General features: G+C 72.7%; 54 protein-coding genes. 26 read left to right on the forward strand and 28 right to left on the reverse strand.

All coding sequences use genetic code 11. From position 1 onward, the window contains the following. Nucleotides 1-120: 120 nt before the first annotated feature. Nucleotides 121-1167 (reverse strand): ketoacyl-ACP synthase III family protein, encoded by a 1047-nt coding sequence (locus ACZ4SW_RS33370; protein WP_468252767.1) that lies wholly within the window; start codon nt 1165-1167, stop codon nt 121-123. A 232-nt stretch (nt 1168-1399) separates the two neighbouring features. Here ACZ4SW_RS33370 and ACZ4SW_RS33375 point away from each other — a divergent pair, with 232 nt between their 5' ends. Then, complete coding sequence (locus tag ACZ4SW_RS33375) at nt 1400-1831, forward strand: nuclear transport factor 2 family protein (protein WP_468252769.1); 432 nt, start codon at nt 1400-1402, stop codon at nt 1829-1831. A 309-nt stretch (nt 1832-2140) separates the two neighbouring features. Here ACZ4SW_RS33375 and ACZ4SW_RS33380 read toward each other — a convergent pair whose 3' ends face one another. Then, nucleotides 2141-2689 carry a TetR/AcrR family transcriptional regulator gene (locus ACZ4SW_RS33380; protein ID WP_468252770.1) on the reverse strand — a complete coding sequence of 183 codons (549 nt, stop codon included), beginning with the start codon at nt 2687-2689 and terminating at the stop codon, nt 2141-2143. A 159-nt stretch (nt 2690-2848) separates the two neighbouring features. On the opposite strand from ACZ4SW_RS33380, the gene ACZ4SW_RS33385 reads away from it, so the two are divergent. The 7 genes from ACZ4SW_RS33385 (at nt 2849) to ACZ4SW_RS33415 (ending at nt 9608) form a co-directional block, all read left to right on the forward strand. Beyond that, entirely contained in the window at nt 2849-4291 is a 1443-nt protein-coding gene (locus ACZ4SW_RS33385) for an MFS transporter (RefSeq protein WP_468252772.1), read from the forward strand. A gap of 327 nt (nt 4292-4618) precedes the next feature. Next, a complete protein-coding gene (locus ACZ4SW_RS33390; RefSeq protein WP_468252773.1) occupies nt 4619-5656 on the forward strand; it encodes a ketoacyl-ACP synthase III family protein in 1038 nt (345 codons plus the stop codon). An 89-nt stretch (nt 5657-5745) separates the two neighbouring features. Further along, complete coding sequence (locus ACZ4SW_RS33395; protein WP_468252774.1) at nt 5746-6390, forward strand: UbiX family flavin prenyltransferase; 645 nt, start codon at nt 5746-5748, stop codon at nt 6388-6390. A gap of 17 nt (nt 6391-6407) precedes the next feature. Next, nucleotides 6408-7877 (forward strand): UbiD family decarboxylase, encoded by a 1470-nt coding sequence (locus ACZ4SW_RS33400; protein ID WP_468252776.1) that lies wholly within the window; start codon nt 6408-6410, stop codon nt 7875-7877. After that, nucleotides 7874-8656 carry a 3-oxoacyl-[acyl-carrier-protein] reductase gene (fabG, locus tag ACZ4SW_RS33405; RefSeq protein WP_468252777.1) on the forward strand — a complete coding sequence of 261 codons (783 nt, stop codon included), beginning with the start codon at nt 7874-7876 and terminating at the stop codon, nt 8654-8656. Before ACZ4SW_RS33400 ends, fabG begins: the two co-directional genes overlap by 4 nt. Continuing rightward, nucleotides 8653-9450, forward strand: a complete 798-nt coding sequence (locus ACZ4SW_RS33410) for a 4'-phosphopantetheinyl transferase family protein (protein ID WP_468252778.1) — start codon at nt 8653-8655, stop codon at nt 9448-9450. The genes fabG and ACZ4SW_RS33410 overlap by 4 nt, the downstream gene beginning before the upstream one ends. After that, a complete protein-coding gene (locus ACZ4SW_RS33415; RefSeq protein ID WP_468252780.1) occupies nt 9408-9608 on the forward strand; it encodes a hypothetical protein in 201 nt (66 codons plus the stop codon). The genes ACZ4SW_RS33410 and ACZ4SW_RS33415 overlap by 43 nt, the downstream gene beginning before the upstream one ends. Nucleotides 9609-9701: 93 nt before the next feature. On the opposite strand, the gene ACZ4SW_RS33420 is transcribed toward ACZ4SW_RS33415, so the two are convergent. From ACZ4SW_RS33420 to ACZ4SW_RS33445, 6 genes are all read right to left on the reverse strand, one after another. Next, nucleotides 9702-10310: an RNA polymerase sigma factor gene (locus ACZ4SW_RS33420; RefSeq protein ID WP_468252781.1), complete on the reverse strand. Its 609-nt coding sequence runs from the start codon at nt 10308-10310 to the stop codon at nt 9702-9704. Nucleotides 10311-10564: 254 nt separating this feature from the next. Continuing rightward, complete coding sequence (locus ACZ4SW_RS33425; protein ID WP_468252783.1) at nt 10565-11701, reverse strand: beta-ketoacyl synthase N-terminal-like domain-containing protein; 1137 nt, start codon at nt 11699-11701, stop codon at nt 10565-10567. Further along, entirely contained in the window at nt 11698-12921 is a 1224-nt protein-coding gene (locus tag ACZ4SW_RS33430; protein WP_468252784.1) for a beta-ketoacyl-[acyl-carrier-protein] synthase family protein, read from the reverse strand. The genes ACZ4SW_RS33425 and ACZ4SW_RS33430 overlap by 4 nt, the downstream gene beginning before the upstream one ends. Continuing rightward, nucleotides 12914-13192, reverse strand: coding sequence for an acyl carrier protein (locus ACZ4SW_RS33435; protein WP_468252785.1), 279 nt, complete (start codon nt 13190-13192; stop codon nt 12914-12916). The genes ACZ4SW_RS33430 and ACZ4SW_RS33435 overlap by 8 nt, the downstream gene beginning before the upstream one ends. A gap of 77 nt (nt 13193-13269) precedes the next feature. After that, nucleotides 13270-14550 carry an NAD(P)/FAD-dependent oxidoreductase gene (locus tag ACZ4SW_RS33440; RefSeq protein WP_468252787.1) on the reverse strand — a complete coding sequence of 427 codons (1281 nt, stop codon included), beginning with the start codon at nt 14548-14550 and terminating at the stop codon, nt 13270-13272. After that, nucleotides 14547-15416 carry an alpha/beta fold hydrolase gene (locus tag ACZ4SW_RS33445; RefSeq protein WP_468252788.1) on the reverse strand — a complete coding sequence of 290 codons (870 nt, stop codon included), beginning with the start codon at nt 15414-15416 and terminating at the stop codon, nt 14547-14549. Before ACZ4SW_RS33445 ends, ACZ4SW_RS33440 begins: the two co-directional genes overlap by 4 nt. 361 nt (nt 15417-15777) lie before the next feature. On the opposite strand from ACZ4SW_RS33445, the gene ACZ4SW_RS33450 reads away from it, so the two are divergent. From ACZ4SW_RS33450 to ACZ4SW_RS33460, 3 genes are all read left to right on the forward strand, one after another. Next, on the forward strand, nt 15778-16578 hold the full coding sequence (locus ACZ4SW_RS33450) for an AfsR/SARP family transcriptional regulator (protein ID WP_468252790.1): 801 nt from the start codon (nt 15778-15780) through the stop codon (nt 16576-16578). Nucleotides 16579-16707: 129 nt separating this feature from the next. Continuing rightward, nucleotides 16708-17352 carry a ScbR family autoregulator-binding transcription factor gene (locus ACZ4SW_RS33455; protein ID WP_468252791.1) on the forward strand — a complete coding sequence of 215 codons (645 nt, stop codon included), beginning with the start codon at nt 16708-16710 and terminating at the stop codon, nt 17350-17352. A 112-nt stretch (nt 17353-17464) separates the two neighbouring features. Further along, nucleotides 17465-17935, forward strand: a complete 471-nt coding sequence (locus ACZ4SW_RS33460) for an ester cyclase (protein ID WP_468252792.1) — start codon at nt 17465-17467, stop codon at nt 17933-17935. A gap of 36 nt (nt 17936-17971) precedes the next feature. Here the strand turns inward: ACZ4SW_RS33460 and ACZ4SW_RS33465 are convergent, their stop codons facing one another. Both ACZ4SW_RS33465 and ACZ4SW_RS33470 read right to left on the reverse strand, forming a co-directional pair. Then, a complete protein-coding gene (locus tag ACZ4SW_RS33465; RefSeq protein WP_468252794.1) occupies nt 17972-19213 on the reverse strand; it encodes an amidohydrolase in 1242 nt (413 codons plus the stop codon). A 4-nt stretch (nt 19214-19217) separates the two neighbouring features. Next, nucleotides 19218-19400 carry a hypothetical protein gene (locus ACZ4SW_RS33470; RefSeq protein ID WP_468252872.1) on the reverse strand — a complete coding sequence of 61 codons (183 nt, stop codon included), beginning with the start codon at nt 19398-19400 and terminating at the stop codon, nt 19218-19220. A 209-nt stretch (nt 19401-19609) separates the two neighbouring features. Here ACZ4SW_RS33470 and ACZ4SW_RS33475 point away from each other — a divergent pair, with 209 nt between their 5' ends. Then, nucleotides 19610-20953, forward strand: a complete 1344-nt coding sequence (locus ACZ4SW_RS33475; RefSeq protein WP_468252873.1) for a tetratricopeptide repeat protein — start codon at nt 19610-19612, stop codon at nt 20951-20953. A 9-nt stretch (nt 20954-20962) separates the two neighbouring features. Here the strand turns inward: ACZ4SW_RS33475 and ACZ4SW_RS33480 are convergent, their stop codons facing one another. Then, nucleotides 20963-22807, reverse strand: coding sequence for an alkyl/aryl-sulfatase (locus ACZ4SW_RS33480; RefSeq protein ID WP_468252795.1), 1845 nt, complete (start codon nt 22805-22807; stop codon nt 20963-20965). 170 nt (nt 22808-22977) lie between these two features. On the opposite strand from ACZ4SW_RS33480, the gene nicT reads away from it, so the two are divergent. Next, nucleotides 22978-24099, forward strand: a complete 1122-nt coding sequence (nicT, locus tag ACZ4SW_RS33485; protein WP_468252796.1) for a Nickel transporter NicT — start codon at nt 22978-22980, stop codon at nt 24097-24099. Nucleotides 24100-24155: 56 nt separating this feature from the next. Here the strand turns inward: nicT and ACZ4SW_RS33490 are convergent, their stop codons facing one another. Both ACZ4SW_RS33490 and ACZ4SW_RS33495 read right to left on the reverse strand, forming a co-directional pair. Continuing rightward, nucleotides 24156-25055 (reverse strand): hypothetical protein, encoded by a 900-nt coding sequence (locus ACZ4SW_RS33490; protein ID WP_468252798.1) that lies wholly within the window; start codon nt 25053-25055, stop codon nt 24156-24158. 404 nt (nt 25056-25459) lie between these two features. Continuing rightward, entirely contained in the window at nt 25460-26221 is a 762-nt protein-coding gene (locus ACZ4SW_RS33495; protein ID WP_468252799.1) for a DUF4142 domain-containing protein, read from the reverse strand. Between the two features lie 260 nt (nt 26222-26481). Here ACZ4SW_RS33495 and ACZ4SW_RS33500 point away from each other — a divergent pair, with 260 nt between their 5' ends. From ACZ4SW_RS33500 to ACZ4SW_RS33510, 3 genes are all read left to right on the forward strand, one after another. After that, a complete protein-coding gene (locus ACZ4SW_RS33500; protein ID WP_468252800.1) occupies nt 26482-27516 on the forward strand; it encodes a permease in 1035 nt (344 codons plus the stop codon). After that, nucleotides 27513-28307, forward strand: a complete 795-nt coding sequence (locus ACZ4SW_RS33505; RefSeq protein WP_468252802.1) for a TIGR03943 family putative permease subunit — start codon at nt 27513-27515, stop codon at nt 28305-28307. The genes ACZ4SW_RS33500 and ACZ4SW_RS33505 overlap by 4 nt, the downstream gene beginning before the upstream one ends. 297 nt (nt 28308-28604) lie before the next feature. Continuing rightward, on the forward strand, nt 28605-29129 hold the full coding sequence (locus ACZ4SW_RS33510; protein WP_468252803.1) for a hypothetical protein: 525 nt from the start codon (nt 28605-28607) through the stop codon (nt 29127-29129). Between the two features lie 19 nt (nt 29130-29148). On the opposite strand, the gene ACZ4SW_RS33515 is transcribed toward ACZ4SW_RS33510, so the two are convergent. The 9 genes from ACZ4SW_RS33515 to ACZ4SW_RS33555 all read right to left on the reverse strand — a co-directional run bounded on the left by ACZ4SW_RS33515 (nt 29149) and on the right by ACZ4SW_RS33555 (nt 38307). Next, complete coding sequence (locus tag ACZ4SW_RS33515) at nt 29149-29829, reverse strand: DUF6445 family protein (RefSeq protein WP_468252805.1); 681 nt, start codon at nt 29827-29829, stop codon at nt 29149-29151. Nucleotides 29830-29930: 101 nt separating this feature from the next. Then, complete coding sequence (locus ACZ4SW_RS33520; RefSeq protein ID WP_468252875.1) at nt 29931-31109, reverse strand: serine/threonine-protein kinase; 1179 nt, start codon at nt 31107-31109, stop codon at nt 29931-29933. A 433-nt stretch (nt 31110-31542) separates the two neighbouring features. Continuing rightward, a complete protein-coding gene (locus ACZ4SW_RS33525; RefSeq protein WP_468252806.1) occupies nt 31543-32472 on the reverse strand; it encodes an SCO2400 family protein in 930 nt (309 codons plus the stop codon). 294 nt (nt 32473-32766) lie between these two features. After that, a complete protein-coding gene (locus ACZ4SW_RS33530) occupies nt 32767-34839 on the reverse strand; it encodes a flavin monoamine oxidase family protein (protein ID WP_468252807.1) in 2073 nt (690 codons plus the stop codon). 169 nt (nt 34840-35008) lie between these two features. Beyond that, the gene (locus ACZ4SW_RS33535) at nt 35009-35554 is read right to left on the reverse strand and encodes a hypothetical protein (RefSeq protein WP_468252809.1); all 546 of its coding nucleotides are present in this window, start codon (nt 35552-35554) and stop codon (nt 35009-35011) included. Beyond that, complete coding sequence (locus ACZ4SW_RS33540; RefSeq protein WP_468252810.1) at nt 35538-36029, reverse strand: RNA polymerase sigma factor; 492 nt, start codon at nt 36027-36029, stop codon at nt 35538-35540. Before ACZ4SW_RS33540 ends, ACZ4SW_RS33535 begins: the two co-directional genes overlap by 17 nt. Before the next feature lie 87 nt (nt 36030-36116). Then, nucleotides 36117-36743 (reverse strand): class F sortase, encoded by a 627-nt coding sequence (locus ACZ4SW_RS33545; RefSeq protein WP_468252811.1) that lies wholly within the window; start codon nt 36741-36743, stop codon nt 36117-36119. After that, entirely contained in the window at nt 36740-37129 is a 390-nt protein-coding gene (locus tag ACZ4SW_RS33550) for a sortase-dependent protein (protein ID WP_468252813.1), read from the reverse strand. The genes ACZ4SW_RS33545 and ACZ4SW_RS33550 overlap by 4 nt, the downstream gene beginning before the upstream one ends. A 401-nt stretch (nt 37130-37530) precedes the next feature. Next, entirely contained in the window at nt 37531-38307 is a 777-nt protein-coding gene (locus ACZ4SW_RS33555; RefSeq protein ID WP_468252814.1) for a TetR/AcrR family transcriptional regulator, read from the reverse strand. Nucleotides 38308-38464: 157 nt separating this feature from the next. Here ACZ4SW_RS33555 and ACZ4SW_RS33560 point away from each other — a divergent pair, with 157 nt between their 5' ends. The 7 genes from ACZ4SW_RS33560 to ACZ4SW_RS33590 all read left to right on the forward strand — a co-directional run bounded on the left by ACZ4SW_RS33560 (nt 38465) and on the right by ACZ4SW_RS33590 (nt 46650). Then, on the forward strand, nt 38465-39472 hold the full coding sequence (locus ACZ4SW_RS33560; protein ID WP_468252815.1) for an aldo/keto reductase: 1008 nt from the start codon (nt 38465-38467) through the stop codon (nt 39470-39472). A gap of 65 nt (nt 39473-39537) precedes the next feature. Further along, nucleotides 39538-40278, forward strand: coding sequence for an SDR family oxidoreductase (locus tag ACZ4SW_RS33565; protein WP_468252817.1), 741 nt, complete (start codon nt 39538-39540; stop codon nt 40276-40278). A 305-nt stretch (nt 40279-40583) separates the two neighbouring features. After that, nucleotides 40584-41291: a class I SAM-dependent methyltransferase gene (locus ACZ4SW_RS33570; RefSeq protein ID WP_468252818.1), complete on the forward strand. Its 708-nt coding sequence runs from the start codon at nt 40584-40586 to the stop codon at nt 41289-41291. A 227-nt stretch (nt 41292-41518) separates the two neighbouring features. Beyond that, the gene (sigJ, locus tag ACZ4SW_RS33575) at nt 41519-42463 is read left to right on the forward strand and encodes an RNA polymerase sigma factor SigJ (RefSeq protein ID WP_468252820.1); all 945 of its coding nucleotides are present in this window, start codon (nt 41519-41521) and stop codon (nt 42461-42463) included. Between the two features lie 92 nt (nt 42464-42555). After that, nucleotides 42556-43767 carry an NAD(P)/FAD-dependent oxidoreductase gene (locus tag ACZ4SW_RS33580; RefSeq protein WP_468252821.1) on the forward strand — a complete coding sequence of 404 codons (1212 nt, stop codon included), beginning with the start codon at nt 42556-42558 and terminating at the stop codon, nt 43765-43767. Between the two features lie 240 nt (nt 43768-44007). After that, nucleotides 44008-44412: a hypothetical protein gene (locus ACZ4SW_RS33585; protein WP_468252822.1), complete on the forward strand. Its 405-nt coding sequence runs from the start codon at nt 44008-44010 to the stop codon at nt 44410-44412. A 165-nt stretch (nt 44413-44577) separates the two neighbouring features. Next, complete coding sequence (locus tag ACZ4SW_RS33590) at nt 44578-46650, forward strand: SpoIIE family protein phosphatase (RefSeq protein WP_468252824.1); 2073 nt, start codon at nt 44578-44580, stop codon at nt 46648-46650. Between the two features lie 132 nt (nt 46651-46782). Here ACZ4SW_RS33590 and ACZ4SW_RS33595 read toward each other — a convergent pair whose 3' ends face one another. From ACZ4SW_RS33595 to ACZ4SW_RS33605, 3 genes are all read right to left on the reverse strand, one after another. Beyond that, nucleotides 46783-47481 carry a hypothetical protein gene (locus ACZ4SW_RS33595; RefSeq protein WP_468252825.1) on the reverse strand — a complete coding sequence of 233 codons (699 nt, stop codon included), beginning with the start codon at nt 47479-47481 and terminating at the stop codon, nt 46783-46785. A gap of 137 nt (nt 47482-47618) precedes the next feature. Then, nucleotides 47619-48365 (reverse strand): hypothetical protein, encoded by a 747-nt coding sequence (locus ACZ4SW_RS33600; protein WP_468252826.1) that lies wholly within the window; start codon nt 48363-48365, stop codon nt 47619-47621. 61 nt (nt 48366-48426) lie between these two features. After that, on the reverse strand, nt 48427-48972 hold the full coding sequence (locus tag ACZ4SW_RS33605) for an RNA polymerase sigma factor (RefSeq protein WP_468252828.1): 546 nt from the start codon (nt 48970-48972) through the stop codon (nt 48427-48429). An 89-nt stretch (nt 48973-49061) separates the two neighbouring features. On the opposite strand from ACZ4SW_RS33605, the gene ACZ4SW_RS33610 reads away from it, so the two are divergent. Beyond that, entirely contained in the window at nt 49062-49970 is a 909-nt protein-coding gene (locus tag ACZ4SW_RS33610; RefSeq protein ID WP_468252829.1) for a serine/threonine-protein kinase, read from the forward strand. A gap of 312 nt (nt 49971-50282) precedes the next feature. Next, entirely contained in the window at nt 50283-51611 is a 1329-nt protein-coding gene (locus tag ACZ4SW_RS33615) for a phosphatase PAP2 family protein (protein WP_468252876.1), read from the forward strand. Between the two features lie 71 nt (nt 51612-51682). Here the strand turns inward: ACZ4SW_RS33615 and ACZ4SW_RS33620 are convergent, their stop codons facing one another. Both ACZ4SW_RS33620 and ACZ4SW_RS33625 read right to left on the reverse strand, forming a co-directional pair. Further along, nucleotides 51683-52117: a nuclear transport factor 2 family protein gene (locus ACZ4SW_RS33620; RefSeq protein ID WP_468252830.1), complete on the reverse strand. Its 435-nt coding sequence runs from the start codon at nt 52115-52117 to the stop codon at nt 51683-51685. Between the two features lie 47 nt (nt 52118-52164). Beyond that, nucleotides 52165-53085, reverse strand: a complete 921-nt coding sequence (locus tag ACZ4SW_RS33625) for a zinc-binding dehydrogenase (protein WP_468252877.1) — start codon at nt 53083-53085, stop codon at nt 52165-52167. 136 nt (nt 53086-53221) lie between these two features. Between ACZ4SW_RS33625 and ACZ4SW_RS33630 the strand changes: the two genes are divergently transcribed. Beyond that, complete coding sequence (locus tag ACZ4SW_RS33630; protein WP_468252832.1) at nt 53222-54256, forward strand: LysR family transcriptional regulator; 1035 nt, start codon at nt 53222-53224, stop codon at nt 54254-54256. 73 nt (nt 54257-54329) lie between these two features. On the opposite strand, the gene ACZ4SW_RS33635 is transcribed toward ACZ4SW_RS33630, so the two are convergent. Further along, nucleotides 54330-54869, reverse strand: coding sequence for a GNAT family N-acetyltransferase (locus ACZ4SW_RS33635; RefSeq protein WP_468252833.1), 540 nt, complete (start codon nt 54867-54869; stop codon nt 54330-54332). Nucleotides 54870-55030 lie beyond the last annotated feature (161 nt).

Here is a 55030-nt window from a genome sequence, read left to right on the forward strand (position 1 = left end):
CCCGGGCCGTCAGCTTGCCCTTGGCGTGCTGCGCCTCGGTCGCCTTCTCACTCGGACCCGCAAGGGCCTGCTCGCGGATCTCGTGCAGCTCGGCGGTCCGGTTCCTGGCGCCGTGGTCGCTCATCGGCCCGCCTCCGCCCGGTCGCCGACGCGCTGCACGACGAGGCAGGACCAGGTGAACCCGCCGCCCCCGGTCAGGACGAGCGCGTACTCGTCCGGTCCCGGCAGGTCCCGCGCCATGATGTCCGCCAGGTTGGCGAGGACGTCGCCGCAGCCCAGGTGGCCGGTGCGGGCGCCGAGGCGCAGCGGCTCCGCCGCGAGCAGTTCCCGGACGACGGGCAGGTACATCAGCTCCAGGACCTTCGGGCCCAGGCGGGGCAGGGCGACGCAGCGTATGCGCGGCGAGTCCGGGCTGAGGTCCGCGTCCGCGAGAGCGCGCAGCAGGACCTCCCGCACGGCCTCCGGGCCGGTCTTGGCGAACCGGTCCATGCCGCCCGCCTCCAGGAAGGCCCGTTTGGTGCGGCGGATGTCGATGGGGCGGCTGTGGGCCAGCGGCGCGGGACTGAACTCGTCGGTGCCCCGGTACATCGACTCCATCTCGGGCGCGGCCACCACGGCGTGGGCGGCGAGCCGCAGTCCGGGCCCGGAGCGGCCGAGGACGGCGGCGGTGGCGCCGTCGCCGTAGACGACCTGGTAGTCCCCGCGCCAGCGGTCGAATCCGGCCGGGTCGAAACGGTCCCCCGTGGTGACCAGCGCATGGCGGAGGGAGGGGTCGGCGGTCAGGTGGACCGCGGCGGTGTGCAGGGCCATGGCGCCGGCATGGCACATCTGCTGGATGCCGAACGGCACGGCGGCCGTGGCTCCGAGGCGGTCGGCCACGTAGTGGGCCGGCGACCAGAAGTCGTGGCCCTGGTGGTAGATCCAGTTGTGCAGCAGCAGACCGACGGCGCCGGCCTCGACGCCCGCCCGGGCCAGGGCCTCCCGCCCGGCCAGCACGGCCATGTCGGGGGCCGAAGTCCCGTACGACACGGGCACCTCGGCCACTCCGGCGGCGGCCGGGACGTCGGGTTCCAGGGCGCCGTCGGCCACCAGGGCGTAGGCGCTCTGGAGCGTGTCGGGCAGCCAGGTCACGGCCGACTGCACGGTCAGCCCGTCGCTGAAGCGCATCGCGGGTCCTCCTGTCCCGGGCTCAGCCCATCGGCGCGGCAGGCCCCCTGCGGGCCGCCGCACACGGACAGACCGGCCGGTGTCCGCGGCGGATACATCGGCCGTGGGTGTACGTGCCGGGGCGCCGCCGTGATCTGTGCCCACGGGCCTCGTCCGAGTCCCGCCCGGCCGCAACGGCACGGTGCCGTCCCGCGGCCCGGGCACACAGCAGAGCGAAGCGAAAGGCGAACCGATGTCGTCGAGGGAGCGCACCGCGGCCGAACTGTGGGACGGCTGGCTGGAGATGTGGAACGAGGACCCGGAAGCCGCGCACAAGATCATCGGCACGGAGTACCGGGTTCATCTGCCCACCGTCGGCGCGACGATCGACCCGTCCGCCATCCGGGACGCGGCCTCGATGGCCGCGTGGGTGCGCGGGTTCACGGGCAAGTTCGAGGACCTGCGCTACGAGACGCACTTCGGGCCGTTGGCCGACGGGGAGTTCGCGGTCTGCCGCTGGTTCGGCACCGCCACCTGCCTCGGGCGTACCGGCTGGCCGTCGGACGTGCCCGGCAAGCGGATCACCTGGGTCGGCGTGGACATCCTGCGGATCGTCGACGGCTGGATCGTCGAGGCCTGGACGCAGGGCGCGGAGACCGACGAACTGCCGCCGTCCAGGGCCTGAGCCGCGTCCGAGGCGTGTTTCCGTGGCGCCGGGTGCTCGCATGTACCCGGGGCCTCCGTCCGCCGGGTGCTCGCATGTACCCGGTGCTTCCGTCCCCGGGTGCTCATGGCCCGTCGTGTGCGGTCACGGCGGGCCGTGAGCACCCCCGGTCCTGCGTGCCGCACCACCGGTGCGTCCGCGTGCGGGGCGGCGGGCGTGTCCGTGTGTGCGGCGTGTCCGGATGTGCGGCGCGCCCGCGTGTGGGGCGCCCTCGTGTGGGGCGCCTGCCCGGTGGGCGCCGGGCCGGAGACGGGCCGGGGGCGGCGCTGATCAGCTACTCCAGCTCTCCACCGGCAGTGACGCCACGCAGGCCTTGGCCCAGGGCTCGTCCAGGTTCCACAGGTCCATGGCCGCCATGTCATTCAGCATCATGCCGAGGGACAGGAACCTTTTCACGGTCACGTCGTCCGCGCCGGAATTCTCCTGGATGGTGTTCCACATACGGCCGAAACCGGTTTGTGCGGCGCTGCGGATTTTCGGGTCGTCGCAGGCCGCGAAGCCATGGAGTTGAATCAGCAGAAAAACCCGGTCCCGGACCAGTCGGCGGTAGTTCTCTCCCATGGCGACCAGGGCATCGACGCCGGTCAGGCCCTTGGAAGATTCATTGAACGTTTCAATGATCCGGTCGAAGGACTCCTCGAGAACGGCAATGAAAAGCCCCTTTTTGGTCCCGAAAATCCGGAAGACATAAGGCTGGCTGATGTCTGCTCTGCGGGCGATGGTCTCCACCGAGGTCCCGTAGTAGCCGCCGCGAGAGAACTCCTCGGAAGCGACGCGCAGAATCTGCTTGCGGCGTTCCTCGCCCGTCATGCGTCCCATGAACCACATGAAACCACGTGCCGGACCGGGTGTGTCCGGGACGGTCGCCCGGTGCCTCTTCGGATCGGTTGACTGAGTAGTGACTAACTACTACCTTGAGCCCGCTGCCTCCCCGCAGCGGAGCCGTGCCGCCCAGCCCACCGAAGGGAAACAGAAGAGATGTCCCAGACCGCAGGGAACGCCGTTCCCTCCCAGGTCACGGCCCAGGAACCGGTCGAGTCCGCGGCGGACCGGCGCCGCCGCACGCTGGTCTTCCTCGTGGTGTGCGCCGGGTTCGTGATGTCCAGCCTGGACATGATGATCGTCAACGTCGCCTTCCCCGCCCTGGAGCAGGAGTTCAGCGGCAGCACGGCGGGCCTGTCCTGGACCCTCAACGCCTACTCGATCGTCTTCGCGGCCTTCCTCGTGCCCGCCGGCCGGCTCTCCGACCGCTCCAGCCGCAAGAACGGATTCCTGCTCGGGCTCGGCCTGTTCACCCTCGCCTCCGCGCTGTGCGCCGCGTCGCAGGGCGTGGCCATGCTGGTGGCCTCCCGCGTGCTGCAGGCCGCGGGGGCCGCGGCGATGGTGCCCACCTCGCTCGGACTGCTGCTCGCCGCCTACCCGGCGGACCGGCGCGGCGGTGCCGTACGCGCCTGGACGGCGGTCGGCGGCGTGGCCGCGGCGCTCGCGCCCATCGTCGGCGGTGCGCTGGTCAACCTGGACTGGCGCTGGATCTTCCTGATCAACCTGCCGTTCGGGGTGGCCGCCCTCCTCGTCGGCCGCCGGGTGCTGCCGGCCGCCGCGACCGCCGAGCGCGGTCCGCTGCCCGACCTGCTCGGCTCGGTGCTGGTCGTCGTCGCGGTCGGCGGCGCCTCGCTGGCCCTGATCAAGGCCCCGGAGTGGGGCTGGACCTCCGCCCGGGTGCTGGGCTGCCTCGCGCTGACCGTCGTGAGCCTCGCCGAGTTCTTCCGGCGCTCCGCCCGGCACCCCAACCCGGTCGTGGCGTTCTCGCTGCTGCGGGTGCGCTCCTTCAGCCTGGCGAACCTGACCGCCCTGGTGTTCAACACCTGCTTCGGCGCGATGCTGTTCTCCTTCATGCTGTGGAGCCAGAACGTGTGGGGCTACTCGGCACTGCGGACCGGTCTCGCGCTCGCTCCCGGCACGTTCCTGATGCCGCTGGTGGCCATGGCCGTCGGGCCGCTGTCGAAGAAGCTGGGGGCCGCGACGGTGGTCGTCGCCGGCTGCGCCCTGCTCGCCGCAGGTGTCGTCTGGTGGGGCGTCGCGGCGCAGAGCCACCCCGACTACGTGACCGTGCTGCTGCCCGGTGCCCTGCTGACCCCGGTCGGCACGATCCTCGGCACCACCGCGCTGGTCGGTCTCGCCACCAAGGACCTGCCGCCCGCGTCCTTCGCCACCGGATCCGCGGTCAACCTGATGGTCCGCCAGGTCGGTCTGGTCATCGGCATCTCGGTGTTCATCGCCGCCCTCGGCACCCCGGGCTCCGCGCAGGCCACCCTGGACGCGTTCCGGCACGCCTGGTACCTCACCGCCGGGATCGGTGTCCTCGCCCTGCTGATCGGGCTCCTGCTGGGCCGGCGGAGCGACGCGCAGGACGCCGCGTAGCGCGGGCGGCGCCGCAGGGGCCCACGACTCCGACGCCCCCCCGGGCCCGCCCCCCCCGACCGCCGCCCGGAGCCCAAGACCCCCGCTGGGCTCCGGGCGGCTCCGCACGTTGCCGCCCCGACGCCACCGACGCGCCCCGCCACCGTCGCGCCCCGCCACCGTCGCGCCCCGCCACCGTCGCGCCCCGACGCCGACGCGCCCCGACGCCGACGCGCCCTGGCGCTCGTACGGCGTCTATCTGTGGGACGGCCGGGCGCGGCTGTATCCGGCCCGGTGCCGAGCGGCTCTGTAGGGGCGTCAACAGCGGCGATCCGAGGGAGTTCGGCCATGAAGTTCGAGGGCGGACTGGGCATCAAGGCGGTCACCACCTGGCTCCCCAGTACTACTCAGACCACAGCAGACCAGGTGGCCGCCGGCCGCCTCGACCCCGAGCGCGCCCGGCAGCTCGGCGTCACGGAGCTTCCCGTGACCGACAGCCTGGCCGCACCCGAGATGGCCGTGCGGGCCGGCCGCAGGGCACTGGAACGCGCGGGCTGGGAGCCCGGCCGCGTCGGCCTGTACGCCCATGCGCGGGTCTTCCACCAGGGCCACGAGAAGTGGTCGTACGCGCACTACGTCGCGGGCCGGCTCGGCCTGCCGTCGACCGCCCTGCCCTTCGGCATCGAGGCGTTGTGCACCGGCGGCGCCACCGGCCTGCTGCTGGCCGCCACCCAGTTGCTCGGCGACCCCTCGCTGTCGGCCGCGCTCGTCACCACCGGCGAGCGCTACTACGCGCCGGTGTGGGACCGCTGGAGCATGCACCCGGACATCGGGTACGGCGACGGCGCGACCGCGGCACTGCTGCACCGGCGCGACGGCGGCCGCGACGACCTGCACCTGCTGTCCCTGACCCACTCCACCGACAACCGGCTCGAAGGCATGGAGCGCGGCCACCGGCCCTTCACCCAGGTGCCGATGCAGGACCGCGATACCTGGGAGACCAACGACGTACGCCGGGACTTCTACGAGGCCATGGGCAAGGAGATCTTCCCCCGGGCGGCACGCCTGCACGTGCGGGCCTCCCTTGACCAGGCGCTCGCCGAGGCGGAGCTGGAGCCGGACGACCCGCGCATCCGGCTGTTCACCATGCCCCGCATGGGACCCCGCCTCGTCGACCTGATGTACGGCTGCGTGGAGGGCGTGCTCAAGGCGGAGACCGTCCTGCTCGGCGGCCGTACCGGGCACCTCGGCGCGGGCGACATGATCGCGAACATGGCCGACATCGTCGGCCACCGCATGCTCCGCCCGGGCGAGATCGCGGTGGTGGCCGGTGCCGGCGGCGGCTTCACCTGGTCCACCGCGATCGTCCAGGCGCCCGAGCAGTAGGGCCTCCGGCCGGGCCCGCGCCAGGGCCCCGCAGCGCACCCGTCGAAGAGCCCCGCGCGGCCTCCGCCCGCGGGAAGGAAGGCACCCACATGAGTCACCAACCGCCCGCCCACGGGGCCGACCGGATCGTGGTCGGCATCAGCGGGGCCACGGGCATCGCCTACGGCATCCGTGCCCTGCAGGTCCTGCGGGCCGCGGGGGTCGAGACGCACCTCGTGATGTCGCGGTCGGCGCGGCGGACGCTGGCGTACGAGAGCGAACTGACCACCGCCCAGGTGCACGAGCTCGCCGACTTCCACTACTCGCCCGACGACGTGGGGGCGCCGATCGCCAGCGGTTCCTTCCGCACCCGCGGCATGCTGGTCGCCCCCTGTTCGGTGAAGAGCCTCGCGCAGATCGCCGTCGGCACCTGCGACACGCTGCTCGCCCGCGCCGCCGACGTCACCCTCAAGGAGCGGGGCCGGCTCGTGCTCATGGTCCGTGAGACGCCGCTGACCCTCACCCACCTGCGCAACATGACGACGGTGACGGAGAACGGCGGCATCATCGCGCCGCCCGTCCCCGCCTTCTACACCCGCCCCGCCGGCCTCGCCGACGTGATCGACCAGTCCGTCGGCCGTGCGCTGGACCTCTTCGGCATCGACACCGGCACCTTCCCCCGCTGGGGGGAGCCGGTCCTGCCGTCCACCACCCCGACCGACTGGCGACTCGAACAGAGCGCGAGCCACGTGTGACGCCTGAGGACACACCCATGAGGAAGCATCTGAAGAGCCTGCGCGAGTACCTCGACGCGCTCGGCGAGCTGGGCGACGTGCGCGCCCTGCACACCCCGGCCGACACCCACCTGGAGATCGGCGCCGTCATCCGGCGCAGCGCCGAGAACCGCGACCCGGCCCCGCTGTTCACCGCCGTCAAGGGCCACGCCCCCGGCTTCCGCGTGCTCGGCGCCCCCGCGGCCCTCAGCTCGGCACCCGGCGCGCCCTGGGCCCGGGTCGCGCTGTCGCTCGGCCTCGACCCCGCCACCCACCCGCTGGACATCGTCGGCGCACTCGCCGAGGCCCGGGGCCTGCCGCCCGTGCCCCCGGTCGTCGTGGACTCCGGCCCCTGCCAGCAGAACGTGCTGCTGGGCGAGGACGCCACCCTGGACGCCTTCCCGGTGCCGCTCATCCACGACGGGGACGGCGGACGGTACGTCAACACCTGGGGCGCCATCGTCGTCCGCACCCCCGACGGACGATGGACCAACTGGTCCATCGCCCGCGTCATGATGCTCGACGGCCGCCGCATGGCCGGCATGGTCCGGCCGCTGCAGGACGTCGGCAAGATCTTCCGGATGTGGCGGGAGCGCGGCGAACCCATGCCGTTCGCCCTGGTCCAGGGCGCCGAGCCGGCCGTGCCCTTCGCCTGCGGCATGGGACTGCCCTCCGGCACCGACGAGGCCGGCTACCTCGGCGCGCACTTCGGGGAGCCGCTCGAGCTCGTGCGCTGCAAGACCGTCGACCTCGACGTGCCGGCCACGGCGGAGATCGTCATCGAGGGTCACGTCTCCCTCGACGAGACCGCCCCCGAAGGCCCCATGGGCGAGTACGCCGGGTACCTCACCGGCAAGGCCAACCCCTGGCCCGTCTTCCACATCAGCGCCATCACCCACCGCGACGACCCCATCCTGCCGGTCGTCTCGGCCGGCAAGCCGGTCGAGGAGGACCACACCGCGGTCGGCACCACCTACTCCGCCGAGGCGCTGCACCAGTTGCGCGCCGCCGGCCTGCCGGTCACGGGCGCGTGGATCGTGCCGGAGTCCGCCATCAACCTGCTCGTGGTCACCGTGGCGCGCGACTGGCGCGAGCGCACCGGATACACCAGCACCCGGATGATCACCCGGGCCGTCGCCCACCACGCGCTGCGCCCCAAGGTCGGCTACTGGGTCACCCGCGTCATGGTCATGGACGACGACATCGACCCCACCGACACCCGCGACGTGCTGTGGGCGTTCCACACCCGCAGCCACCCCACCCGCGGTCAGCTGCTCATCGAGGACCAGAAGGTCACCCCGCTGCACGTCTTCTACTCGCCGGACGAACTCGTCGAGGGCGGACCGAAGATCGCCTACGACTGCCTGCTCCACCCCGACGAGGACAAGCGGGCCCGCAGCACCGCCTTCAAGGACAACTTCTCCGCCGACGTCCAGGCCCGAGCCCTCGCCATCTGGGAGAACCGATGACCGAGACGACCACCGCCCACCGCCCCGCCGACACCGCCCGGCGGCCCCGCCGGGTGGCGCTGGTCAGCGGCGGCTCCCGCGGCATCGGACGCGCCGTCGCCGTGCGCCTGGCCGCCGACGGCTACGACATCGCCTTCTGCGGGCGCGGCCCCTCGCCCGCCGCCGACGAGACCGCCGAACTGGTACGGGCCCAGGGCGCCGCCTGTTTCCACCAGCCGTGCGACGTGGCCGACCTCCAGGCGGTCGACACCTTCGTCAAGCGCGCCGAGGCCGAACTGGGCCCCGTGGACGCCCTGGTCAACTCCGCCGGCATCGTCAGGGACAACCACCTGGTGATGATGCCGGTCGAGGACTGGACCTCGGTCATCGACACCAACCTCACGGGCACGTTCCACTTCTGCCGTACCGTCGGCTTCGGCATGCTGAAGCGGCGCTCCGGCGCGATCGTCAACGTCTCGTCGGTGGCCGGGGTGTACGGACACGCCACCCAGGCCAACTACGCCGCCTCCAAGGGCGGCGTCAACAGCCTCAGCCGCACCCTCGCCAAGGAGCTGGCCCGGCACAACATCCGCGTCAACGTCGTCGCCCCCGGCTTCATCGACACCGACATGACGGACGGCCTCACGGACAAGGCCCGCAGCCAGGCGCTGGCCGCGGTGCCGCTGCGGCGCTTCGGAACCGCGCGGGAGGTCGCCGACCTGACCGCGTTCCTGCTGTCCGACCAGGCCGCCTACATCACGGGCCAGGTCCTGCAGATCGACGGAGGCGTCGCGCTGTGACCGCCCCGCACCCGCCGCTGCGCCCGGACGAGCTGCACATCTGGTGGCTCGCCGTGCCACCGCCGGGTGCGGGCACCGAAGCGGCCCTGTCGCTGCTCGACCCGCGTCAGCGGGAGAGGGCCGCGCGGCCGCTTCGGCCACTGCACCGGCACCGCCGGGCCCTCGCGCACGCGGGTCTGCGCGTGCTGCTCGGGGCCTGCCTGCGCGTTCCCCCGCAGGACTGCGAGCTGTACCGCACGCCGTGCCCGGTGTGCGGCGGGCCGCACGGGCGGCCCCGGGTGGCGGGCGCGCCCGGCCTGGAGTACTCGATGGCGCACACCGGCGACCACGTCGTCTACGGCCTCGCGCGCCTCCCGGTCGGCGTGGACGCGGAGCGTTTCCCCGTGGCCCCGCACACCGAACGCGCGGTGACGCGCTGGCTGCCGCCCGGCCGGCGCCGGTGGCTGGAGAGCCTGCCCGCACCGGAACGCGCCGCGGCCTTCGCGCGCTGCTGGGTCCGCACCGAGGCACGGGCGAAGGCCGTCGGCGCGGGGCTCGCGCACGGCGTGCCGGCGGCGGCCGGGACCGGGAACGACCCGGGGCTGCTGACGCTGGATCTGACGGCACCGGACGGCGTCGCCGCCTCGGCGGTCCTCACGGCCGCCGGCCCGGACATGGCCGCCGGGGGCCGGATCCGGGTGCGTACCCGTACATTGACGCCGGAGCGCATACTCGACGCGGCGGCGGCGACCAGGGCACAGGGAGGGACGACATGGCGGACGGCGAAGGCGAAGGCGAAGGCGAAGAGCTGTTGAGCCGGGTCCGCGCCGCCGTCGGCCCGGTCCCCGAGGACCTGGTGCGCGCCGTCGCCGCCTGGCCCGCCCCCCTGCCGCCGACCACGGACGACGCGTGCGCGCCCCCGGACCCGGCCCGGCCCGCCGCCGTCACGCAACGGCCGGCCACGGACCGCTGACGTCACTCCGCGCGGAGCGGTCCGCCGTGTTCACACCGCGGCCGGTCACGGACGCCGCATGCGCCTGCCCGGAGCCGGAGCGGCCCGCCGCCGTCACACCGCGGCCGGGCGGGGGTCGTCGACGTCCTCCATCGCCCGCAACTGCTCGGCCAGTCGGCGCAGGGCGCGACCGCGCAGGGGTCCGACCGAACCACGGGCGATGCCGAGCCGGCGGCTGACCTCGTCGTAGCCGGGCGCCGGGTCGGCGCTGAGGAGGGCCAGCAGCCGCTGGTCGCGGTCGGGCAGCCGGGCCAGGGCGGCGAGCACCTGGGCGTCCCGCTCCCGCAGCAACAGCGCGTCCTCGGGGCCGGGTTCGGCGGCGGAGGGACGTTCCAGGGTGCCCGCGTCGCCCACCGGGACGTAGCGCCCGGAGCGCTCGTACTGGCGCAGGCTCTCGCGCCGCGCGCAGGTCGTCAGCCAGGCCGGGAAGCGTTCCGGGGTGTGCATGCGCGGCAGGCTCTGATACACCCGCAGCCAGGTGAGCTGGAAGACCTCCTCGCAGTCGGCGGGGCTCAGCCGGTGCGAGCGGGCCACCGTCCACACCACGGGGGCGTAGCGCTCGACGAGCCGGGACCAGGCCTCCTGGGAGCCGGAGAGGCAGGCGGTGATCAGTTCAGCCGGTCCGGTCTCGGGCTGCGTCCGAGTCGTAGACGTCGAAGACATGGTTTCCTTCCGGGCGCCGGAGGGGCTGACCGGCCGCCGTGCGATCGAACGGTCCTGGCGGGCTGGGCGCTGGGCGCGATGACGGTGGGGCGTACGGCGAGGGGGCGTGACGGTGGGGCGTACAGCGGTGGGGCGTATGGCCGTGCGGTGTGGAGCCGCGTGACCGGACCGGCCCCTGCGGCGGGGAGCCGCAGTCGGAGCCGTCGGGCCCCCGGTCGCGTCCGTGGCCGGGCGCGACCGGGGGCGGAGAGGTGTCAGGCGTCGCCGGTGCCGGTGTCCAGGACGACGCAGCCCACCGAGCCGTCCCGGGACACCGCCGTCACCAAGGCCGTACGGCCGACGCGGGCGCCCTCCCGCTGCCACAGCGCGAGCAGCGCGGCGATCTGCAGCGCACCCCCGGCGCTGAAGCACTCGCCGACCGCCTCCTTGACCCGCACGGCCTCCGGCCGGCGTCCGTCCAGGGCCAGTTCCACACCGCGCTCCTCGGCCCGCTGAAGTCCCGTCAGGCCGGTGGCGCCCAGGGACACCGCCGTCACCTCACCCGCGGACCTGCCGCTGCGTTCCAGGGCGCGGCCGATCACCGACGCGAGCTCCGGGACGAGACGCCCGCGTTCGGCGAAGCCGGTCTCGCAGGCGAGCACCCGGGCGAGCACCGGCCGGCCGGCGGCCCGGGCCGGGCCCTCCGGCTCGACGACGAGGACCGCGGCACCCTCGCCGACGGCGGCCTCCGCGGCGAGCGCCCCCGAGCGGTGCCAGCCCCAGGCGCTCTGCGCGCAGAACTCCTCCACGCCGCCCACCAGCAGGCGTTCGGCGTGCCCCTGGCGCAGCGCGTTGCGGGCGTACCGCAGCGCCTGCACCCCGGCCAGATGGCCGCCGGCCAGGGTGGCGTTGACCCCCCGCAGACCGTGCCGGATGGCGATCTGACCCGCCGCGCAGTTCATCACGGTGTTGGGGAACAGACTGGGGTTGACCAGGTACGGCCGCTCCAGGCGCAGGGTCTCCAGCGAGTACTCGCTGGAGCTGCGGATGCTGCCGGTGCTCGTGCCGAGCACGACGCCCGTGCGGTCGCCCACCGGTTCCGGCAGCGAGTCCAGGGCCAGCCGGCAGGCGACGAGCGCGAGCCGGGTCGTGCGGTCCAGGTGCCGTACGCCCTTGCGGCCGATCAGCTCGGCCTCCCGCAGGTCCGGCACGGCACGGGCCGGCCGGGGCGGCAACGTCTCGCCGTCCTGCAGCGCGGGCTCCGCGTGCGCGGGCAGTTCCCCCGCCACCGCCCGGCCCAGCGCCTCCAGACCGAGCCCGGCCGGTGTCGCCGCGCCCACGGCCGTGACGGCGAGCGGTGTCACGGCCGCGGCGGCACGGGCCGGGGCCGCCTCGACGACGGGCGCGCTCATGCGACCCTCCCCAGAATCGTGATGGCGTTGTTCCCGCCGAAGGCGAAACCGTGGTTCTGCACCACCCGTGGGGCGGCCGGCCGCGCGGTGCCGGGCACCGGGTCGACGCCTTCGCCGAGCGCGGGATCGACCGTCTCGACCCCCGCCGTCGGCGGCAGGAACCCCTCGTGCAGCGCCTGGCAGCACACCAGCGCGCCGAAGCCGCTCGCCGCGCCCATGGTGTGCCCGATCATCGACTTGATGGAGCTGATCGGGGGGATGCGCTCCCCGAACACCTCCCGGGCCGCCGCGACCTCGGTAGCGTCGTTGGTCCGGGTGCCGGTGCCGTGCGCGCAGATGTAGTCGATGTCCTCGGGCGTCACGCCCGCGCTGCGGTGCGCCGCCCGGATGCAGGCGGCGATGCTGGTCGGATCCGGGTGCACCATGTGCTCGGCGTCGCAGTTGACGCTGTAGCCGAGCACCTCGGCGTAGATCCGCGCTCCCCGGGCGACGGCACGGTCGTACGGCTCCAGCAGCAGCGCGACCCCGCCCTCGGCGGTGAGGATGCCCGAACGGTCGGCGTCGAAGGGCCGGCAGACCTCCTCGGCGAGCGCGCCGAGCCGGTAGAAACCGGCGTGCGCCCAGCGGTTGAGGGAGTCCGCGCCGCCCGCGAGCATGCAGTCGGCCTCGCCGCCCGAGACCATGTCGTAGGCGTAGCCGAGCGCGTAGTTGCTCGCCGAACACGCGGTGGCCAGAGTCAGCGCCTCACCCGGCAGGCCGAGTTCACGGTTGACCGCGGTGGCGATACGGCCCGCGGGGACCGCGCCGACGCGCCCGGCCGGCAGCGACTTGAGCCCGTCGGCCGCCCAGGCGGCGACGAGTTCCTCGATCACCGCGGACTCGCCGCTGGTCGTGCCCATCACCGAGCCGGTCCGCGCCCGGACGAGGTCGGCCTCGGTCAGGCCTGCGTCCTCGACGGCGAGCCGGGCCGCGGACGCGGCGAACTGCCCGCTGCGGCCCCACTGGCCGGGGTCGATGCGCCGCAGCCACTGCCGCGGTTCGAAGTCGTGCACCTCGCCGGCGTGACGGTGCGGGAACCCGGTGGTGTCGAAGCCGGCGATGGGGGACGTGGTGCGCCGTCCGGCCTTGATCGACGCCGTGAACTCCGCCGCCCCGATCCCGGCGCTGCTCACGGCGCCGAGACCGGTGACGACGACACGGCGGGTGCCCGGCTCAGCCATCGGTCCCGCCCCGCAGGTTGCGGACCACGACGGCACGCACACCGTCGAGGTCGCCCATCTCCGTGAGGTCGTCCTGCGGGATGGTGACCCCCAGGTCCTTCTCGATGCGGGCCAGGATCTCGATGGCCAGCAGCGAGTCGGCGCCGTGGTCCTCGATGAAGCTGCTGGTGTCGGACAGTTCGTCCGGCTCCAGTTCCAGCACCTCGATGATGATGGCGCGCAGTTGGGCGTCCTGCTCGGCGGTGAGGGTGACGGTCGTCTCGGAGTTCATGGGGCTCTGCCTTTCGTGGAGAAGGAGGACGGACGGGCTGCCGCCCGTCATGCGAAGGACGGACGGGCTGCCGCCCGTCACGCGGCGGTGTGGGAGCGGTGGGCCGGCACCGGGGACGGCGCACCCCGGTGGCGCAGGTTGACGGCCGAGGCCCGGGCGAGGGCCACCGGGTTGAGGAAGCGCAGCGGGCCGATGAGGCGGGAGGCGAACAGGTGCATGTGGCGTGCCATGGCCTCGTCCCGGGCCGCCGCCGAGAACATCAGCCGCTCGAAGGGGTTGAACGGCCGCGAGGTGGCGTAGTCGGCGGCCAGGTGCTGGTGGCCGCCCAGCCCCTTGCGGTGCCGACGCGCGTAGGACGCCAGGGCCTGGTCGAGGTCGCCCCGCCCGGCGGCGGCCGGGGCGACCGCCTCGGCCAGCCACTGGGCGGTCTGCAGCGCCCAGCCGCAGCCGACTCCCCATAGCGGGTCGCCGACCAGGGCCGCGTCACCGATGAGGGCGATGCCGGGAGCGGTCGGCCGGCGGGAGATCAGCGGGTAGCTGACGGTTCCGGTGATCTTCGTGACCCGCTCCGCGGAGTCGATCGGCGGCGCCTGGGGCAGGGACCGCACGAAGTTCAGGTAGGCCCCTTCGAGGTCCTCGCGGAAGGCGGGCAGCTTCTTCTTGTCGGGGATCACCGCGACCACGGTGACGCCGTCGTCGTTGGGCATCGCGTACGCCACGTCCGGCTCCAGGAACCAGCAGTGTGTGATGCCGTCCGGCAGCGGGAGGTTCCTGAAGTGCGCGAAGTAGCTGAACCGTCCGTTGGGGTGGGTCTTGGCGGGGATCTCGGCGAGGCGTGCCACCGCCGAGTCCTTGCCGTCGGCGCCCACGACGAGGCGGGCGCGCAGCTCGCTCTCGCCCTCGGGCCCCGTGACCCGGACGCCCACCGTGCGCTCGCCCTCCCGGACGAGCCCGCTCACCGTGTGCCCGGTGAGCAGGTCCACGCCCGGGGTCTCGGCGGCGTGCGCCCGGATCAGCGGGTCGAGGGTGCTGCGCCGGATGTTGAAGGCGTAGGGCAGTTCGGGGCCGCCCGGCGCGGCCTTGGGTTCGATCCAGCCCCAGCGGGTGTACCAGCGGGCCTCGTTGCGGACCGCGCCGGCCTTCTCCAGGGCGGGGATCAGCCCGAGTTGGTCGAGGACCGGGTAGGCGCAGGGCTGGAGGTAGTGGGTGCACAGCACCTTGTGCGCGGCCGGGTCGGATCGGCGTTCCAGCAGGGCGACGCGGAGACCGCGTCGGGCGAGGAGGGTCGCCGCGGCACTGCCGGCGATGCTGGCTCCGCTGATGACGACGTCGTAGCCGCGGTTTCCGGGCGAGGTCATGCGCTGATCGCCTCCTTGTCGGTGGGGCGTGGGCCGGTGGCTGCCAGGAACGCGGCGACCTGCTCGGCCACCTCGTCCGGCTGCTGCAGTTGGCAGAAGTGGGTGAGGCCGGGATCCCGGTGGAGCCGGATGTCGGGTATCGAGGCGAGGAGTTCGTCGAGCGCCGCCTCGGGCGCCGAGGGGTCGTGGGTGCCGCTGACCACCAGGACGGGCGCCCGGACGCGGTGCAGCGGCAGTTCGGGGGTGTGGCTGAGCAGGGCGTAGAACTGGAGGAACCCGTAGGGCTCGACGCGCTCGCGCACCTTGTCGACCATGGCGTCGACGATGTCCGCCGGCAGGGAGCGGGCGCGCGGCCCGAGCTGGGCCCGCAGCCCCTCGGCGAGCACCCCGCGGAACCGGCCCACGGCCTCCTGGAAGAACCGTGCGTCGACCGGCTGGTCGTGCGGCCGGTACACGGGGGCCACCAGCACGGTCGGCGTGGCCGCGCACACCGTGCCGCGGGTGAGCAGCGCCAGGTGCGTGGTCGCGCCGAACGAGTGGGCGACGACGGCCTCGGCCGGTGCGGGCAGCAGGTCGAGCCCCCTGTGCAGCCATACGGTGGACGCGCCCCGCTCCGGCCACAGATGGCGCGATCCGTTGCGCCAGGGCAGGTCCAGGGCGAACAGGCGCAGGTGGGCGGGAAGCCGCTCGGCGAGCGGCTTCCAGGTCTCCCAGCTCTCCTCGAAACCGTGGACGAGTACGACGGATTCGGCCTCCGGATCCGGCGCCGGACGCTCCCACACGCGCAGCGTCTCGCCGTCCACCTCGCGGTCGACGACCGGCCGCCAGGAGCAGGTCGGCGGTGACCCTCGGTCTGCCTGTAGCACGCGCCTCTCACCTCACCTCTCGCCGTGCGATTCGGGCCAGTTGGCCGATGACGATAGGGAGCGGGGTGGCTGCGGGGGGAGCGCGGTGGAGACCCGGTGAAGGGGGCGTGGAGTCGTCGTCCAGCCGGGGAGCAGCGGGACTTCAGCGATGCTTCAACGGAACCGCGGTGGCCGCACGGTGTGTCGTGTCCCCAACTGGGCCGAGTTTTGCCAGAGTTTGACGCCGCCCTTCACAGCGGGCTTTAACCTGCGGGGACCGGGTCAACTCCGTTGTGTGGCCGTGTGATCACGATTGACAAACCGACTGGCGGATTTTTAGGGTCGGAGTGACTGATGACTAACGACTAACTGGGGGAAGTCGATGGACATATCAGTGTTGGGCTCGTTCAGTGTCCGAATATCGGGTGCCGATGCCGCTCCGACAGCCGTGAAGCCCGCCAAGCTCCTGGCCCTTCTCGCACTGAACCGGGGGCGTACCGTCCCGGTGACCGATTGCGTCCGGGAACTGTGGACGGGCGACGAGCCCCGCACCGCCTGCGCCGCGATCCACACCTACATCCGCAAGCTCCGCGAGATGATCGCCGCGGGCAGCCCCGACCGCGACCCGAAGTCCGTCATCAGTACCCGCCCGGGCGGGTACGTGCTCAACGTCGTCCCCGGTCGCATCGACTCCGAGGAGTTCGGCCGGCTCGCGGAGCGGGGGCACCAGGCGTTCGCCGCAGGTGACGACACCCTCGCAGCGAATCGTTTCCGCGGCGCGCTCGCCCTCTGGCGCGGCCCGGTCCTGGCGGACCTGCCGATCGGACCGGTCCTGACCATCCACAAGAGGGGCCTGGAGGAGCGCCGCAAGTCCGCCTTCGACCGGTGCATCGACGCCGAGCTCAGGCTCGGCCGCCACTACGAACTCCTCGGCGAACTGGTCGCCCACGCCGCTGACGACCGTACGCACGAACAGCTCCACGCCCAGCTCATGCTGGCCCTGTACCGGGCCGGCCGCCGTGTGCAGGCGCTCGAGGTCTACCGCGAGCTGCGGCACGAGCTCTCCAGCCGGCTCGGTCTGGAGCCGTCTCCGCGCATCCAGGCGCTGCACCAGGCGATCCTCAGGTCCGACGGCGCGCTCCACCGCTACGCCGGCGCGGGCCGGGAGACCCAGACGGCATGACCGGCAGACGGTCCCGCGGCGTGCGGCGGCAGGCCCGCCGGGTCGCGGACCGTCTTCGGCGCGGCCGGGCCGGGACGCCGGCTGCGCCCTGGACAGTATTCGCGCGGGGGAGACAAGGACAGCACGATCATGCAGGAGCGCGCTGAGCGGACGCGGAGCCGACTGGTGCGAGCCGCGGCGGCGGTCTTCGACGAGCAGGGCCTGGCGGCCGCGAACGTGGAGGACATCAGCCAGTCCGCGGGGGTTTCGAAGGGAGCCCTGTACTTCCACTTCCCGTCCAAGGACCATCTGGCGGACGCCGTGCGCGGTGCCTGCGCCGACCGCCTCACCGCGTCGGTGACCAGCATGCTGGACGACGGGGAGCCGCCGCTGCGGGTCCTGACGGACCTGCCACGGCTCGTCGCCGGCCTGCTCGCCCGGGACGAGATCGTCCGGGCCGGTCTCCGGCTGGGGCGCGAGCGCGGCGGCGGCGAGTACCGCACCGACCTGTGCCGGGAACTGCAGACGCTGATCCAGAACCTGCTGCAGAGCGCCGCGCAGCGCCGGGAGGTGCGCGACGGGCTGCCGCTGAGAACCTGCGCCTGGCTTCTGACCGGATTCCTGTTCACTTTGGAACGACGGGTTTTCACAAGCGGTTCGGAGGAGGAAATCCTCGAATTCATCGAGGAGGTCTGGAGCGTCCTGCTCCCCGGCCTCGCCGGCCGGCCGGACGAAAAGGAGATCATGGCGGCGGCTTCTTCACCGTCACAGGGCAAAAATTCCGCATTCAATTGAACGGCGAAATGTGCGGGAAACAGCGGTGGATGTGTCGCGGATGTATCCGCGGGCGTCCGCGGCCCCTCTGTCCTCGCACGAGAGGGAACGCGAGGGAACGAGAGGGGCAGACATGAGCGACGTGAGTGCATACGACGGCAAGGCGCTGCTGGACCGGTGGCTCGCCATGTGGAACGGGGACCTGGCGCTCGCCGACCGGATCATCGCGCCCCGGCTCCGGGTCCACCTTCCGGCCTTCGGCATGCCCCCCGAGGAGAACGTCCACGATCCGCGCACCATGGCCGAGTGGATCGCCCTCTTCCGCAGCTCCTACTCCGACGCCGCCTTCACCTGCGAACTGGGCCCGTTCACCGACGGGGACCACCTGGTCTCCCGGTTCCGCTTCACCGGCGTCTGGAACGGCGGCCGGCCCGGCAACGCCACCGCACCGGCCGGAACACCCGTCAGCTTCGCGGGAGTCGACACCCTGCGCCTCGAAGACGGGCGCGTCGCCGAGTACTGGCTGACCGACGACCAGCTCGACCTGTACGCACAGCTCGGCGCGGTGCGGGACCTGCCGCCGCAGCCGGCCCCCGGGCGCTGACCGCGGCGCACCGCGGCGCCGCGGGCCGTCGCCGGGTCACGCCGCGGACAGGTGGGCCAGCGCCCCCGACACCAGCGTCCGCACCCCGGGGACGAGCGTGGACAGGTCGGGGGCGAAGTGGGGGCTGTGGTTGCTGGGGACCGCCGCGAACTTCTCCATGAGGTCCGCGCCCGGGGCCGCCGCCCAGACGTCGGCGGGGGTGGTCGTGACGAACCAGTACGCGTACGGCACCCCGTCCGGCGCCAGGTGCGGGAAGTCCTCGCTGCCCATCGCCGCGCCCGGGTCGAAGACCGTCTCGGCGCCGAACACCTCGCTGTGCACGGCGGTCACGCGGTGGTCCGTGGCGGGGTCGTTGACCGTCACCGGGAAGTCCGCGCCCACGGTCACCTCGGGCTCGCGCGGGCACCCCGCGGCCAGGCACTCGCCCGCCGCGATGCGCCGGACCGCGGCGATCATGCGGTCCCGGACCGCGGCCGACTGGGTGCGCAGGTTCAGGGAGATGTGCGCCTCGGAGGGAATGACGTTGGGCCGGCTGCCCGCCTCGATCCGGCCCACCGTCAGTACGGCGGACTCCCGCGGGGCGATCTCGCGGCTGACGACGGTCTGCAGCCGGGTCACCAGGTAGGCGGCCGTGACCACGGGGTCGACGGTCGCCTCGGGGCGCGAACCGTGGCCGCCCCGGCCGTATACCACGATGTCCACGTCCGTGGAGGCGGACAGGATCAGGCCCGGGGAGTGCGCGTAGAGCCCGGCCGGGCCGGGGGCGGCGTGCTGGGCGAGCAGCACGTCGGGACGCGGGAAGCGCTCGTACAGCCCGTCCGCGACCATCGCCCGCGCGCCCTCGCCGGTCTCCTCGGCGGGCTGGCCCACCACGACCAGCGTCCCGGACCAGGTCTCCCGCCCGGCGGCCAGCGCCCGGGCCGCCCCGGCGAGCCAGGTGACGTGCAGATCGTGCCCGCAGGCGTGCATCACACCGGGGACCTCGGAGGCGTACGGCAGGCCCGTCTCCTCGGCGACCGGCAGCGCGTCCATGTCGGCGCGCAGCAGCACGGCCGGCCCGTCGCCGTTGCGCAGGACGCCGACGACCCCGGTGCCGCCGACGCCCTCGGCCGTCTCGTACCCGGCCGTGCGCAGCCGCTCCGCGAGCAGCGCCGCGGTGCGGTGCTCGCGCAGGGACAGTTCGGGATGGCGGTGCAGGTCCCGGTAGCAGTCCTCCAGGTCGGCGACCGGGACGTCGGCGGTGAGGTCCAGCGCGGTGTGTGCGGCGGGGGAGGTCACGGGATCAGCGTAGGCGGCCCGCGAAGCCCCCGGCGGGACCGGGCGCAGTGGCCGCGCCGGGGGCCGCTTGGGCGGGGGGCCTCCGCTCGGGCTCCGCGGCCCGTGCCGGTCCCGCGTTGGCCGCGGTCACCAGGGCGGCCACGGCGACGACGGCCGCGCCGAACCCGCGGACGTGACGCGCGGCTATGCGTCCGTGGAGCACGGAAGGGCGTGGGGGCACGGCAACCGACCTCGCAATGACAGCGGCGGATTAAGCGTGTTTAACGCTTCCCCAAGCTAGGGGCTGGGACGGGTCCCGGGGAAGGGATCCAGGGCAGTTGGCATGTGCGGGTAAGAGATTGACGAACGGTCAGAACACGGGCGTCGGTAAGTGGACTTACTGGCATGATGAACCGCATGGCGATGCGGGACGACCCGGAGACCATCGGGCGCAGGGTGCAGCGGCTGCGGCGGGAACGCGGGCTGACCCAGCGGCAGTTGGCCGAGCCCGCCTACACCCCCGCGTACATCTCCACCCTGGAGGCGGGCCGGGTCCGCCCCTCCGACGAGGCGCTCCGGCATCTCGCCGGGCGGCTCGGAGTGGCGTTCGACGAGCTGGCCACCGGCCGTCCCGCTCACCTCGCCACCGGGCTGCGGCTCAGGCTCACCGACGCCCGGCGCACCCTCGCCACGGGGGAGGCGGAGGTGGCCGCCGAGCAGTACGCCGCGCTGCTGGCCGAGGCCGAGGAGCACGGGCTCACCGCCGAGCGGGCCGCCGCGCTGCTGGGGCTGGGCGAGTGCGCGATGGAGCTGGGCGACCTGGAGGCGGGGCGGCAGTACTTCGAGCGGGCCGAGGAGTGCCTGGCCGACGCACCGCTGCCGAGCCGGGTCCCGGCGCTGCGCGGCCGTGCCGTGTCCCACTACCTGGCCGGTGAACTCCGCTACGCCTGCTACCTGTTGGAGACCACCCTCGACGAGCTGAACCGCTCCGGACTGCACGACCCGGACGCCCTGCTGCTGCTCTACGCGAGCGCCATCGGCCCGTACATGGACCTGGGCGCGCACGCGAGGGCGGCGCAGGCGGCCGAGTTCGCCCTCGCGCTCGCGCCCCAGGTCCGGGACCCGGCCCTGGTGGCCCGGATGCACCGCTCGGTCGCGCGCACCCTGCTCGCCGAGGGACGCCTGGCCGAGGCGGACACCAATCTCGCCAAGGCCGCCGAGCTGTACCGGCAGTTGCAGATCCGCACCGAGCTGGCCAACTGCCACTGGATGCGCGGCTACCTGTACGCGCAGAACGGCGAACTGGAGCGTGCCGAGAGCGAGTTGCGCGAGGCGCTGGCCATGCTGTCGGAGCAGCGCGCCGCCCTCTACAGCAGCCAGGTCGCGGTGGAACTGGCCGATGTGCTGCACCGGCGCGGCAGGTCCGCCGAGGCCGCCCGGCTGCTGCACGGCGTCCTCGGTGACATCGGCCCGGAGCGCGGCGCGGTGCACTCCGCCGCCGCGCACCGTCTCCTCGGCATCATCGCGGAGGACGCGCGCGACACGGAGGCCGCCGAGGAGCACTATGTGCGCGCCCTGAGCCTGCTGGAACGGGCGGGGGCCGCGGGCGACCTCGCGGACCTGTGCCGGCTGCTCGGCGACCTGCTGCGCCGCACCGGCCGGGTGGAGGCCGCCCTGGACGCCTACCGCACCGGCCTGGGCCACCGCACCGCGCCCGGCACGACGACCCTGGGACCGGCCCCCGCCCAGCCGCCGCTGTGACGACGGCGCCTACGGGGTGACGATCGGGAAACCCCGGTCAGGCCGGGTGACGTAGGAGAACAGGCGTTTGAGCAGGGCCCGGTCACCGTCCGTCTCGATGCCCGCGAGGCCGTGGCCGGTGAGCAGGCCGAGCAGTTCGGGGCGGGTCAGGGTGAGCGTCAGGCCCGCGTGCGGCTTCGGGGTGCGGTGCAGCGGCATGCTGCGGTGGGTGAGCGCGCCGTGTTCCAGGTTGATGCGGTGGCGGCGCTCCTCGTCGATCACGATCAGATCGATGACCAGCCGTGGCTCCCGGGCCGCGCGCGGCCCGTCGATGCGCACCGCGAGGGCGTCCAGGAGCATGTCCACCGTGAGTTCCGCGGTCAGCTCGGGCGTGTCCGAGACGACGGCGGGCGCGCTCGCGCCCTCGCGCAGCTCCAGGGCGCCGGTCAGGTAGATGTTCCGCCAGGGCCCGTTCTCGGCGCCGTGCCCGAGGCGTTCGTACACGCCCGCCAGCGTCCGCTTCGCCTCCTCGTCGCCCGGGTCGGCGAAGACCAGGTGGTTGAGGAGGGTGGCGGCGAAGCGCAGATCACCGGCCTCCACGTACCGGCGGGCCGCCGCGAGCGCCGCCTTCGGGCCGCCCGCCACCTCCACGTACCGCTGCGCGAGGGCGACCGGGGGGTGCTCCCACAGGTGGGCGGGGTTGCCGTCGTACCAGCCCAGGTAGCGCTGGTAGACGGCCTTGACGTTGTGGCTGAGGGACCCGTAGTAGCCGCGTGCGTGCCAGACGCGCTCCAGCGCGGGCGGCAGCCGCAGCTCCTCCGCGATCTCCGGGCCGGTCAGTCCGCTGTTGAGCAGCCGCAGCGTCTGGTCGTGCAGATACGCGTACAGGTCGCGCTGCTCGGCGAGCAGCCGTACGACGCTCTCGTGGCCCCAGGTCGGCCAGTGGTGGGAGGCGAACGCCACGTCGTAGCCGTCGCCGAAGAAGTCGATGGCCTCGTCGAGGTAGCGGGACCACACCCGGGCGTCCCGGACGAGGGCGCCGCGCAGGGTCAGGAGGTTGTGCAGGGTGTGCGTGACGTTCTCCGCCAGGCACAGGGCGCGCTGCTCGGTGAAGAGGAAGTTCATCTCGGCCGGCGCCTCGGTGCCCGGCGTGAGCTGGAAGAGGATGCGCACGCCGTCGACGGTCTCCGTCTGTCCGGTGCGGGTGATGTCGACGGTCGGCGGGACGAGGGTGATCGTACCCGTGGACATGGTCAGACCGAGGCCCGTGCCGATCTGGCCGTCGGGCGCCTTCGCCAGCCGTTCGCCGTACATGAATCCGGCACGGCGGGACATCGCGGGTCCGGCGTACACGTTCTCGCTGACCGCGTGCTGAAGGAACCCGGCCGGCGCGAACACCGGCACGCCCGCCTCCGCCTCGCGCGGCAGCACCCCGCGGGCGCCGCCGAAGTGGTCGACGTGCGAGTGCGTGTAGATCAGCGCGGTCACGGGCCGCTCCCCGCGGTGCCGCCGGTACAGGGCGAGGGCGGCCGCGGCGCACTCGACGGAGATGAGCGGGTCGACGACGACGACCCCGTCGCGCCCCTCGACGAGCGTCATGTTGGCGAGGTCCAGGCCGCGCACCTGGTACACGCCCTCGCACACCTCGTACAGCCCCTGCCGCGCACAGAGCTGCGACTGCCGCCACAGGCTCGGATGCGCGGTCCCGGGGCACTGTCCGTCCAGGAACCGGTACGCGTCGCCGTCCCACACCACCCGCCCGTCCCGGTCGGTCACGGTCCCGGGTTCGAGGGCGGCGACGAAACCGCGGTCGGCGTTCTCGAGGTCGGTCCGGTCCTCGAAGGGCGGCAGGCCGTCGGGGGGCGGGGCGTCCATGCGGCCAGCTTCGGGCCGGTGCGGGCGACGGGCCAGCGGTGGGGGACCGTTCGAGGCGGCGGCATGGGGATCGGAACGCTCCGGAAGGCTTTACTGCGACTCTCTTGCAAGTAGGATTTCTGGGCATGAAAGTGTTGGGTGCAGTAACCGGAGAAGAAAGGTCCCGCTCCATGCCCCCGTCCTCCCCTCGGATGCGTCTGTCGATCACGCGGCAGGAGTGGGGCCGGCTCGGCGGCATGGCCGCCTTCATCCTGGCCCTGCACGTCATCGGTTGGTTCACGCTGGTCGGGATCGTCGCGCCCGAGCACTACACCATCGGTGAGAAGTCCTTCGGCATCGGCATAGGCGTCACCGCGTACACCCTCGGCATGCGGCACGCGTTCGACGCGGACCACATCGCCGCGATCGACAACACCACCCGCAAGCTGATGAGCGAGGGGAAGCGGCCGCTGTCGGTCGGGTTCTGGTTCTCGCTCGGCCACTCCAGTGTCGTCTTCGGCCTTGCTCTGCTGCTCTCGCTCGGCATCAGGACGCTGGCCGGACCGGTCCGTGACGACAACTCCGAGCTGCACAACGTCACCGGTGTCATCGGCACGACGGTCTCCGGCACCTTCCTCTACGTCATCGCCGCCATCAACCTCGTCATCCTGGCCGGCATCTGGAAGGTGTTCCGGCAGATGCGGTCGGGCGAGTTCGACGAGGCGGCGCTGGAGGAGCAGCTCAACAACCGCGGGTTCATGAACCGCCTTCTGGGCCGCGTGATGCGGTCGATCACCAAGCCGTGGCAGATGTACCCGCTGGGCCTCCTCTTCGGCCTCGGCTTCGACACGGCGACGGAGATCGCGCTCCTCGTCCTGGCCGGCTCGGGCGCGGCCTCCGGGCTGCCCTGGTACGCGATCCTGTGCCTGCCCGTGCTGTTCGCGGCCGGCATGTCGCTGCTCGACACGATCGACGGGTCGTTCATGAACTTCGCCTACGGGTGGGCGTTCTCCAAGCCGGTCCGCAAGGTCTACTACAACCTCACCATCACGGGCCTGTCCGTGGCCGTCGCCCTGATCATCGGCACGGTGGAACTGCTCGGCCTGCTCGCCGAGAAGCTCGGCCTGCACGGGGCCTTCTGGGACTGGATCGCCGGGATCGACCTCAACACCCTCGGGTTCGTGATCGTCGGCCTCTTCTTCGCCACCTGGGTGCTGGCGATGGTGGTGTGGAAGGCCGGACGGATCGAGGAGAAGTGGACGGCGGGGCTGGCCCGGCCGCAGCCGCAGCCGGTGGAACAGACGGTGGAGTAGGAACCGGAGGGGCGGCCGTGGGACTGATGGCCCCGCGGCCGCCCCTCGGACGCGCATCAGTGAGCCGTCGGCAGCTCCGTGAACAGGTCGTTGACGTCGGTGGCGTCGAAGGACCGGTCCAGCCACCGGTCGAGCACCTCGAGATCGGTGCAGCCGGTGATGCGCTCGCGGACGTCGTCGGGGACGGGGACGCCGTTCCGCTCGAGCACGCGAAGGATCGCCTTGGCCTCGCCCTCGGCCTTGCCTTCGGCCTTGCCTTCGAGGTAGGCGGTCTCGCGTACCGTGCCGCGGCCGGGGAAGTAGGTGACGAACGTCATCAGCTCTCTCCATTTCTCTCCGGCCGGAGTGTCACCCAGACCGATGTCCAGAAAGTCGTGGTAGTACCTGGCGGACTTCCGATCGGCCGCTTCGAGGACACGGGCCAGTGCCTCCAGTATGGCGGGGGCGTCCGGATTGTGTACGTGTGTCAGCGCGGAGAACGCAGTCATCGCCAGGTTCTCCGCCACCGCCCTCTGGTCAGTGATGAGGGGGATGTTGTCGGGGCCGACAACCAACGGCTGGACGCTCAGGGAGGTCCAGCCACGCGCCCCGCACCGGAACGGGCCGGTGGCCCACTTGGCCGTCGCGCGTTCCTGGCAGACCACCAGGAGCAGGACGGGCAGGTTGTACTTGGCTTGAAGAAAGGCCACGTAGTACGCCCAGCTCGCCCCCTTGTGCCGGTCCTTGCGCTGCTGCGCCTCGATCGCCAACAGGAACGTGTCCCCGTCGGACGGCTCCACCCGCAGCACGCTGTCCACCCGTCGCTCCAGCGGCCGGATCTCCGACACGTCCGGGGTCAGCACGTCCACGGCCGCCTTCTCCGGTATCGGCAGGCCGAGCACCTTGAAGACGGGCGTGAGGATCTCCGGGCGTTCCTGGAAGAGCCGGTGGGACGTCTCGTGGCGGTTGGTGACCATGAGGCGACCGTAGGAACGGCACCGCCTCTTGAGCGCGAGAATCCAGGCCACGCCACTCGAACGAGCGTGCAGTTACGTTTCTCTCGGCGACTTGCGGCGGCTCGCGCGCCTTAGTGGATTGGGCGATTCCTGATGTGGCCGAAACGTGATCGAATTCTGAACTCGTCGCAGTTTCAACGAGGTTGACAGTTTCGTCACCGTGATCGAATATGTGCTCGCACTGTGGCTCACGTGACCAATGGGCCACCGATTCTCAGCGCGGCACCGCGGTCGTCACCCGGCGCCGTACGACCCGCGGGCGCGCATGACGCCCCCGGGCGTCCTGTCGACCATTCCCCGACGGGCCCGGCGCTCTTACTCCCCCGGAGAGCGCCGGGCCCACTTCTTGCGCTTCGCGGGGGCCGTCAGCCCGTGGTCGGTGCCGAGCCCGGGGCCGCCGGCGCGCCCGGGGTCGTCGACGGCGGCGGGGTGAAGCCCGGCGGCGTGGACAGGACCACCGTCGGCTCGCCGGGCTGCGGGGCCGGCGGGGTCAGGTCGGTCTTCGGGAGCTTCGGCGGGGTCGTCTCCTGGAACACCAGTGAGTCGAAGTCCACCAGGCCCGTCTGCTCCATGACCGTGATGTGGTCCAGGACGGTGTCGTTGGCCACGTCGGCAAGCTGGCGGACCAGGGTGTTCTTCGTGGTGGCGCGGATGTTCGCGATGGCCGGGAAGATCTGGCCGTGCGTCAGGCGGAGGATGTTCGCCAGGTCCTGGTCGAACTTCTTGCCGGAGTCGTTCGTCAGCGTCGTCACGAAGCCCTGCTGCTGGGGGCTCGGCTGGTTCGGCAGCGTGATGCCCAGCTCGGCGGCCACCTTCCGGTCGACGGCGTCGAGGTTGACGTGCCCGTTGACCAGATGTGCCCCGGCGGTGCGCACGGCCGGCGTCGTGCCCTTCTTCATGGCGAGCTCACCGGACGGGAACTCCCACAGGCCCGCCGCCCGTACCTTGACGACGAAGTCGCGGTCTGCCTCGGTCAGCGGCCCCGCCGCGGTGTTCGCGATCACGCGCGAGGGGGCGCTGGAGACGGTCTGCACTCCCAGCATCGACGGGTAGACGAGCGCCGTGAGCGTCAGGGTCAGGGCGCCCGTCACGAAGAGGGTTCCCGCCGCGGTCCGCGAAATGCGCATGGCACCTCCTGGTTGTTCCAACGCCCAGGGGTACGGGTGCGACGGGAACCGGAAACCTTTTCCACAGGCAAAATCCACGGCCCGTGATGTGGGGGTCGTCACACGGTCGATCGGCGCACGGCGCGGCTGATCGGCGAGGCCCGGCCGGTGGCGCCGCGGGCCGGGCGATACGCCTCACCGGACTGGAGGCGTGGCGGTGCCGGAGCGGGTGGCGGTATGCCCGATATGTTCGATCCGAACATCCGACAGTCGGAGCCGGCATGCAGAAGACAGAAGAACTGGCCGGGGAGGCGGATGCGGCTGTCGCGGTCCCCGCGGCGCCCGAGCGCGCCCCCGCCCGCGGCCGGCCCGCGTCCTGGCCGCTGCTGCTGGTGGCGGCCGTCCTCGCCGGTCCCGCGCTCCTCCTGCTCGGCCGGTTGCTGGACGAGCCCGCGATGCGGGCGTGGCGCACCGTCTGCCTGGCCATCACCGTGCAGGCGCTGCCCTTCCTGCTGCTCGGCACGGCCCTGTCCGGTGCCATCAACGCGTTCGTGCCCGCGCGGGTGTTCAGCAGGGCGCTGCCCCGCCGCCCCGCCCTCGCCGTCCCGGTCGCCGGGATCGCCGGGGTGGTGCTGCCGGGCTGCGAGTGCGCGTCGGTGCCGGTCGCCAACAGTCTGATCCGGCGGGGCGTCGACCCGGCCGCCGCGTTCGCGTTCCTGCTGTCGGCCCCCGCCGTCAACCCGGTCGTGCTGACCGCCACCGCCGTCGCCTTCCCCGGCAGCCCCCTGATGGTCCTGGCCCGGCTGCTCGCCTCGCTCGCCACCGCCGCCGTGATGGGCTGGCTGTGGCTCTGGCTCGGCCGGGAGGAGTGGCTGCGGCCGACCGTGCGCCACACCGGGCACCGGCCGGGGCACAGCCGCCGGCGGGAGTTCCGGCTCGGTTTCCAGCACGACTTCCTGCACGCGGGCGGTTTCCTCGTCCTCGGGGCGATGGCGGCGGCCACCTTCAACGTGGCGGTCCCGCGCTCCGTGCTCGAGGTGTTCTCCGGCTCGGCCTGGCTGTCGGTGCTGTTCCTGGCGGGGCTCGCGGTCGTGCTCGCGGTGTGCTCCGAGGCCGACGCGTTCGTGGCCGCCTCGCTCACCGGCTTCTCACCGGTGGCCCGCCTGACGTTCATGGTGGTGGGGCCGATGGTCGACCTGAAGCTGATCGCCCTGCAGGCGGGTACGTTCGGCCGGGCCTTCGCGGTCCGGTTCTCCACCGCCACGACCGTCGTGGCGGTGCTGTGCAGTGCGCTGACCGGGGGAGCACTGCTGTGAAACGGCCCTTCCCGGCGGTGCTCCTCGTCCTCGGCGGCCTCGGTCTGCTGCGCGCCTCGCTCTTCACCGACCTGTTCCTGCGGTACGTGAGGCCGGAACTGCGTCCGTATCTGATCGCCTCGGGTGTGCTGCTGCTCGCGCTCGGGCTGGCGAGCGCGGCCCTCGACCGCGGGCGGGACGGGCACGGGGAGCGCGGCCGGCGCGGCGGGCACGGGGAGCGCGGCGGGCACGAGGGGCACGGCGGCCACGGCGACGCCGGTCACGGGCACGACCACTCCACCGCACCCCGCGTCGCCTGGCTGCTGTTCCTGCCCGCGCTGAGCCTGCTCCTGTACGCCCCGCCCGCCCTCGGCGCGTACACCGCCTCCCGCGAGCCCGCCGGGGCCGTCGCGCCGCGGCGGCACTTCGATCCGCTGCCCGCGACCTCGCCGCTCCCGATGACGCTCACGGAGTTCACCAGCCGTGTGCAGCAGGACCGTACGCGGGCCGTCAAGGAGCGCACGGTCAGGATGACCGGTTTCGTCACGCCCGAGAAGCGGGGCGGGCACTGGTACCTGACCCGCATCGTCTTCACCTGCTGCGCCGCGGACGCGCAGTCCGTCAAGGTACGGATCCACGGGTCCCCGGCGCCGCCCGCCGACACCTGGGTGGCCGTCACGGGTACCTGGCACCCCGGCGGCACACTGGGCACGCCGTCGGCACCGGCCGCCCTGGACGCCCGTTCCGTCGAGCGGGTGGACAAGCCGGTGAACGCGTACACGGACGACCTGCCGATGGCGCCGTCCCGCTGAGGCCGTCCCGCTGAGGCTGTCCCGCTGACGGCGTGCCGCTGAGGCCGCCCCGCTGACGGCGTGCCGCCGGGAGTGGAGGCCCGGCCCGCCGTTCGCCTTCCGTTCGCCGCCGTACACCTGGGTGAACCAACGCCCAAGCCGGACCCATGACTTGACAACCCGGAGCCTTCGGAAGGATCAACCTTCAACCAAGCTTCTCCCGGTCCCGCAAAGGGGTCTACCCGCATAGACGTCGCCGGTGCTGTCATGCTCACGACCGCCCGGAACCGTGCCGGGCATCCCACCGGGAGACTCCCCATGTCCCGAATACCGCGCCCCCTGGTGACCACCCTGTCCACCCTCGCCCTCGCCGCCGCGGGCCTGACCGTCACCACCGGCAGCGCGCACGCGCAGTCGTGCAGCCAGGACTACCTGCCCCTCCCCGACCCCGGCTGCCAGCCCGGTGCCCTCAACCCGGACGTCACGCAGGACACCATCGACTCCACGATCTGCGTCTCCGGCTGGACCGCGACCGTGCGGCCCTCCAGCTCGTACACCACCGCGCTGAAGAAGAAGCAGATCGTCGAGTACGGATACTCGGACACCAACACCTCGGACTACGAGGAGGACCACTTCGTACCGCTGGAGCTCGGCGGCGCGCCCAAGAGCGAGCTGAACCTCTGGCCCGAGCCGCACTATGGCGACGAGACCTCGGCCGACAAGGACGTCGTCGAGAACAGGCTGAAGAAGGCCGTCTGCGCGGGCGACGTCAGCCTGGAGGACGCCCAGAACGCGATCATCACGGACTGGACGACCGCACTGTCCAGCCTCGGCCTGAGCTGAACCGCACCCGCAACACGCGCTAGGCCATCCAGAAGAAGACGGCCGTCATGCGCTTGTCCTCCAGGTCGCCGCCCCAGTAACCGGTGGCGCTGTGCATGATGTTGGCCTTGTACAGAAGCAGCCGGTTGTAGCGCTGCGGCACGCGGACGTCCTCGGTGAACGCGTCCGGGGAGACGTACCGGGTGCCCAGCGCCTCGACCAGGTTGGTGTGCGGCGCCTGCACCATGTTGCCGCCGAGGACGCCGCCCGGCAGGCTCTGCCGGTAGAAGCTCGTACCGCAGTCCTTGGGGACGTTGGGGCTGAGGTAGAGCACGGCGGCGTACCGGCACAGGGCGCGCGAGTCGGTGTGCGGGCGCGGTTCACCCTCGTCCTTGCCGACGACCTGGACGCAGTTGTGGTTGAGGGTGCCGCCACCGGGGGCGGTCTCCTGCCAGAGCCTCTGCGCGCCGGTCTCCTTGCGCACCAGCCGTTCGATCCGGGCGAGTTCGGCCGGCTCGAGGCCGGGCATGGTGCGCATCCCCGGCCAGCTCTCCTGCGTGTACGGGTACCCCTTGACCCAGTCGTCCCTGGCCAGACAGCGGGCCCGGACCTCGTCCACGTTCGGCAGCACGTCGTCGAGGATCCAGTAGTCGCGGCCACGGGTGGGCTTGCGGTACGGCAGGACGGGCAGGCGCGGGGGCTGTGGGGGCTGTGGGGGCATGCGGGTGAACCTACAGTTCGCCTCCGCCGCCGTTCCTTTTCGTTCGGTCAAGCCTTCGTCAACTCAACTCCGCCCGCACGGTGCCGAGTTGACCTGGAACGTCACGGTGTCGGGGCGGCCGGGCCCGACCGGCCCGGTCCCTGCGGCGTCTCCGCCGAGCTGCTGTCGGGGCTGAACACCGACATGCCCACATACATCGCCGTGAGGAACAGCAACGCCGCGGCGATCAGCCCCACCGCGCGCGGCCGCCCGGCGAGGAGCGTGCGCAGCGGGCCTCGCGCCCGCCGGTTCCCCGCCGACGACCGCTGGCGGGCCGCCCGGTGGCCGGGGAGCGCGGACGGGAGTTTGTACGTCGTCGCCGCGCCCTCCGTCCGGGGCGGCATCGGCGATTCCGGTGCCGGGACCCGCGCCGGAACCGGGACGGGGGCCGGGCCGGGGGCCGGGGCCGCGGCCGGAAGCGGTTCCGGGCGGCCCCGCCAGGCTCCCGTGGCGAACCAGTCGGCGGCCTGCCGTGCCGTGGGCCGGTCCTCGGGCCGCTTGGCGAGCAGGCCGAGCAGGTAGTTCTCGAAGGCGGGCGGCAGTGCGGCACCCAGCTCGCGTGGCGGTACGGGACTGGCGTCCAGGTGCTGATGGAGGATCGCGATCGGGGTGTCGGCGCGGAACGGCGGCCGCCCGGTGAGGAGTTGGTAGAGGACGCAGCCGAGCGAGTACACGTCGCTGGCCGGTCCCGCGGGCTTGCCGAGGGCGCGCTCGGGCGCGATGTACAGGCTCGTCCCGACGATCTGCCCGGTCGCCGTGAGCGCGCCCGACGGGTCGTCCATGAAGCGGGCGATGCCGAAGTCGCCGATCTTCAGGATGCCGCCCGCGTCGAGGAGCAGGTTGCCGGGCTTGATGTCGCGGTGCACGATGCCCTGTTCGTGGGCCACGGCGAGCCCGGCCGCCGCCTGGGCGGCGATGGCCGCGACCCGCTCGGCGGGCAGCGGTCCGTCGTCGGCGAGCACCCGGGCGAGGCTGTCGCCCTCCACGAGTTCCATCACCAGGTACAGCCGCCCCTCGTGCTCCCCGAAGTCGAGCACGCCGACCACGTGCGGGTGGTGGAGCCGGCCCGCGGTCTGGGCCTCTAGGCGGAAACGGGAGTCGGCGGTGGGGTCGGCGTTCCGGTCGAGCAGCACCTTGACGGCGACGGGGCGGCCGAGCATCTGGTCGTACGCCCGCCAGACCTCCCCCATCGCGCCACGTCCGATGGTCGTGTTGAGCTGGTACCGGCCCGCGATCAGCACCTGTTGTTTCATCCTCATGCCGGGAGACGAATGCCGTGCGACGACTCGACCGCCGCCGGACAGGATTCCGCCAGGGCGGGTGGGGGTGGGGTGCCGCAGCGGATCACAGCCTACTGGCACAGCCGCGCGGTTCGATCACGGTCTCCCCCATTCGGTGACCGCCGGGTGACGATCCGGCCGCACAATCCTCGCGTGTCCGGCACTTCTGGCCGGCCGCCCCCGCGCGAGCCGCCCCATGCACGAGCCGCCGCGAAACGCTGGGGCGCATGGCCCGTGAGATGCCCGGGCCCGGCGCGCGCGTCGATCACTTCCCGGTGCGGCCCGTCTGTTCTTTCACGGGCAACCCACAGCGGCGACAGGGCCGCGGTGCGAGGGAACGCCGAAAACCGCCCGCCCGCAGATCGCGGGGGGCGGTGCGCGGGTTCGCCGGCGGTCAGCCCAGGCAGACGACGAGCAGGCAGACCTGCGACGGCGAGGTGGCCGCCGGTGCCGGGGTGGCCTGGGAGGTGCCCGGGTCCGTGCCGCCGCCGGTGGTGCTGCCCGGGGCGGGCGTGTGCTGCGAGGAGCTTCCCGTGGACGTGGACGACGAGGAGGAAGAGGACGACGAAGACGACGAAGACGACGAGGAGTGCGACCCCGAGTGGGAGGTGGAGGTCCCCGTGGTTCCCGTGCCGGCCCCACCTGCCGTACCCGTCGTGCCCGACGTGTGGGTCGTACGGTAAGAGGTCGCCGCGTCCGGCTGGGCGGCCGACGGCGTGGCGGGGCCCGCCACGGGCGCGGACTGCAGGTGCTGGAGACCGGCCGCCGGGGACTGCGCGGCGGAGGGGTGCGAGGTGCGGGGCGTGCCCGAGCCCGGGGTGTCGGGGCGGGGCGACGACGAACGGGTGTACAGCGACGTCGGTTCCTCCGCGCCGCCGAGGGCCGATGCCTCCGGCGCCGGGGCCGCCTGGGCCCGGTCGGCGGTGTGCCGGTCCATCGAGGCCACGGTCAGGCCGCCTCCGACGAGGGCGACGGCGGTCGCGACCAGGGCCTTGCGCTGCGTCTTCTTCCAGCGCGCCATCCGGCGCCGCCGGGCCGCCCGCCCTTCCGGCCTGCGCACCGGATCTGTGTGGTCGGCGGACGGGCCGGCCGACGGGGCCTCGTCGATGTCCGGGGCGGCGAACTCCCACGCCGCCGTGTCCGCCGTGTCCGCCGTGTCCGTCGTGGCCGGGGTCGCCATGGCGGGCGTCGCCGTGATGGCCGGGCCCGGGACGGTGTGGTGACCGTCGGCGGCGACCGGGGCGATGTCGGGTGCGTAGGCGCCGCATCCGGGGCACACCAGGGCGCCGTTGAGATGTCGACGACACGAGGAGCAGTAGTCCATTGCGGTCTTCCTGTGTTGGCTCGCCGCCGCCCCAGCGGGCCGCGTTCGCACTCGGAATCGAACGGCTTGCCACGCTAACGGGACTTTCGAAAGACCGTGTGCAGGCTGTGTGGGGCTCGTGAGGGGATTCTCGGGGAGCCTTGAGGGGGTGCCCCCTGCCCCTTGCGGGCCAGGGGGCGGTTGTGATGAACCTGGCGGTTGCAGGAGCACAGCGCTGAACACGAGGGCTGACCTGCGGCGTCGCCCTCCCTGCGGCGTTCGCCGGAGTGCCGGGCCGGTTCCGTGGTGGGACTTCTAGGCCATGTGGACCTCGAGCGCGGCCCTGATTCCCGACTCGACGGCGCCCTCGATCCATGACGGCTTGACCGAGGTGTGGTCACCGGCGAAGTGCAGGGGGCCCTCGGGGGCGCGGATGGCCGTGAGGAGTTCCGTGTGCTGGCCGGGGAGCAGGACGGACGCCTCGCCGTACGCGTAGGGGTCGCGCAGCCAGCTCTGGGTGCGGCCGGCGCCGGTGTAGAAGACCTCGACGCGCTGCCCGTAGACCTGCTGGAGACCCCTCAGGGCGTGCGGGTAGCGGGCGTCCTCGTCCAGGGAGTCCCAGCGGGAGGCGTCGTCGGCCCAGCTGTAGGAGGCGAGGAGGACACCTCCCCGGCTGCCCGGGACCGGGTGGGAGGGATGGAACATGAAGCGGTTGGAGTTGTCGGACAGCGACCCGCCGCCGATCACGTGCGCCGCCTCGGGCTGGTCGCGGGTGGCCCAGCGGTTGGCGGCGTAGTGGGCGCGCTGCGCGGCGCTGATGTGCCCGGACGGCACCGACGGGTGCGCGCCGAGGAGGCTGCCGTCGGCCGGGGCCCTGCCCTGCCGGTACTCCTCGTACAACCCGGGCCGCACAGCCGCCAGTTCCCGCTTCCAGTCGTCCTCGGTGAACTCCCACCAGCGGCGGCTGAACTCGAGCAGCACCTTGGTGGCGCTGTCGTAGTGCAGCTCGGTGACGGCGCGGCGCTTGCCGTACGACATCAGCGGGCTGATCTGCACCTGCCGCAGCCCGGAGAACGGCACGGTGACGATCGCGAGGTCGCCGGTGAACTGCTCCCGCACGACGCTGCCGTCACGTCCCTCGGACACCGTGTCGATCCACACGTGCGGGCCCCCGGCGCGGACGCGGGAGGTGTCGTCGGTGCCGTGCCGGTCCGGGGCCCAGTACTCGATGTGGGTGGCGCGCCGGTCCAGCCGTACGACGTCGTGCACCTGGTGCAGCAGTGCGTCCGCGAGCGTGGCGGTGCCGCCGACCAGCTCCCAGAACTCGGTGTCGGGGCTGATCAGCGACTGGCTGACGAAGCTGTGCAGGAACGACAGCGGCAGTCGCGAGGTGAGGTTCTCCAGGGTGCCGACGAGGTCGAGGGTGCGCTCGTCGAAGCCCGCCCGCTCGGTCAGGAACCGGTACATGGACCAGTCGCCGAACTGCTGGATCACCCGCGCCCAGCCCCGCACCCGTTCGGGCATCGGCTTGTCGACGCGCCTGCCGTCCGGCCCGGCGGTGCTGAACTCGTCGCGTACGGGGTCCAGGACGGCGCGCAGGATCGCGGAGGACGGTGTGTCCCAGTACTCTTTCGGCACCCCGAAGGACTGGTTGATCCTCCGGGGCGCCCTGGCGTAGTCGGAGCGGCGCATGCGGACGCCGTTGACGTGGATCCACGCGTGGTTGACGGGCTTGCCCTCCCCGTCGACGTCCACGAGATGGAACCGGCGCCGCTTCACGCCGAGTCGGTCGATGAGGCTCATCACCAGGGGGTGGCTGCCGGGGATGCGCATGGCGCCGGCCTCGGCGTACTGCCGCGGATCGGTGAACGGCTGCGCCGCCCCCTCGTGGCCGCCGGTGCGGAAGGTCTTGATCCGGCCGCCGACGCGGTTGCCGTTGGCCTCCAGCACCGTCACGTGGTGCCCGGCCCGCTTCAGCAGCCAGGCCGCCACCAGCCCGGCCGGACCGGCGCCGACCACCAGGATCTTCCTGGCACCGGTGGTCTTCGGGCGGGGCAGACCGGAGTCGAGGATCTTCCGGTAGTCCGGCACGAGCGGACGGTCGGCGTCGTCGACGACCAGCAGGGCGCGGGCGACCGCGAGACAGGCGGACGGGTCGGCGGTGGTTCTCGCCGGGCCGGGTGCCTGCCGTGGCAGGAGGGGGGTCGCGGCGGCCGTACCCGCCGTGGCCGTCCCGAGGGCCGTCACGGTCGCGGCCGTGGCGGCGACGGTCGTGAACTGCCGCCGGGAGACGGGGTGGTGGCGGTCTGCGGTGTGGCGGTCGGCGGTGTGGCTGTCTGTGGGGTGGCGGTCTGACGGGTGGCCGGCTGCGATGCTGGAGTCATCCATACGTCCTGAATAGGGCGTACCGGTGCACCCCTACAGGACGATCAACGATGATCACCTGAACGTGCGAGCGCGCCGAGGACACGACACCGCTCCTGTGTGCGCCCCTAGGGGCCGGTGGCCGGGCGCGGCACCGGATCTCGAGGCACCGGCTGTCTCCGCCCACCGTCGGCTACCTCTGCCCCGAGGACGGGCGGGTCGCCGGGGCGGCACCGGCCCGAGCCCGGCTCGCCGACGGCTCGGGCCGGGCCGCGGTCGGTGTCGCGGACGGTCCCCTGGTGGCGGTCGGCGGGTCGTTCGGGGGGCGGGAGCCGACGGTTCCGGGTGCTGTGGTGGGGCGCGCGGTGGCGTCCCCGGCCGATGGGGTGAGGGTTCCGCGAGACGGGGTGTCGGGGCGGGGCGACGGCGACGGGGAGTCCGATGCCGACGGGCCGGTGGGCACCGGACGACCGGTCGCGGGCGGCGGTGCCAGGGGGACCGTCGGCGGCGCGGGCGTCTTGGGCGTCCCCAGGTGGAGCGGCAGGGCGACGAGGACGGCGACGGCGGCGGTGAGGCCGGCCCCGGCGGCCGTGCGGAGCAGCCGGCGGCGGGCCGCGGCGCGGCGGACCTCCCGGTACCGGCCGGGGGGCGGGCCGAGGTGGTCCGAGGGGGGACGCAGGATCACCGCGAGGGGGTCGTCGCGTTCGAACTCCGGGCCGTCGTCAGAGCGTGTGGTCAAGGCTTCTCCTCAGGTGGACGCGGAGCAGTTCCCGGGCCGCGTGCAGGTCGGCCTTGACGGTTCCTTCCTTGCGTCCGGTCAGCGCGGACACTTCCCGGATCGGCATGTCAGCGTAGTAGTGCAGCAGGATCGGGACGCGCAGTCGCTCCGGCAGCGACTGCACGAGCAGGCGCACCGAGGGGTCGGCCTGTTCGGCGTGGGGGCGCACGGCGGCCTCCGTGGTGGCGCGGTGCACGGCTCTGCGCTCGCGCTCCAGCTTGCGCCAGTGGTCCCGGACGAGGTTGGCCGCGGTGACGTAGAGGAAGCCGCGGGGCTCCTCAACGGACGTCCAGCGGGCCCAGAGCCGGGTGAACGCCTCCGAGGCGATCTCGTGGGCCGTCCCGTCGTCGTCGACGAGACGGCGGCACCAGCCGGCGAGGCGCGGGTAGACGGCGGCGAACAGCTCGGACGCCGCCCTCTCACGGGACCGTTTCAACGCTCTCCATGGTCGTGGGGGCACTCGTGGGGTAGGACCCCGGGCCACCGGCGTACGTTCCGGTGGCCCGGCAGCCGTGCCGGCGGATCAGGGGCCGGCGGTGGTCAGCGTGGCGAAGACGATCACGTTGTCGAGGTATCCGTCGCCGCTGCGGGGACCGCCGCAGGTGATCAGCCGCAGCTCCGGGCGGTTGACGTTCCCGTAGACCTCGCTGGTCGGGAAGTCCGCCTTGGCGACCGTCCGTACGGCGCCGACCGCGAACACCGCCGTCGTTCCGTTCTCCAGGCGCGCGGTGATCCGGTCGCCCCGGTGCAGCTCGGAGAGGTGACGGAAGACGCCGTCGCCGTAGCGGCCGACCGTGACATGGCCGAGGATCACCGACGGTCCGACCTGGCCCGGTGTCGGCGAGTGCCAGTACCAGCCCGCCCGGTCGTGTGCGGTGACCGGGGGCACCTGGACGCTGCCGTCCTCGGCCAGTCCCAGCCGCATGACCGGGGTGTCGACCCCGATGGCCGGGATCTGCAACCGGACGGGAGCCGAACGCTCCAGGGCGGGCGCCACCCTGGCGGAGGTCGACGCGGGCGGTGGCGTACTGCCGGGACGGGCGGTGGCGGGCCGGGCGTCCGGGGTACGGCCGGCCTGGTGGCCGCCGCAGCCCACGAGCACTGCGGCCAACACCGCGGTGGCGAAGGCGCGCCTGGAGAGCGGGGTCATGCCCCGGTCGCCCGCCGGCGGCGTACGACGTAGACCGCCGCGCCGCCTCCGGCGAGCACCAGTCCGGCGCCCCCGCCGATCAGCCCGGGGGACACCGACCGGGAGGTGCCCGCCGTCACGCCGGTGTCGGGCGCGCCCTTGGGGACGACGGGGACCTGGCCCCGCGCCCTCGTCGGCGCCGCACTCGGGACCGGGCGCGCGGCGGTCGGCGCTCCGGTCCCTTCGGGGCCGGTGGACGGCGCCCCGGTCGCGCGGGGGGCGGAGGACGCGGAGGCCCTGGCCGCGGGAACGGTCGGGGAGGGGGTCGCCGCGGCGAAGGCGGGCACGGTGCCCGCCAGCACGGCGGTGCCCGCAAGTGCCATGGCGCTGAGGAGGGTTCGGCGCATCGAATCGCTCGCTTTCGTCGGTCCGCCGGTGTGCGGCGGGCTGAGTCGTGGATCGAGCGGAGAGACGAGGCGGCACCGAAGCGGGTTGTAAAGAGATGGCAAAGCCGTCGGAGGGGGGTTTCCGGCAGGACGCTCAGGGGCGCGGTTTCGGCGGTTCCTGCCGGCCGCGGGTGGACGGCGCACCGGATCGCGACGAAGGCGGCACCGGCCGGCGTGTCGACTCCCCCGACCGCCGACGAGCCGGCCGGCCGCCAACCAGACGATCGCAGTGGGCCGTTGGCCGACCAAGGCCGAAGTGCTGCACCATCCACGAGCCGGGCTCGTCGATGCGGGAGCACCGGAGCGGACCTCACGGAGATCGAGACGTTCCGGCGAGGGCGTGGCCACACCGGTACTCGAGATCAGTCCACGCCCGGTTCGGCCGCACCGGAGCCGGCCTCCCGGCCGTCCTCGGTGGCGATGCGGTCCAGCAACTCGCCGAGCAGGGCGCGCTCCCCGAAGGTCAGGGACCGCGCTCCGTCGCGCATCAAGGACTTGAGGGCCACGGCGTGCACGGCCTCGTGGTGGGCTCCGGCCCTCTGCCGGGCGGCGACGTCGTCGGCCGGGACGAGCACCGCGTCCAGCACGGCTTCCCGGACGTTCTCGGACAGGCCGTCATAGTGGGGAAGCCTGCCGTCGGCCTGGGCGGCGATCAAGGTGAGCGTCACCCCCATGCCCGATGAGTGGATCATCGCCGCGGCCGTCTCGACGCCCGTCCGCAGCAGACCGGCCTTGGCCACCCGTTCGACGATGCGCAGCAGCACCTGGTGGGCGTCACCCGTGACCGCGAACTGCTGGCCGGGCCGCGGTTCGGTGTACAGCAGCCGGTAGAGCGCGGGGTTGGCCAGCCCGAAGGCCACGTGCATGTCCCAGCCGCTCCGCAGTTGTGCCACGGGGTCGCCGTCCGCGTCCTGGGCCTGCTTGGCCGCCAGGTAGGACGCGTACCCCCGCCGGGCCACCTCGTCGAGCAGTCCCTGCATGTCGCCGAAGTGCCGGTAGATGGTCTGCGCCTGCACGCCGGCGGCCGCGCTGACGGCGCGCGTGGACACCGCCTCGCGGCCTCCCTCGGCGAGCAGGTCCGTCGCGGCCCGCAGGATCCGCTCGCGGGGCTGCGCTGTCTTCGTCTCGACCGTTGCCATAAATCGACGATAACACTTGCGGTGCATCAGTGATGTGTTAGCGTTGATGTGTCAGGACGGTGATCGCCGATGTGGCGCCGGTCGCCCGTCCCTCCCTTCCTCCTCAGTCTCTTCCCGTTCCCCCTCGTTTCCCGATCGTCCGACCAGGAGAGCCGCCATGGCCATCACCACCCGAAAGCTCGGCGCCGACGGCCCCGAGGTGTCCGCCCTCGGCCTGGGCGCCATGGGCATGTCCGACCTGTACGGGCACGCCGACGACGCCGAGAGCATCGCCACCCTGCACGCCGCGATCGACGCGGGCGTGAACCTCATCGACACCGCCGACTTCTACGGCTCGGGCGCCAACGAGATGCTCATCGCCCGGGCGTTGAAGGAGCGCAGCCGTGACGAGGTCGTGCTGAGCGTGAAGTTCGGCTCCCGCCGCACCCCCGACGGCGCCTTCCAGCCCGCGCCCTACGACGTCTCACCGGCCGCGGTCAAGGACCGCCTCGCCTACTCCCTGCGGCGGCTGGACACCGACTACATCGACATCTACCGCCCCGCCCGCCTCAACCCGGACATCCCCATCGAGGAGACCGTCGGCGCGCTCGCGGAGATGCGGCAGGCCGGGTTCATCCGGCACATCGGCCTGTCCGAGGTCGGTGCGGACACCATCCGCCGCGCCGCGGCCGTCGCGCCCATCAGCGATGTACAGATCGAGTACTCGCTGCTCTCCCGCGGCCCGGAAGCGTCCGTCCTTCCGACGCTGCGCGAGCTCGGCATCGGTCTGACCGCCTACGGCGTGCTCTCCCGGGGCCTGCTCAGCGGCCACTGGACGGCCGCGCGGCACCTGGGCGCGGACGACTTCCGCGCCCACAGCCCCCGCTTCCAGGGCGAGAACCTCCAGGCCAATCTGCGCCTGGTCGAAGCACTCGGACGCGTGGCGGACCGCCTGGGCGCGACCACGGGCCAGGTCGCCATCGCCTGGGCGGCCGCCCAGGGCCGGGACATCGTCCCTCTGGTCGGTGCCCGCCGACGGGAACGCCTGGCCGAGTCCCTCGGCGCCGCCGATCTCGTCCTGGACGCCGACGCGCTCGCCGACATCGAGGCGGCGGTCCCCGCCGGGTCCGCCGCCGGTGAGCGCTACGCGGCCCCCCTCATGGCCACCCTCGACAGCGAACGCTGACCCATCCCGCAACCACCACCGGGCCCAGCCGGGCCGGGAGACACCTCACCGAAGGACGGATCACCATGACCGACACCACCACCACCCGCATCGCCCTGGTCACCGGCGGCTCCGGCGGCATCGGCCGCGCCGTCGTCGAGCGTCTGGCCCAGGACGGCATCGCCGTCGGTGTGCACTACGCCGGCAACAAGTCCCGCGCCGACGACACGGTCGCCGCGGTCACCGCCGCCGGCGGCAGGGCGATCGCGGTCGGCGGCGACGTCGCCGACGAGCACGCCATGACAGAGGCGTTCGACACCGTGGAGCGGGAGTTCGGCGGCATCGACGTGGTCGTCAACACGGCGGGCATCATGCTGCTGTCCCCGATCGCGACGCTGGACCTGGACGACCTCGACCGGATGCACCGCACCAACATCCGCGGCACCTTCGTGGTCTCCCAGCAGGCGGCCCGGCGGGTGCGCTCCGGCGGCGCGATCATCAACTTCTCGACCTCGGTCACCCGCCTGCAGTTCCCCACCTACGGCGCCTACGCGGCGAGCAAGGGTGCCGTCGAGGCCATGACCCTGGTCCTGGCCCGCGAACTGCGCGGCAAGGCCATCACGGTCAACGCCGTGGCCCCCGGCCCCACCGCCACGCCCCTGTTCCTGGAAGGCAAGGACCAGGCCACGATCGACAACCTGTCCAAGGCCGCCCCGCTGGAGCGCCTGGGCACCCCCGAGGACATCGCCGAGGCGGTCGCGTTCCTCGCCGGCCCGGCGCGCTGGATCAACGGACAGGTCCTGTACGCGAACGGCGGTGTGGCCTGACCGGTCTCCCCCCGGTCACCCGTCGCGCCCACCTGCCCTTCCGGCCCCTTCCCCGACACCCTCGCTTCCCCCCACACACACCCGCGCTTCCCCGCACCCTCGCTCGCCATCCGTCCGCCCTCCCCGGACGCGCCGGGCCGCCCCTCAGGAGAGACCTCCCATGAAGAACATCGTCGTCATCACCGGTGCCTCCAGCGGCTTCGGCGCCACCCGGGCCACGGCCCGGGGTTCCGGTTCCAACTGACTTGTTTCTACGCTGACGTGGGACGCATCTCCGTCGACGGTGTGGAGGGGTGGTCGGCACGGTGCAGACGCATGAGCGCAGGGCGCGGGTCCGCGAGGTACGGCGTCGGCTCGCGCGGGAGGGGCCGCCGTGGACGCGGGGCCGCGAGGCGGACTTCGAGACGGTCACGGTGCCCGAACGGCAATGCGACCAGTTGCGCGACCTGCTGGTCTCCGAGGGTGCGCAGACGGTGGTGGAGGTCGGTCTCGCGTACGCCAGTTCCGCACTGGCGATCGGGGAGGCGCTGATCACCGTGGATCCGCCGCACCCCCGGCACGTCATCATCGATCCGTTTCAAGAACGGGAGTGGTCCAACGCCGGCTGGGACCTGCTGTGCTCCGCCGGGCTCGACTCGATCGCCTCACTCCTGCCGACTCCTTCGTCGATCGCGCTCCCGCAACTCCTCACCGAGGGGCTCGTCGCCGACGCGGCGTTCGTGGACGGCAGTCACCGGTTCCATGAGGTCTTCGTCGATCTCTACTTCCTGCGGAAGATCGTTCGGCCCGGCGGGCTGATCGTGATCGACGACGACTGGGCACCGTCGGTGCGCACCGCCGCGCACTACTACGAGCGGAACCTGGGGTGGACGGTGATTCCCGACGCCTTCCCGGGCGAAGCCGCGACGACGGCCGACGCCCCTTCGGGCCCCCCACCACGGGCTCGCTGCAAGGCCTTCCGCTTGCCTGATCCCCCGTTCGAGCCGCCCTTCGAGGAGTTCCGCGCGTTCTGAGACGGTTTCCGGATCGGTGACGAGTTCGTCAGGACGCGGGGCCGAGGGCGTGTCGAGCGCGACGATCGTCGCCCCGGCACGGCCGCCCGGCACGGCGATCGTCGCCCCGGCACGGCCGCCCGGGTTCCTCTGCCGGACGGAGGGTGCACCGGTCGGGCGGCGCAGGCCGCCGTGCATCGGCCGTCGCAGGGGCGACCATCGCCTGCCCGGGCACTAGGATCCGGGCCATGGCCCTGACCCTGAACGACGTGGAACGGTTCGAGGCGTCCAGGCCCCGCCTGGAGGCCATCGCCTACCGTCTCCTCGGCTCCGCGAGCGAGGCCGAGGACGCCGTGCAGGACACCTTTCTGCGCTGGCAGGCCGCCGACGTCGAGCACATCGAGGTCCCCGAGGCCTGGCTGACGAAGGTGCTCACCAACCTGTGCCTCAACCAGCTCACCTCGGCCCGCGCGCGCCGCGAGACCTACGTGGGTCAATGGCTCCCCGAGCCGCTGCTCGCCGGGGACCCGATGCTGGGCCCGGCCGACACCGCCGAACAGCGCGAATCGGTCTCGTACGCGGTCCTCGCCCTGCTGGAGCGCCTGTCCCCGGGCGAGCGGGCGGTGTACGTGCTGCGGGAGGCCTTCGACTACCCGCACCGGGAGATCGCCGAGATCCTCGACATCACCGAGGCCGCCAGCCAGCAGACCTTCCACCGCGCCAAGAAGCACGTCGCGGACGGCAAGGCCCGCACCGAGATCGACGAGGCCGCCGCCCGGCGGATCGTCGACGAATTCCTCGCGGCCGCCACCAGCGGCCGGACCGAGCCGCTGCTCCGGCTGCTCACCCAGGACGCGATCGCGATCGGCGACGGCGGCGGAAAGGTCCCCGCCCGTGCCAAGGCGTTCGAGGGTGCCCTCGCGGTCGCGAAGTTCATGCGGGGGCTGTTCAAACCGAGCCAGGCCAAGCGCGACCTGGCCGGCGGCTCACCCGGGCTCTACGCCACGACCGCCAACGGCGGCCCCGCGCTCGTGGCGGTCGTCGACGGCCGGGTCGTCGGCGTCATGTGCCTGGAGGTGACCGCCGAGGGCATCGCCGCGTTCCGCAACCAGGTCAACCCCGACAAGCTCGAGCGCGCGAACCGGTGGTGGGCGGCCGCGGACCACGGTGAACCCCTGCTCCACGTCTTCTGACGCCGTGTGATGTGCTTCACACCGTGTTCCTGTCAGGAAACGGCGGGCCGCCCGGTTCAAGGGGCGAATCCGCTGAAGACAGGAGCAGGGACATGCAGCACCGCATCGTCGTCCTCGGAGCCGGATACACCGGGGCCATCGCCGCCGGGCGCCTCGCCAAGCGGCTGCACCGCGACGACGTCGCCATCACCCTCGTCAACGCCGAACCCGACTTCGTCGAGCGCGTCCGGATGCACCAGCTCGCGGTCGGCCAGGACCTCAAGTCCCGGCCCTTCGACGAGATGTTCGCGGGCACCGGCGTCGAACTGAAGCTGGCGAAGGTCACCGGCGTCGACGTCGACCGCAGGACGGTCACCCTCGCCGACGCGCACGCCGCCGGGGAGCCGACGGTCGAGGAACTCCGGTATGACACCCTCGTGTACGCCCTCGGCAGCGGCTGGGACCACCAGGGCGTGCCCGGCACCGCCGAGCACGCCCACGAGATCGCCGGCCGCCCCGGAGCGCTCCGGCTGCGCGAGCGCCTGGCGGCGCTGGACGCCGGGGAGCCCGTCGTCGTGGTCGGCGGCGGCCTCACCGGCCTGGAGGCCGCGACCGAGATCGCCGAGGCCCGCCCGGACCTCGACGTCGCCCTGGCCGCCCGCGGCGGCCTCGGCGACTGGCTCTCGCCCAAGGGCCGCCGGCACCTGCGGAAGGTCTTCGGCAAGCTCGGCATCACCGTGCACGAACACGCCGTCGTCACCGCCGTCGAGGCCGACCGCGTCACCACCGCCGACGGGGGCTCCATCCCGGCCGCGGTCACGGTGTGGACCACCGGCTTCGCCGTCCACCCGATCGCGCAGGCCACCACCTTGGAGGTCACCGACACGGGCCGGATCGTGGTCGACGGGACCATGCGCTCGGTCTCGCACCCCGACGTGTACGCCATCGGCGACGCGGCGATGGCGATGGGCGCCGGCGGCAAGCCGCTGCGCATGTCGTGCGCCTCCGGCACCCCCTCCGCATGGCAGGCCGCCGACGCCATCGCGGCCCGCCTGACCGGCGGGAAGCTCCCGAAGATCCCGCTGCGTTACTTCAACCAGTGCATCTCACTGGGCCGCAGGGAAGGCCTGATCCAGTACGTCACCGCGGACGACCGCGCCGTCCGGGCGGCTCTGACGGGACGGCTCGCCGCCGTCTACAAGGAAGTGGTCTGCGCGGGCGCGGCCTGGAGCGTCGCCAACCCGACGCTCGGGATGCCGACCCGGCGCCGCCGCGTCGTGCGGGAGCAGGCCCCGGCGGGGCCTCAGGTCAAGGTGCCGGCCTGACCCGCACAGCGGAAGTCCCCGGCCGTGGACTCCCGGGTGCCCCGCCGGCGCCGTACCGGCGGCGCACCCGGCCCGGTCGGCGCCGCCCGGCGAGCGGACTCCCGCGCCAGGCGGCGTCCCTTGACCGCTGTGCGTGGGCCGGTACGTCGGCCGGCCCCTCACGGCCTGGACGCACGTACTCGGGTGGAGATGAGTACGTGCGCTCTGCCGGTGCCGGGGTGCGGCGCGAACGATGGGGCCATGCGCCAAGGACTACCGAAACCCGTTCCGCCGCTGGTGCGGATCCTTCTGATGACCGGGGTGTCGTCGGCGGCGTGGGCTGCCTGGCTGGGCTGGGACCAGCACCGCGACGTGCACCCCGACGGTACGACGACCGGCCCGTACGAGGCGTGGCAGGTGATCGGGCTGGTGCTGACTCTGCTGGTACCGGTGTACTGGGCGGCGTCCCGGCGTCACGTCGCGGCCGCCGTGCTCGGCACCACGGCGGGCCTGACCGCTGCCGCCTACTACGACTGGTCGGACGACGCCGAGGGCCTGTTCGTGGTCGGCGTGGGGTTGCTGATGGCGGCGAGCCTCGCCCTGACCGCCCTCGTGTCCGCCGTGATCGGCTCCATGAAACGGCACGGACGGCGGATCGGACAGTGACGGCACGCCGATGGGAGCCACGTCCTCGCCCGCCGGGACATCAGGTGCGGTGCGGGTCCGCCGGCCCGTTCAGGATGTGCCGCCCGGGTCCGGGGCGACTATGAAGGAAGGCAGCGGCCACGCCGCGGTGCGAGCCGTGGCACCGAGTGGGACGGAGGTCGGCGCATGGGCAGGGCGGACTCCTCGCGGGCAGACCGGGACCGGCCGGCGGCCGGCCCCGCCGTGCCGCCCAGCGGCCTGCTCGACCGGCTGAGTGTCGCCGCGGTGGTGCTGGACACGAGGGGCCGGGTGGTGTTCTGGAGCCCTCAGGCCGAGGAGCTGTTCGGCTACACGGCGCAGGAGGCGCTGGGCCGGTACGCAGCGCGGCTGATGGTCCACGAGGAGCACTGGGACGAGGTGATCAAGCTTTTCGCCCAGGTCATGGAGTCCGGTGCCGACTGGGCCGGGGCGTTCCCGATCCGGCACAAGGACGGCAGCACCCGCCTGGTGGAGTTCCGCAACATGCGGCTGCTGGACGACCTCGGTGACACCTACGCCCTGGGCCTGGCCGCGGACCAGGCGACCGTGCGGCGGGTCGAGCGGGACGTCGCCCTGTCCACGCGCCTGGTGTCCCAGTCCCCGATCGGGCTGGCCATCCTGGACACGGACCTGCGCTACGTGACCGTGAATCCGGCTCTCGAACGCATCACCGGCCTGCCCGCCGCCGAACGGGTCGGCCGGACGGCCGGCGAGGTCCTGACCTTCCTGGACACCGGGAACGTCGAGACGCGTTTCCGCCGTGTCCTGCAGACGGGCGAACCGGTCGTGGACCGGCACATCGTCTGCCGTCCCCCCGGCGACCCCGACCGGGACCACGCCTGGTCCGTCTCCTACTACCGGCTGGAGGATTCCGCCGGGCGGGTGCTCGGCATCGCGTATTTCGTCATCGACATCACCGAGCGGCACCGAGCCGCGACCGAAGCGGCGCAGGCACGGCAGCGCCTGGCCCTGATCGCCAAGGTCTCCGCCTCCGTGGGCACCACCCTCGATCTGGAAACGACGGCGCATGAGCTGGCCGAGGCCCTCGTACCGGATCTGGCCGACATGGTCACCGTGGACGTGACCCAGAGCCTGCTCTCCGGGCGCGCCGTGCCGGACGCGGGTCCGGCGAGCTTCCGCGTCCTCGCCGTCGGCGCGGTCCATCCGGCGGAGGCGGTCCGCGCGGTCGACCCGCCCGGGGGAATCGCCACGTACGGAAGCGACCGTCTGGTCACCCGGTGCGTGCGCACCCGCCAACCGGTCCTGGTGCCCCACACCTCTGCCGGCGACCTGCGGCGGATCGCCCGCGACAGCGAGGCCGCCGCCCTCCTCGCGGCGGCCGGTGTGCACTCCTACCTGGCCGTACCGCTCGTGGCCCGCGGGGAAGTCCTCGGCGCCGTCGCCCTCAAACGCACCCACAACCCCGCGCCCTTCGACGACGACGACGTCTTCCTCGCCGGCGAGGTGGCCTCCCGCGCCGCGGTGTGCATCGACAACGCCCGCGGGTACCAGGCCCAGCGCGAAGCGGCCCTCACCCTGCAGCGCAGCCTGCTCCCCGAGCCCCCGTCACTCCTGCCCGGCCTGCAGATCGCCTGCCGCTACCAGCCCGCCGGCGCCACCAGCGAGGTCGGCGGCGACTGGTACGACGCCATACCCCTGCACGCGGGCAGGACCGCCCTCGTCGTCGGCGACGTCATGGGCAGCGGCATCAACGCCGCCGCCACCATGGGCCAGCTCCGCAGCGCCACCCGCGCCTTCGCCGAACTCGACCTCGCCCCCGACGAGGCCCTCCGCCATCTCGACCACCTGACCGAGAGCGTCCAGCAGACCATCGCCACCTGCGTCTACTGCGTCTACGACCCGCAGGAGGGCCGGTGCCACATCAGCCTCGCCGGCCACCTGCCCCCCGCCCTGCTGTGTCCCGGCCGGCCGGCGGAGCTCCTCGATCTGCCCACCGGCGTGCCGCTGGGTGTCGGAGGCGTCCCCTTCGAGACCACCACCATCGCCTTCCGCCCCGGCGACCGGCTCGTCCTCTACACCGACGGCCTGGTCGAAACCCGGAGCGAGGCCATCGACGCCCGCCTGGACGCCCTTCTGGCCGCCCTCACCGAGCTGCGCGGCCCGGACCTGGGGGAGGTCTGCGACCGCCTCCTGGACATCCTCCGATCACCCGGCGGCGAGGACGACGTCGCCGTGCTCATCGCGCAAGCCCGGCCCTGAGGAACCGCACCGGGCAGTCCACTCGGCCGGCAGTCGCCAAGGCGGTGTCCGGCGCGGCCTCCACTACCGTCCGCCGCCCCGCTGGGCACGCCCCGCGGGGCAGCGCGGGAAGCGGGCCGCGGCCCGACGGGATCAGCGGGCCAGCCGGTTGACGGCGGCGGCCGCGATGCCTTCCATGTAGCCGGGGTCGTCGCTGGGCTGGCCGGAGAGTTCCACGATGCCGAACCTGTGGCCGCTGCGGATCACCGCGACACCGCCGGTGACTCTGCCGTCGCCGCTGAAGGCCGGGTACCACCTGCCCTCGCCGGTCTTGACGGTGAGCGTGTGTCCCTTGCCGTAGTACCAGTGACCGGCCGGCTCGTCCTGGCAGCCGCGCACCAGCTTGTCGAGCTGCTTCTCGTACGAGGCCGCGGACGTGTCGGTGGAACCGTCTGCGACGGATTCGGTCAGCAAGGTGTCCTTGGTGTCGAAGGTCCAGGTCACGTCGGCGTAGGCCGCGGCCTTCCCCATGGTGAGCGTGCGCATCGTCTCCTCGCCCGAGCACGCCGAGAGGGCCTGTGTCCCGGTGGTGCCCACCGTCGAGCCGACCGGGGCCAGGCCCTGCTGGAAGAAGTCTGCACGCTGCATCAGATTGCCGGTGCCCAGGCCGTGCCCGGCCGCCGTGCCGGTCGCCGCGGTCGCCGGCCGGTTCGGCGAGCCGGTGTGCGCGTCGGCGGCCGCGGGCTGCGTGCCGATGACGACCGCGCCCAGGGCGGCACCGAGCAAGGCCGCTGCTCCTGCGGTACGACCGAGGCGCGAGGACTTCCTGCCGGCTGCTTGGTTGTCGAACATCTCGTCTCCTGTCTGGTCGCGACGCGGTTCGCGTCGCCGTACACCAGGGAGATGCCGCAGGTGCGGGAGATGTTGGATGGGGATCCGCCGCGATCGGTGTGAGCCACATCACGTCTGCCGACGGGGTCGGGGCGGTCTCAGAGCTGTGTCACGGCCGCACGAACGATCCGCGTCATCGCCGCCGTGCCCAGGCAGGCGTCGACCTCCAGGACCCCGTAGTGGGAGCCGTTCCGGAGTATGGCGACGCCTCCGCACGCCTCCTTCCCCCGTGGTGCGGTCCCTGCGGTGTTCAGATCACCCTCGTAGGTGCCCAGCCAGCTCGCGGTGATGCCCGGAGCGACATCGACCGTGTGCGTCGGCCCGTAGACCCAGTGGCCGGCCGGTTCGGTCTGGCACGGCACTTCCTCCAGCAGCAGGCGCTGGGCGTAGTTCTCCGCCAATGCCGGGGTTCGGGCGTCGTCGGCGACCTCGCGCGCGACCTGGTCCTCGATGTTCTCCGCCAGGGTGGGGTCACTGGCGTCCGTGTGCGTGGTCGTCACCAGCCCGCGGAAGTGTGCGTCCGACCCTCCCAAGGTCTCGCCGAGGGTCTTCTCCCCGGTGCAGGCCGCGTTGGCGTACTGACCGTCTCCGACCCGGTCCCGCACGTAGATGCGCCGGGAGATCCCCACCTTCCGGAACTCGGCCGCTGCCAGCAAGTGCCGGTCCGTCATGGGTCCGCCGGCGGGCTTCGGCGCGGGAGAGCCGTTGCCCGGCGAGGACGCCGAAGCGTCCGGCGTCACCGTGGGGGTGGCCGGAGCGGAGCGAGCGGGCAGGACGAACCGGCCGGTCAGCAGGCCGAGTCCGGCGGCTGCCGCCAGGACGACGACGACCGTCCGAGCCCGCACGGCGGCACCTCCCGGCCCCTGGTCATGCCGATGCCGGTCGGGCGAGGGGAGCCGGGACGCCTCAGAAGCCATGGCCGAGGCGGTCCCGCATGAAACGACGAGCCTGGTGGATGCGGTCCTTGACCGTGCCCAGGGGAGCACCGGTGATCTCGGCGACCTGAAGGTAGGTCAGGTCTCCGAGGTCGCGCAGCACGAAGGACTCCACCAGGGCCGGGTGCCGTTCCTCGAGCGCGGCCAGCGACTCCATCAGGTCCAGGCGGGTCCCCGCGATGACGCTCGTCGTCCGGGGGTCGGCACCCTCGGGAAGGACCGCGTGACTGTCCTCCGCGCGCCGGCGCATCGAGCGGTACGTGGACCGGGCGGCGTTCGAGGCGATCACCGTCACCCACCCGAGGAACGAGCCCCGCCCGGTGTACTCGTGCAGGTGCGTGCTGATGGACAGCAGGGCGTCCTGCGCGGCCTCTTCGGCGTCGGCGTGGTGCGGGAGGAACCTGGAGCAGCGGCGCATGACCGCGGGCCGGAGCCTGACGAGGAGCCGCTCCAGGGACGCCCGGTCACCCGCCTGGGCAGCCGCCACAAGCCGTGTCAGCTCATCCTCTTCGGTCACCCTGATTCCCCCCGTCGGCGTCCGGCCCCGCATCCCCTCGGCCGCACCGACGCGTTCCCAGCCCATCGCCTCGGGCACAATGTCGCCGCATGCGGAAGCTAGGTCGTTACCTCCTCGACGACAGACTGGGAGCCGGTTCGTTCGCGACCGTCTGGAAAGCATACGATCCCGAGCTCGACACGGATGTCGCGGTCAAGGTGCTCGCGGACAACTGGGCGTCGAACGCCGATGTTCGACAGCGCTTTCTGGCGGAGGCGAGGCTGCTCCGCAGGATCTCGAGCCCGCGTGTCGTACGAGTTCACGACGTCGGTGTCCAGGACGACCGGCCCTATTTCGTCATGGACTACGTCCGAGGCGGCACACTGGCCGAGAGGATCGGGCACTGCCGGCCCGCGGAGGCGCTCCGTCTGGCGGCCGAGGCCGGATACGCGGTTCAGGTGCTCCATGAGGCAGGCGTCGTCCACCGCGACATCAAGCCGTCGAACCTCCTGGTCGACACGAGCCGCACGCCCCCTGCCGTGCTCGTCGCGGACCTCGGCAGCGCGAAGCAACTCGCCGACGCGTCGGGGTTGACCGTGACCACGGGAACTCCCGCCTACATGGCGCCCGAGCAGGCCTTCCAGACCGGCGGTTTCGACGGCCGAGCCGATGTGTACGCCCTCGGAGTCGTCACGTTCGAACTGTTGACCGGACACAAGCCGTTCGGTTCGGGCGGTCGTGCGGTCCTTGCGGCAGGGCAGGCGGCGACGTCTTCGGCGCCGACGATCCCGAGGGAGCTGGAGGTGCCGAACGGCATCGACACGCTCCTGCGTGCCGCGCTGTCCCTGGATCCCGAGCGCCGACCGCAAACGGCGCGGGAGTTCGCGGATGCCCTGCTGTCACGGGGAGGGCGGGAGGAGGCGCCGGCCGGGCCCTCGGGGCCGACACGTCCGGTGGTCTGGCTTGCGGCGGTCGTCGTGTTCCTGGTGACCGCGGTGCTGACCTGGTGGGTCCGCTGATCCCGATCGCGGCTGCCGATCACGGCTGCCGATCACGGCTCCCCGTCACGGCTCCGGGTCACGGCTCCGGGTCACGGCCGAACTGCCGTGACCGCCCGTCCCGTCCGCGCGACTCCGATAACATGTTCGAACTCAGGATGAATGCCGACCGCCCGTCCGTCACCGGAAAACCATGCCATCCAGCACGAAAAGCAACCCCCATTTGACCGACATCCAAACAATCGGGCCGAGTTATTGAGATCGATAGCATCGCGACTGTTTTCGCGAATAAAATGCGGAATTGCGTTCTCCGCGTGGCGTCGACCACGGGCGATACTGTGGGCCGCAGCGGTTGTGGTGTCCCTTGGACTGCTCCTCACGCTGGAGATCGTCGCGCGCCGCTACGGCCTGCCGGGGCCGGTCGCCTGTCAGATACGGGAGCTGATATTCCCGCCCAAATCGGGCTTCTTGTTGTACGCCAGCCTGGCGTTGACGATGGTGGTGCTCACCCGGCGGGAACGGTTCGTGGCGGCCGGCGCCGCGATCGGCATCGACGTCGCCTTCTTCCTCGTGCGGTGGCTGGCCGGTGTCAGGGTGACCGAAGGCCACCCCTTCGGCAACGGTGCTCTGTGGGTGATCGTGGGCTGTGCGGTCATCGCCGTCACGCGACGCACAGGCCCGGACCGTGTCCTGATGCTGAAGGGCGTCGGGCTGGGACTGCTGCTGGTGGTGGGCCGCAAGACCGGTGACACCTGGCTGCTGATCACGTCGAAGACCCGCCCGGCGGTGCTCGACCAGTACGTGGCGACCGCCGATCACGCGCTGGGCAATCCGTCGTGGCTGGTGGGTCGGATGGTCACGGCCACCGGCTCGATCGGCGCCCATGCCCTCAACTACGTCTACGCCCAGCTCGCGGTGGCCGCCGTCGTCGTCGCGCTGTACCAACTGCGCAACGTGGCGGTCGAGCGCCGCTTCCCGGGCCACCACCTGGTGCGCACCTTCCTGGTGATCGGCCTCGTCGGTCCGGCCGTCTACATGATCTTCCCGGTGGTCGGCCCGCTCTACGCCTACGGCACCGGCAACGACCACTGGGCGTGGGCCGACCTGTGGCCGGCAACGCCGCCCACGGCGCACTGGGCGGTGTCCGACCTGTGGCCGCACACGCCGCCGCCGATCGGCACCCCGCACCCGATGCCGTTCGACCAGACCACCCCGCGCAACTGCATGCCCAGCCTGCACACGGCGTGGGCCACCGCGATCTTCATGCATTCCCGCAAGGGCCCACGGATCCTGCGGTACGCAGGCACCTTCTGGCTGATCGCCACGCTCACCGCAACCCTCGGATTCGGCTTCCACTACGGCGCGGATCTCGCTGCCGGCATGGTGTTCGCAGTCACGATCGAGGCAGCTCTGCGCTCGCTGGACCGCGGCTGGGAACGATCGGGGATCCGGCTCGTCGTTCACGGTGCATCGGTCTTCGCCGCGCTCCTGGCCGCATACCGCTATCTGCCGGTGCAGATGGCCGAACACCCGTGGCTGTCCGGACCACTCGTCCTTCTGGCGGTGACCTCAGTGGTCCACGGCTACGCACGGACCACCACGTCGTGGGAACGGAAGACCGCCCCACCGCGGCAACCCGAATTGCAACCCGAAGCAGCCTGAATCACGTACCGGGGCGGTGTCCGCGGCGTACGCGAGCGCCAGGAGACCCAGGCGCTCGCGCCGGGCGTGGCTCACTCGGCGCCGGCGGGCCGCTGGGCGTCATGGCCGGGGAAGAGCGTCGCGGCCACGTGCCGCGTGTCGGCGTATTCGACGACGGAGACGATCTTGCCGTCGCGGACCGTGTAGATGCCGATGCAGCGATTGTCGTAGGCGCCGCCGTACACGGTCGTGGCCTTGGAGGTCCATTCGGCCACCACGCGGTCGCCCTCGGCGATCGTGCTGACCAGTTCGATGTCCACGGTGCCGGGGACGAAGACCGTTCCCATGCCGCCGAGGAACTCGTTGATGATCGCGTCGCGGCCGTGCCACACCTTGGAGACGGGCAGGTCGCCCGGGTAGTGCCAGGTCGCGTCTGCGGAGAAGCTGTCGTGGATGACGTCGGCGTCACCGTCGCGGACGGCCTCGACGTAGCGGATGACGACGGCCCTCGCGTCGCTGGTGGTCATGGGCGTGCTCCTTCGGTTGTTCCCGCGTCCGGATGTTCCGGCGCGGATCAGGACAGGGTGAGGACGGCCTTGCCGCGGATGCGGCGGTCGCGCAGGTCGGTGAGGGTGGTCGCGGTGTCGGCCCAGTCCGTGACGCGGCCGATCTCGGGGTGCAGGCGGCCTTCGGCGGTCAGCCGGACGAGTGCCGCGAGGTCGTCGTCGAGGCGGGTGTCGGCGTCGAGGTAGTGGAAGTGGCGGATGACAGCCGATTCGGGGCCGGTGAAGAAGTCGAAGAAGTCGAGCGTCGCCGGTGTCCGGCTTGCCTGCCCGAACCAGATCAGCGTGCCGCGCCTGGCGAGCCGCGCGAGGGCGAGGGGGAGGGCCGGTCCGCCGGTCGACTCCAGCACGACGCCGTACGGACCGCGGGCGTCGGCGACGTCGTGGACGATCTCGGCGGCGCCGAGGTCGGCAAGCCGGGCCCCGCGTGCGGCGTTCCCGGTCACGGCGGTGACCTGAGCCCCGGCGGCGGCCGCGAGTTCGGTGACGAAGTGGCCCACGCCCCCCGAGGCACCGGTCAGCAGTATCCGCCGGCCCAGCACGGGTCCGGCAGCGCGCAACAGCCGCAGCGCGGTGAGACCGGCCAGCGGCAGCGCCGCGCCCTGGAGCACCGACACGCTGTCCGGCAGCTCGGCGAGCGCGTCGGTAGGCACCGCCACGTACTCCGCCCAGCCGCCCCCCATGGGATGGCCCACGACCCGCGTGATCCCGGACGGCCCGCTGCCGTCGGCGGCCGGCTGCACCACCAGGCCCGCGATGTCCTTGCCGGGGCGCGCGCCGGGGACGGGCTTCTCCAGCTTGAACGTCTCGCCCCGATTGACCGAGAACGCCTCGACCTTCACCAGCGCCTCGTTGGGGCGCGGCGTCGGTTCGGGGACGTCGGCGAGCACGACCGGCTCGGCGGGATCTCCGGTCGGTACGAAGGCTTTCATCGTGGTCATCTCCTCGGTGGCCCGCGGCCGTTCCTCGGCGCGGCTTGCAGGACCATCCGACCGTGTGGAGGGGCGACCCGGCCAACAACCCGCTCGCCTGACCGACAACGTGGGGTTGTCGCTTAGGGTCGGCGGCATGGACCTTGACCTCGCCCTGGTCCGCGCCTTTGTCGCGACCGCCGGGACACTGCACTTCGGGCGGGCCGCCGAGGAGCTGAACACCAGTCAGCAGGCGCTGTCCAAACGCATCGCGCGGCTGGAGGAGTTGCTGGGCGTGCGGCTCTTCGAGCGCCAGGGCGGCACCCGGCTGAGCGAGGCGGGGGAGCGGTTCCTGCCGGCCGCGCGCGAGGCGCTCGCGGCGGGCGAGCGGGCGATCGCGGCGGTGACGGGCGCCGGCCCGGTCGTCCGGATCGACACGTGGGGTCATCTGTACGCGCCGATGCGCACGGTCGCGGAGGCGGTACGGAGGCTCGGCGCGGTGCGGTGGGAGCCGGGCCCGGGACGTGACTGGCCGTCAGTCGCACACGCGCTGTCGCGCGGCGACACGGACCTGGGCTTCGGTCGCGTGCACCCGCTGCCCGACGGCCGGGATGCGGGACTCACCCAGCGTCTGGTGCGGCTGGAACCCGTCGACGTGGTGGTCGGCGCGTCCCACCCGTTGGCCGACGCCGGTGCACTGCGCCCGGCCGACCTGCGCGACAGCGTCCTGGTGTGCCCGGCCGAACTGAACCGCCTGGACTTCCTGCGCCGTTTCGCCGACGAGTTCGGGATCACGCGGCGGCACGACGGCCCCAATCTGGGCCTGGACCACCTCCTCCGGCACGTGCGCACCGACCCCCGAGGCTTCACCGTCTTCCCCGCCGACGCGCCGCTGCCGGACCACACGGGGCTGCGCTCCATCCCGCTCGTCGAGCCGACACCGCTGTACGCGTGGTCGCTGGCCTGGCGGGAGTCGTCCCGCCACCCGCTGCTCGACACCCTGCTGCGCGGCTTCACCGAAACCGGCCGTACCCGGCGCTGGCTGGAGTACCGACCGCAGCGCGACTGGCTCCCCGACACCGACCATTCGAAACTCGTGGACCGTCAGGAGCCGGCTCGCGGACGGCCGCCGTCGCCGGCCCGGGGCGTGGACCTGGTGGACCGGGCCGAGAGCGCTGCCGGTGATGCCTGAAGCGGACGCGGAGGCCGGACGTCGAGCGGGTCCGGAGGCGGGCAGGGCTCCAGCGGGGCGTGCGGCCGGTCGGTCAGGGGCGGTCCAGACCCCACGTCTGCAGGGCGTAGGGCCGCCCCTTCTCCTCACCCCTGATCAGCGGCACGTCGAGCAGTCTGAAGCCGGCCTTGGTGGCCACGGCGACGCTGGCGGAGTTCTCGGCTTCCAGCTCCAGGATCACCTGCTCCGCGCCGAGCTGCTCGAAGGCGTACGCGGCCATCACCCGCACCGCCCGTGCCGCCAGCCCCTGGCCGCGGTGGGCCGGGCCGACCGCGTAGCCGAGCTCCGTGCCCTCGGGGGCACGCCGCAGCATCACCTCGCCGAGCGGTGCGCCGCCGTCGACGGTGATGGCGAGCAGGATGGCCGTGCCCTCGGCCCGAAGCTGCCGGTCCCGGTGCAGTCGTGCGCGGGCGGCCGCTTCGTCGAAGGGGGAGACGATCGGTGTCCAGTACGCGATGTCGGGGTGGTCGAACAGCTCCGGCATCGCGGCCAGGTCCGCCTCCGTCCAGTCGCGGAGAACGAGCCCTTCCCCTGAGAGCTCGATCCGCTCGGGAAAGGGCGTGGTGCTGCTCATGGCGGGGGCCTCCCTGACTTGTCCAGGACAAGGAAGGATAACCGGCCCGTGGTCGCCCGCCGTGGGCACGGAGCCGAGGGGCGCCGGGCGGGTTGCGGAGGAGCCGGTGCGCCCGTCTTCGCCGCGTTCCGCGCACGCGAGGGGTCGATGCCGATGCCGGC

It is taken from the genome of Streptomyces sp. NPDC028331 (genome assembly GCF_055565775.1).

Excerpts from the sequence above, each read along its gene's own strand:
- ACZ4SW_RS33370 (WP_468252767.1), bottom strand. The coding sequence starts at position 1,167 with ATGCGCTTCAGCGACGGGCTGACCGTGCAGTCGGCCGTGACCTGGCTG.
- ACZ4SW_RS33375 (WP_468252769.1), top strand. The coding sequence starts at position 1,400 with ATGTCGTCGAGGGAGCGCACCGCGGCCGAACTGTGGGACGGCTGGCTG.
- ACZ4SW_RS33380 (WP_468252770.1), bottom strand. The coding sequence starts at position 2,689 with ATGGGACGCATGACGGGCGAGGAACGCCGCAAGCAGATTCTGCGCGTC.
- ACZ4SW_RS33385 (WP_468252772.1), top strand. The coding sequence starts at position 2,849 with ATGTCCCAGACCGCAGGGAACGCCGTTCCCTCCCAGGTCACGGCCCAG.
- ACZ4SW_RS33390 (WP_468252773.1), top strand. The coding sequence starts at position 4,619 with ATGAAGTTCGAGGGCGGACTGGGCATCAAGGCGGTCACCACCTGGCTC.
- ACZ4SW_RS33395 (WP_468252774.1), top strand. The coding sequence starts at position 5,746 with ATGAGTCACCAACCGCCCGCCCACGGGGCCGACCGGATCGTGGTCGGC.
- ACZ4SW_RS33400 (WP_468252776.1), top strand. The coding sequence starts at position 6,408 with ATGAGGAAGCATCTGAAGAGCCTGCGCGAGTACCTCGACGCGCTCGGC.
- fabG (WP_468252777.1), top strand. The coding sequence starts at position 7,874 with ATGACCGAGACGACCACCGCCCACCGCCCCGCCGACACCGCCCGGCGG.
- ACZ4SW_RS33415 (WP_468252780.1), top strand. The coding sequence starts at position 9,408 with ATGGCGGACGGCGAAGGCGAAGGCGAAGGCGAAGAGCTGTTGAGCCGG.
- ACZ4SW_RS33420 (WP_468252781.1), bottom strand. The coding sequence starts at position 10,310 with ATGTCTTCGACGTCTACGACTCGGACGCAGCCCGAGACCGGACCGGCT.
- ACZ4SW_RS33425 (WP_468252783.1), bottom strand. The coding sequence starts at position 11,701 with ATGAGCGCGCCCGTCGTCGAGGCGGCCCCGGCCCGTGCCGCCGCGGCC.
- ACZ4SW_RS33430 (WP_468252784.1), bottom strand. The coding sequence starts at position 12,921 with ATGGCTGAGCCGGGCACCCGCCGTGTCGTCGTCACCGGTCTCGGCGCC.
- ACZ4SW_RS33435 (WP_468252785.1), bottom strand. The coding sequence starts at position 13,192 with ATGAACTCCGAGACGACCGTCACCCTCACCGCCGAGCAGGACGCCCAA.
- ACZ4SW_RS33440 (WP_468252787.1), bottom strand. The coding sequence starts at position 14,550 with ATGACCTCGCCCGGAAACCGCGGCTACGACGTCGTCATCAGCGGAGCC.
- ACZ4SW_RS33450 (WP_468252790.1), top strand. The coding sequence starts at position 15,778 with ATGGACATATCAGTGTTGGGCTCGTTCAGTGTCCGAATATCGGGTGCC.
- ACZ4SW_RS33455 (WP_468252791.1), top strand. The coding sequence starts at position 16,708 with ATGCAGGAGCGCGCTGAGCGGACGCGGAGCCGACTGGTGCGAGCCGCG.
- ACZ4SW_RS33460 (WP_468252792.1), top strand. The coding sequence starts at position 17,465 with ATGAGCGACGTGAGTGCATACGACGGCAAGGCGCTGCTGGACCGGTGG.
- ACZ4SW_RS33475 (WP_468252873.1), top strand. The coding sequence starts at position 19,610 with ATGGCGATGCGGGACGACCCGGAGACCATCGGGCGCAGGGTGCAGCGG.
- ACZ4SW_RS33480 (WP_468252795.1), bottom strand. The coding sequence starts at position 22,807 with ATGGACGCCCCGCCCCCCGACGGCCTGCCGCCCTTCGAGGACCGGACC.
- nicT (WP_468252796.1), top strand. The coding sequence starts at position 22,978 with ATGCCCCCGTCCTCCCCTCGGATGCGTCTGTCGATCACGCGGCAGGAG.
- ACZ4SW_RS33490 (WP_468252798.1), bottom strand. The coding sequence starts at position 25,055 with ATGGTCACCAACCGCCACGAGACGTCCCACCGGCTCTTCCAGGAACGC.
- ACZ4SW_RS33495 (WP_468252799.1), bottom strand. The coding sequence starts at position 26,221 with ATGCGCATTTCGCGGACCGCGGCGGGAACCCTCTTCGTGACGGGCGCC.
- ACZ4SW_RS33500 (WP_468252800.1), top strand. The coding sequence starts at position 26,482 with ATGCAGAAGACAGAAGAACTGGCCGGGGAGGCGGATGCGGCTGTCGCG.
- ACZ4SW_RS33510 (WP_468252803.1), top strand. The coding sequence starts at position 28,605 with ATGTCCCGAATACCGCGCCCCCTGGTGACCACCCTGTCCACCCTCGCC.
- ACZ4SW_RS33515 (WP_468252805.1), bottom strand. The coding sequence starts at position 29,829 with ATGCCCCCACAGCCCCCACAGCCCCCGCGCCTGCCCGTCCTGCCGTAC.
- ACZ4SW_RS33525 (WP_468252806.1), bottom strand. The coding sequence starts at position 32,472 with ATGGACTACTGCTCCTCGTGTCGTCGACATCTCAACGGCGCCCTGGTG.
- ACZ4SW_RS33530 (WP_468252807.1), bottom strand. The coding sequence starts at position 34,839 with ATGGATGACTCCAGCATCGCAGCCGGCCACCCGTCAGACCGCCACCCC.
- ACZ4SW_RS33545 (WP_468252811.1), bottom strand. The coding sequence starts at position 36,743 with ATGACCCCGCTCTCCAGGCGCGCCTTCGCCACCGCGGTGTTGGCCGCA.
- ACZ4SW_RS33550 (WP_468252813.1), bottom strand. The coding sequence starts at position 37,129 with ATGCGCCGAACCCTCCTCAGCGCCATGGCACTTGCGGGCACCGCCGTG.
- ACZ4SW_RS33555 (WP_468252814.1), bottom strand. The coding sequence starts at position 38,307 with ATGGCAACGGTCGAGACGAAGACAGCGCAGCCCCGCGAGCGGATCCTG.
- ACZ4SW_RS33560 (WP_468252815.1), top strand. The coding sequence starts at position 38,465 with ATGGCCATCACCACCCGAAAGCTCGGCGCCGACGGCCCCGAGGTGTCC.
- ACZ4SW_RS33565 (WP_468252817.1), top strand. The coding sequence starts at position 39,538 with ATGACCGACACCACCACCACCCGCATCGCCCTGGTCACCGGCGGCTCC.
- sigJ (WP_468252820.1), top strand. The coding sequence starts at position 41,519 with ATGGCCCTGACCCTGAACGACGTGGAACGGTTCGAGGCGTCCAGGCCC.
- ACZ4SW_RS33580 (WP_468252821.1), top strand. The coding sequence starts at position 42,556 with ATGCAGCACCGCATCGTCGTCCTCGGAGCCGGATACACCGGGGCCATC.
- ACZ4SW_RS33585 (WP_468252822.1), top strand. The coding sequence starts at position 44,008 with ATGCGCCAAGGACTACCGAAACCCGTTCCGCCGCTGGTGCGGATCCTT.
- ACZ4SW_RS33590 (WP_468252824.1), top strand. The coding sequence starts at position 44,578 with ATGGGCAGGGCGGACTCCTCGCGGGCAGACCGGGACCGGCCGGCGGCC.
- ACZ4SW_RS33595 (WP_468252825.1), bottom strand. The coding sequence starts at position 47,481 with ATGTTCGACAACCAAGCAGCCGGCAGGAAGTCCTCGCGCCTCGGTCGT.
- ACZ4SW_RS33610 (WP_468252829.1), top strand. The coding sequence starts at position 49,062 with ATGCGGAAGCTAGGTCGTTACCTCCTCGACGACAGACTGGGAGCCGGT.
- ACZ4SW_RS33620 (WP_468252830.1), bottom strand. The coding sequence starts at position 52,117 with ATGACCACCAGCGACGCGAGGGCCGTCGTCATCCGCTACGTCGAGGCC.
- ACZ4SW_RS33625 (WP_468252877.1), bottom strand. The coding sequence starts at position 53,085 with ATGAAAGCCTTCGTACCGACCGGAGATCCCGCCGAGCCGGTCGTGCTC.
- ACZ4SW_RS33630 (WP_468252832.1), top strand. The coding sequence starts at position 53,222 with ATGGACCTTGACCTCGCCCTGGTCCGCGCCTTTGTCGCGACCGCCGGG.
- ACZ4SW_RS33635 (WP_468252833.1), bottom strand. The coding sequence starts at position 54,869 with ATGAGCAGCACCACGCCCTTTCCCGAGCGGATCGAGCTCTCAGGGGAA.